The organism is Pleomorphovibrio marinus, assembly GCF_003347495.1.
Lineage (GTDB): Bacteria > Bacteroidota > Bacteroidia > Cytophagales > Cyclobacteriaceae > Pleomorphovibrio > Pleomorphovibrio marinus.
Window position 1 is genome coordinate 57672 of record NZ_QCXY01000011.1, and the last position, 57671, is coordinate 115342.

General features: G+C 42.0%; 46 protein-coding genes (2 of these 46 cut by a window edge). 20 read left to right on the forward strand and 26 right to left on the reverse strand.

Annotated features, from left to right (window positions below):
- The 3 genes in view from DB520_RS21675 to DB520_RS21685 are tightly spaced (at most 57 nt apart) and all read left to right on the forward strand, a layout consistent with a single transcriptional unit that may run on beyond the window.
- Positions 1-998: the 3' portion of a SusC/RagA family TonB-linked outer membrane protein gene (locus tag DB520_RS21675; RefSeq protein ID WP_114752052.1), read on the forward strand. It extends 2521 nt beyond the left edge of the window; the window shows 998 of its 3519 coding nt (coding positions 2522-3519); the start codon falls outside the window, past its left edge; it ends in the stop codon at positions 996-998.
- A gap of 17 nt (positions 999-1015) precedes the next feature.
- Positions 1016-2563 carry a RagB/SusD family nutrient uptake outer membrane protein gene (locus DB520_RS21680; protein WP_114751889.1) on the forward strand — a complete coding sequence of 516 codons (1548 nt, stop codon included), beginning with the start codon at positions 1016-1018 and terminating at the stop codon, positions 2561-2563.
- Positions 2564-2620: 57 nt separating this feature from the next.
- Entirely contained in the window at positions 2621-6169 is a 3549-nt protein-coding gene (locus DB520_RS21685) for a VCBS repeat-containing protein (RefSeq protein WP_114751890.1), read from the forward strand.
- Positions 6170-6183: 14 nt separating this feature from the next.
- Here the strand turns inward: DB520_RS21685 and DB520_RS21690 are convergent, their stop codons facing one another.
- A complete protein-coding gene (locus DB520_RS21690; protein WP_157972196.1) occupies positions 6184-7665 on the reverse strand; it encodes an FG-GAP repeat domain-containing protein in 1482 nt (493 codons plus the stop codon).
- Positions 7666-8068: 403 nt separating this feature from the next.
- On the opposite strand from DB520_RS21690, the gene DB520_RS21700 reads away from it, so the two are divergent.
- A complete protein-coding gene (locus tag DB520_RS21700; protein WP_114751893.1) occupies positions 8069-8686 on the forward strand; it encodes an NAD(P)-binding domain-containing protein in 618 nt (205 codons plus the stop codon).
- A 61-nt stretch (positions 8687-8747) separates the two neighbouring features.
- On the opposite strand, the gene DB520_RS21705 is transcribed toward DB520_RS21700, so the two are convergent.
- The 7 genes from DB520_RS21705 to DB520_RS21735 all read right to left on the reverse strand — a co-directional run bounded on the left by DB520_RS21705 (position 8748) and on the right by DB520_RS21735 (position 17917).
- Positions 8748-9716: a transketolase family protein gene (locus DB520_RS21705; RefSeq protein WP_114751894.1), complete on the reverse strand. Its 969-nt coding sequence runs from the start codon at positions 9714-9716 to the stop codon at positions 8748-8750.
- A 35-nt stretch (positions 9717-9751) separates the two neighbouring features.
- Positions 9752-10603: a transketolase gene (locus tag DB520_RS21710; protein WP_114751895.1), complete on the reverse strand. Its 852-nt coding sequence runs from the start codon at positions 10601-10603 to the stop codon at positions 9752-9754.
- A gap of 9 nt (positions 10604-10612) precedes the next feature.
- Entirely contained in the window at positions 10613-11062 is a 450-nt protein-coding gene (bcp, locus tag DB520_RS21715; protein WP_114751896.1) for a thioredoxin-dependent thiol peroxidase, read from the reverse strand.
- A gap of 55 nt (positions 11063-11117) precedes the next feature.
- Positions 11118-12992: a M23 family metallopeptidase gene (locus tag DB520_RS21720; protein WP_114751897.1), complete on the reverse strand. Its 1875-nt coding sequence runs from the start codon at positions 12990-12992 to the stop codon at positions 11118-11120.
- Positions 12976-13587 (reverse strand): fumarylacetoacetate hydrolase family protein, encoded by a 612-nt coding sequence (locus DB520_RS21725; RefSeq protein WP_114751898.1) that lies wholly within the window; start codon positions 13585-13587, stop codon positions 12976-12978. Before DB520_RS21725 ends, DB520_RS21720 begins: the two co-directional genes overlap by 17 nt.
- A gap of 52 nt (positions 13588-13639) precedes the next feature.
- Positions 13640-15343 (reverse strand): sodium:solute symporter, encoded by a 1704-nt coding sequence (locus DB520_RS21730; RefSeq protein ID WP_114751899.1) that lies wholly within the window; start codon positions 15341-15343, stop codon positions 13640-13642.
- A 93-nt stretch (positions 15344-15436) separates the two neighbouring features.
- Complete coding sequence (locus DB520_RS21735) at positions 15437-17917, reverse strand: PIG-L family deacetylase (protein WP_114751900.1); 2481 nt, start codon at positions 17915-17917, stop codon at positions 15437-15439.
- Positions 17918-18094: 177 nt separating this feature from the next.
- Between DB520_RS21735 and DB520_RS21740 the strand changes: the two genes are divergently transcribed.
- Positions 18095-19039, forward strand: a complete 945-nt coding sequence (locus DB520_RS21740) for a phytanoyl-CoA dioxygenase family protein (protein WP_114752053.1) — start codon at positions 18095-18097, stop codon at positions 19037-19039.
- A gap of 8 nt (positions 19040-19047) precedes the next feature.
- On the opposite strand, the gene DB520_RS21745 is transcribed toward DB520_RS21740, so the two are convergent.
- From DB520_RS21745 to DB520_RS21780, 8 genes are all read right to left on the reverse strand, one after another.
- Positions 19048-21222: a DUF5916 domain-containing protein gene (locus DB520_RS21745; protein WP_114751901.1), complete on the reverse strand. Its 2175-nt coding sequence runs from the start codon at positions 21220-21222 to the stop codon at positions 19048-19050.
- A 525-nt stretch (positions 21223-21747) separates the two neighbouring features.
- On the reverse strand, positions 21748-22959 hold the full coding sequence (locus DB520_RS21750; RefSeq protein ID WP_114751902.1) for a tetratricopeptide repeat protein: 1212 nt from the start codon (positions 22957-22959) through the stop codon (positions 21748-21750).
- A gap of 59 nt (positions 22960-23018) precedes the next feature.
- Positions 23019-25529, reverse strand: coding sequence for a DNA gyrase subunit A (gene gyrA, locus DB520_RS21755; RefSeq protein WP_114751903.1), 2511 nt, complete (start codon positions 25527-25529; stop codon positions 23019-23021).
- 140 nt (positions 25530-25669) lie between these two features.
- The gene (locus DB520_RS21760; protein WP_198675413.1) at positions 25670-26662 is read right to left on the reverse strand and encodes a hypothetical protein; all 993 of its coding nucleotides are present in this window, start codon (positions 26660-26662) and stop codon (positions 25670-25672) included.
- 120 nt (positions 26663-26782) lie between these two features.
- A complete protein-coding gene (locus tag DB520_RS21765; RefSeq protein WP_114751904.1) occupies positions 26783-27310 on the reverse strand; it encodes a hypothetical protein in 528 nt (175 codons plus the stop codon).
- A 120-nt stretch (positions 27311-27430) separates the two neighbouring features.
- Positions 27431-28084 (reverse strand): ribulose-phosphate 3-epimerase, encoded by a 654-nt coding sequence (rpe, locus tag DB520_RS21770; RefSeq protein ID WP_114751905.1) that lies wholly within the window; start codon positions 28082-28084, stop codon positions 27431-27433.
- Positions 28085-28263: 179 nt separating this feature from the next.
- Positions 28264-29901 (reverse strand): S8 family serine peptidase, encoded by a 1638-nt coding sequence (locus DB520_RS21775; protein ID WP_114751906.1) that lies wholly within the window; start codon positions 29899-29901, stop codon positions 28264-28266.
- Positions 29888-30571, reverse strand: coding sequence for a hypothetical protein (locus DB520_RS21780; RefSeq protein ID WP_114751907.1), 684 nt, complete (start codon positions 30569-30571; stop codon positions 29888-29890). The genes DB520_RS21775 and DB520_RS21780 overlap by 14 nt, the downstream gene beginning before the upstream one ends.
- A 162-nt stretch (positions 30572-30733) precedes the next feature.
- Here DB520_RS21780 and trpF point away from each other — a divergent pair, with 162 nt between their 5' ends.
- The 4 genes from trpF (at position 30734) to DB520_RS21800 (ending at position 33815) form a co-directional block, all read left to right on the forward strand.
- A complete protein-coding gene (trpF, locus tag DB520_RS21785; RefSeq protein ID WP_114751908.1) occupies positions 30734-31360 on the forward strand; it encodes a phosphoribosylanthranilate isomerase in 627 nt (208 codons plus the stop codon).
- A 41-nt stretch (positions 31361-31401) separates the two neighbouring features.
- Positions 31402-32688, forward strand: coding sequence for a tyrosine--tRNA ligase (tyrS, locus tag DB520_RS21790; RefSeq protein WP_114751909.1), 1287 nt, complete (start codon positions 31402-31404; stop codon positions 32686-32688).
- Between the two features lie 51 nt (positions 32689-32739).
- Positions 32740-33444: a TetR/AcrR family transcriptional regulator gene (locus tag DB520_RS21795; RefSeq protein ID WP_114751910.1), complete on the forward strand. Its 705-nt coding sequence runs from the start codon at positions 32740-32742 to the stop codon at positions 33442-33444.
- 128 nt (positions 33445-33572) lie between these two features.
- Positions 33573-33815, forward strand: coding sequence for a hypothetical protein (locus DB520_RS21800; protein WP_114751911.1), 243 nt, complete (start codon positions 33573-33575; stop codon positions 33813-33815).
- A gap of 142 nt (positions 33816-33957) precedes the next feature.
- Here DB520_RS21800 and DB520_RS21805 read toward each other — a convergent pair whose 3' ends face one another.
- The 5 genes from DB520_RS21805 to DB520_RS21825 all read right to left on the reverse strand — a co-directional run bounded on the left by DB520_RS21805 (position 33958) and on the right by DB520_RS21825 (position 38809).
- Complete coding sequence (locus DB520_RS21805) at positions 33958-34908, reverse strand: YihY/virulence factor BrkB family protein (protein ID WP_114751912.1); 951 nt, start codon at positions 34906-34908, stop codon at positions 33958-33960.
- Positions 34909-34929: 21 nt separating this feature from the next.
- Entirely contained in the window at positions 34930-35487 is a 558-nt protein-coding gene (locus DB520_RS21810) for a 1-acyl-sn-glycerol-3-phosphate acyltransferase (RefSeq protein WP_114751913.1), read from the reverse strand.
- Between the two features lie 169 nt (positions 35488-35656).
- On the reverse strand, positions 35657-36463 hold the full coding sequence (locus DB520_RS21815; protein WP_114752055.1) for a patatin-like phospholipase family protein: 807 nt from the start codon (positions 36461-36463) through the stop codon (positions 35657-35659).
- Positions 36464-36572: 109 nt separating this feature from the next.
- On the reverse strand, positions 36573-37523 hold the full coding sequence (locus DB520_RS21820; protein WP_114751914.1) for an acetyl-CoA carboxylase carboxyltransferase subunit alpha: 951 nt from the start codon (positions 37521-37523) through the stop codon (positions 36573-36575).
- Positions 37524-37615: 92 nt separating this feature from the next.
- Positions 37616-38809 (reverse strand): Gfo/Idh/MocA family protein, encoded by a 1194-nt coding sequence (locus DB520_RS21825; protein ID WP_114751915.1) that lies wholly within the window; start codon positions 38807-38809, stop codon positions 37616-37618.
- Between the two features lie 372 nt (positions 38810-39181).
- Between DB520_RS21825 and DB520_RS21830 the strand changes: the two genes are divergently transcribed.
- The gene (locus DB520_RS21830) at positions 39182-39883 is read left to right on the forward strand and encodes a hypothetical protein (RefSeq protein ID WP_114751916.1); all 702 of its coding nucleotides are present in this window, start codon (positions 39182-39184) and stop codon (positions 39881-39883) included.
- A 242-nt stretch (positions 39884-40125) separates the two neighbouring features.
- Entirely contained in the window at positions 40126-41325 is a 1200-nt protein-coding gene (gene lhgO, locus DB520_RS21835) for an L-2-hydroxyglutarate oxidase (protein ID WP_114751917.1), read from the forward strand.
- Between the two features lie 70 nt (positions 41326-41395).
- Here the strand turns inward: lhgO and DB520_RS21840 are convergent, their stop codons facing one another.
- The 3 genes from DB520_RS21840 to DB520_RS21850 all read right to left on the reverse strand — a co-directional run bounded on the left by DB520_RS21840 (position 41396) and on the right by DB520_RS21850 (position 47636).
- Complete coding sequence (locus DB520_RS21840) at positions 41396-45397, reverse strand: CheR family methyltransferase (RefSeq protein ID WP_114751918.1); 4002 nt, start codon at positions 45395-45397, stop codon at positions 41396-41398.
- Between the two features lie 674 nt (positions 45398-46071).
- Positions 46072-46413 carry a hypothetical protein gene (locus DB520_RS21845; protein ID WP_157972197.1) on the reverse strand — a complete coding sequence of 114 codons (342 nt, stop codon included), beginning with the start codon at positions 46411-46413 and terminating at the stop codon, positions 46072-46074.
- Positions 46414-46424: 11 nt separating this feature from the next.
- Positions 46425-47636, reverse strand: a complete 1212-nt coding sequence (locus tag DB520_RS21850) for a BaiN/RdsA family NAD(P)/FAD-dependent oxidoreductase (RefSeq protein WP_114751920.1) — start codon at positions 47634-47636, stop codon at positions 46425-46427.
- Between the two features lie 169 nt (positions 47637-47805).
- Between DB520_RS21850 and DB520_RS21855 the strand changes: the two genes are divergently transcribed.
- Positions 47806-48546 (forward strand): molecular chaperone DnaJ, encoded by a 741-nt coding sequence (locus tag DB520_RS21855; protein WP_114751921.1) that lies wholly within the window; start codon positions 47806-47808, stop codon positions 48544-48546.
- A 69-nt stretch (positions 48547-48615) separates the two neighbouring features.
- Here DB520_RS21855 and DB520_RS21860 read toward each other — a convergent pair whose 3' ends face one another.
- Entirely contained in the window at positions 48616-49218 is a 603-nt protein-coding gene (locus DB520_RS21860) for a tetratricopeptide repeat protein (protein ID WP_114751922.1), read from the reverse strand.
- Positions 49219-49232: 14 nt separating this feature from the next.
- A complete protein-coding gene (locus tag DB520_RS21865) occupies positions 49233-50048 on the reverse strand; it encodes a 2,3,4,5-tetrahydropyridine-2,6-dicarboxylate N-succinyltransferase (RefSeq protein ID WP_114751923.1) in 816 nt (271 codons plus the stop codon).
- Positions 50049-50206: 158 nt separating this feature from the next.
- On the opposite strand from DB520_RS21865, the gene DB520_RS21870 reads away from it, so the two are divergent.
- The 8 genes from DB520_RS21870 to DB520_RS21905 all read left to right on the forward strand — a co-directional run.
- The gene (locus tag DB520_RS21870) at positions 50207-51340 is read left to right on the forward strand and encodes a glycosyltransferase family protein (protein WP_114751924.1); all 1134 of its coding nucleotides are present in this window, start codon (positions 50207-50209) and stop codon (positions 51338-51340) included.
- A 249-nt stretch (positions 51341-51589) separates the two neighbouring features.
- Complete coding sequence (locus DB520_RS21875) at positions 51590-52261, forward strand: metal-dependent transcriptional regulator (RefSeq protein WP_114751925.1); 672 nt, start codon at positions 51590-51592, stop codon at positions 52259-52261.
- A 107-nt stretch (positions 52262-52368) separates the two neighbouring features.
- A complete protein-coding gene (locus DB520_RS21880; protein ID WP_114751926.1) occupies positions 52369-52815 on the forward strand; it encodes a thioredoxin family protein in 447 nt (148 codons plus the stop codon).
- Entirely contained in the window at positions 52816-54198 is a 1383-nt protein-coding gene (gene mnmE, locus DB520_RS21885) for a tRNA uridine-5-carboxymethylaminomethyl(34) synthesis GTPase MnmE (RefSeq protein WP_114751927.1), read from the forward strand.
- A gap of 160 nt (positions 54199-54358) precedes the next feature.
- Positions 54359-55489, forward strand: a complete 1131-nt coding sequence (locus DB520_RS21890) for a tyrosine-type recombinase/integrase (protein WP_114751928.1) — start codon at positions 54359-54361, stop codon at positions 55487-55489.
- A gap of 15 nt (positions 55490-55504) precedes the next feature.
- Positions 55505-56344, forward strand: a complete 840-nt coding sequence (locus tag DB520_RS21895) for a hypothetical protein (protein ID WP_114751929.1) — start codon at positions 55505-55507, stop codon at positions 56342-56344.
- Positions 56345-56439: 95 nt separating this feature from the next.
- Positions 56440-56721 carry a helix-turn-helix transcriptional regulator gene (locus DB520_RS21900; RefSeq protein WP_114751930.1) on the forward strand — a complete coding sequence of 94 codons (282 nt, stop codon included), beginning with the start codon at positions 56440-56442 and terminating at the stop codon, positions 56719-56721.
- Between the two features lie 113 nt (positions 56722-56834).
- Positions 56835-57671, forward strand: partial view of a VapE domain-containing protein gene (locus tag DB520_RS21905; RefSeq protein ID WP_198675414.1) — the 5' portion only. The gene runs 369 nt beyond the window's last position; only the first 837 of its 1206 coding nucleotides appear in the window; it begins with the start codon at positions 56835-56837; its stop codon lies off the right edge, out of view.

Below are 57671 nucleotides of genomic sequence, written 5' to 3' on the forward strand. Positions count from 1 at the left end.
AGCGGACCACAAAGGATTTTCTATTCTCACTTCCTTTACCTGGACTGACAGGTTTTGGGTCCACCCCTGTCAACTTGGGGACGGTAAGCAACAAGGGAATCGAACTTGAAATTGGCTATAATCACCAATTTGCAAATGGCCTTAATATGCAGCTCTCAGGTAACATTACCAGCGTGAGAAATAGGCTGGAAGAATTAGCCCCTGGTTTGGAGGAGTTTACTGCCTCTGATATCTATAGAACGGCTATTGGTCATCCGATTGGCTATTTCTTCGGCTACCAAACCGCCGGTATTTACCAATCCCAAGAGGAAATTGATGCCAGGTTCACTGGCGGATTTGAAGATGCTCTTTCCCCTCAAGGCCCCAGACCTGGAGATGTGATCTTTCAAGATGTAGATGGCCCGGGAGGGGAAGGCCAGCAATTTTCTGGTGAACCAGATGGAATGATTGATTTTAACGACCGCTCCTATTTGGGAAAAACCATTCCCTCTTTCTTCTACGGTTTCAGTGCAAACTTGTCCTACAGGAATTTTGACCTATCCATGCTTTGGCAAGGGGTAGGCGATATACAAATCTATAATGAAGTAAGAAGATCTGGTCTTAACCTAGGTGGTGCAGGAAGAAATATGTTGACGGAGACCCAAGAACGCTGGACTGGTCCTGGAACCAGTAACTCTGTTCCAAGAGCCATCTCAGGGGATCCGAATCAAAACAACCGATTTTCGGATCGATTTGTGGAAAATGCTGGTTTCCTGAGGTTGAGGAACCTGCAAATAGGTTATACCCTCCCCTCTACCCTATTGGACCGATGGGAAGGCTTCAGCAGAGGAAGGGTTTATGTAGGAGGCACCAACCTTCTTACCTTTACCAATTATACGGGAATGGACCCAGAGGTGATGACCTATGGGGCAAATGCCACTCAGACTGGTGCCGGTACGGACAGGGGAAATATGCCCCAACCCAGGATTTACCAAATGGGAGTTCAATTGACCTTTTAATTTAAGCAGCAAAAGTTATGAAGACGATAAAAATTTTGGGATTGTTTCTCAGCATAGTTTTGGTAACCATACTGTCTTGTGAGAATCAGTTGGATTTACCGCCATTGGGAGAGTTGAATTCGGAAACGTTCTATATCACCTATGATGATTTTGAGGCAGCCTCCTTGGCACCTTACAGCACCTTGTTGAACCTGTATTACGAACAGTCCGGTCTAGGCCATTACAGGGGTATAGTCTACCCCTCGGACAATGCGAGACACGGTGGGCAAGGTGTAAACAATAACGTGGATTTCGTTTGGCTCCCGGACAATGGGGACTTCAACCATATTTACACAGAGAGCTACAAAGGGATCATGCGTGCTAACACCATACTAAACCGAACCTCTGATTCAGAACTTACAACTGGAGAGATAGCAAGGTTTGAAGCGGAAGCCAAGTTTATACGAGCCTATTTCTATTTCATGCTCGCCAAGCATTGGGGCACACCACCATTGATCAGGGAGTTGATCACGACGGTTGAAACTTCCAGAGTAGGCAACTCCCAGCCAGGAGAGGTACTGGACTTTGTGGAAGAAGACTTGATAACTGCCAAAAATGACCTACCTGACCAATGGGACGCCTCCAATGTAGGAAGGGCCACCAGTGGCGCCGCCCAAGCACTTTTAGGAAAGGTATATCTGTACAGACAAAAATACACGGAAGCCATTACTGAATTGGAAAATGTGGCTTTTAACATGGGATATAGTTTGGTAGATGATTTCGGACATAATTTTGACGAGGACTTCCAAAACAATTCGGAATCCATCTTTGAAATTCAGTTTTCCAGAGGGGAATTCAACCCCTGGCTGCCTGTGGATTTTGGCTTGGCCCAAAACCAAAATGTAGGCCATGCAGGTACGGGAAGAGCCATTAATTTCAGGGCTTCCTGTTTCTTGGGCAACTGTGCCCCGGGAGCCAATGGTCAGGGGTATGGAAATGTACATGCCACAGTGCCGCTGCAACAGGAATTTGAACCCGATGATCCTCGTATTACTAACACCTTTTACAGGGAGGGAGATGATTATTTTGGAACTCCCTATGACCCTGCTTGGTCGATTACAGGTGCTACTCCTTCCAAATACTTGCTTAACTACATCAGCTATCCTGAACCACCTGCGGGTTCAAATAATGAACGGGTAATTAGGTTGGCAGATGTTTATCTGATGCTGGCAGAAGCCGAATTACTTGGCAACAATAATGTAGCGAGAGCCGCAGAACTGATAAATTTGGTAAGACGTAGAGCTGACCCTACTGGAGATGCCCTACCGGATAGGCCTGGCACAACTAGCCAGGAGGAGATGATGGAGTTTCTTATGCATGAACGAAGGGTTGAACTGGCCTTTGAAGGGCACCGTTATGATGACCTTGTGAGGTGGCATAATGCTGGTCTGATTAACATCGCCACTGATGTTGACTTTGGCAGTTCATTGGCCAACCAAAACTGGACCGAGCGGCACCTTCTTAAACCTTTCCCTCAGCGGGAATTAGATTTGATTCAGGAGCTAAGGCAAAATCCTGGCTATTAAACCTATATATTTTCAAAGGCTGCTTGAAGAACTCAGGCAGCCTTTTTCCACTATGCTATGAAGTACCTGAAAAGTTGGAAAGATGCTTACATTTTAGCAAGCACAAAAGTATGGATAATCATTGTTCTCCTAATCATTTGCTCCTGCCATACAAAAGAACAACGTTTTGAATTATTGCCCTCCTCAAAAACTGGCATCACTTTTACCAATGCAATTGCTACCAATGACACCCTAAACGCATTAAATTTCGACTATATCTATAATGGAGGTGGTGTTGCCGTAGGGGATATCAACAATGACGGCCTGCCGGATTTATTTTTTTCAGGGAATATGGTGCCAAGCAAACTATACCTTAACAAAGGGAACCTGGAGTTTGAAGACATAAGTCACAAGTTGGGAATAGGTGAAAACCGATGGGCAACTGGTGCCTCTTTTGTGGATATCAATGGAAATGGACACGTAGACCTATATGTATGTGTAGCAAGTAAAGACCCAGATAAAAGTAAAAACATGCTTTTCATCAATGATGGAAGCATGAGTTTCTCCGAAGAGGCGGAATCATATGGCCTGGATGATAATGGTTATAGTACACATGCCGCATTTTTTGATTATGACGGAGATGGAGATCTGGATCTTTACCTGTTGACCAATGCCTATGAAACTTCCAACCGGAATTTCGTGAGAGAGAAAAAGGTAGAAGGGGAAAGCAAAAGTACCGATAGGCTATATAGGAACAACGGAGATGGGACTTTCAGCAATGTCTCCAAAGAGGCAGGTATATTGATTGAGGGCTATGGGCTCGGAGTCGCCATTGCCGATATCAACCGAGATGGGCTTCCGGATGTGTATGTGGCAAATGATTTTATTACCAATGACCTGCTTTGGATCAACCAGGGTGATGGTACCTTTAGTAATGAAATCAGCGATTACCTAAAACACCAAAGTTTCAACGGTATGGGTGTTGATATTGCGGACTTCAACAACGACGGATGGGTGGATATTGCTGTAATGGACATGCTCCCTCCTGATAATCTACGGCAAAAAACCATGTTCCCAGATATCAATTACAATCAATTTCAAATGATATTGTCCCTGGGCTACGAACCCCAGTACGTCAGGAATACCCTACAACTCAACAACGGCAACCATACTTTCAGTGAAATTGCTTATCTGGCGGGTGTCCACGAGACAGACTGGAGCTGGGCACCCCTTTTTGCGGATTTTGACAATAGCGGCCATAAAGACCTTTTTATCACAAACGGATATAGAAAGGATGTCACTAATTTGGATTTCATCGTCTATAACCGGGAAAGAGAGATGTTTGGTACCGAAAAGGCAAATAGAGAGGAGGCAATGAAACGGTTAGAGGAACTGGAAGGGGCCCATATTCACAATTACATGTTCAAAAACAAGGGTACATTGGTTTTTGAAGATGTTTCAGAGGAATGGGGATTTCAAATGCCCACCTATTCCAATGGTGCTGCCTTCGTGGATCTGGACAATGACGGAGATTTGGATCTTGTTATCAACAATATAGACTCAGAAACCTCTATCTACCAAAATCACTCAAGCTCGGCTGAAAATGCGAATTATTTGCAAATTAAGCTGGTAGGAAACACCCCCAATATTCAAGGAATTGGAGCCAAAATTACTATCTACACTACCGAGGGGATACAATATCAGGAAAATAGCCCTTACAGAGGGTACAAATCAACCGTCGACCCAGTCCTTCATTTTGGACTAGGATCTATTAAAGAGGTGGAAAAATTGGAAGTGGTATGGCCGGATGGAAAAAGCCAGAAGCTGGAAAACATAACATCCAACCAGCGCCTTGAATTATACCAGAACCAGGCAAAGGAAAGTGCCGGGGAGCCTCCCCTTCCGCTTAGCCAATCCACAGTATTTACTCAAAACACGGAACATCTGGGCATTGAGCACAGTCACTTTCAAACGGATTATGTGGATTTTAAAGATCAGTTTTTATTGCCCCACAAGCTATCCCAAAGTGGACCAGGAATAGCAGTGGGCGATATCGATGGAGATGGCAAGGAGGATTTCTTTGTAGGGGGAGGTGCTGGGTATCCAGGAGCACTGTTTTTGCAAAAGGAAGAAGGATTTGAAAAAAGGGATTTCCTTTTTCATCAAGAGGCCAACGATATGGGAGCGCTGTTTTTTGATGCCAATGGTAATGGACATCAAGACTTATACGTGGTAAGTGGTGGCAATGCAAATTCTTCCGGAAAAGGGATGTTTCAGGACAGGTTGTACCTTAATGATGGAAAGGGACAATTCACGCATGCAGAGAATGCTTTGCCCGAGCTTTTTGCAAGCGGATCTACCGTAATAGCCGCAGATTTTGATGCAGATGGAGATTTGGATCTTTTTATTGGGGGAAGAGTAACCCCGGGTTCCTATCCCTACCCTGCCCAAAGCTATTTATTAGAGAACAGGGATGGTGAATTTGTGGATGTATCTGCCGAATACCTACCCAATGAGGGTAAGATAGGGATGGTTTCTGACGCTGTTTGGTTGGACTTTGATGGGGACGGCATGTTGGATTTGGTGTTGGTGGGAGAATGGATGCCTATTACCTTATTAAAAGGGGAAGAGGGTGCCTTTATCGATAAAACAGCGGACTTTGGGCTTTCCTCTACCAAGGGTTGGTGGAATAGTATATCCGTTGCTGATCTTACCGGAAACGGTAGGATGGATTTTGTACTCGGAAATCAAGGATTAAATAGCCGCTTCAAGGCCTCCAAAAAAGAGCCTATCCGAATTTATGCAGATGATTTTGACCATAACCAAAGTGTTGATCCTATTATAACGCGTTATATTCAAGGGAAGGAGTATGCGGTGCACCCTAGGGATAACCTGATCAGCCAGATACCATCCATGAAAAGAAGGTTTCCACGCTACAAGCAATATGGGGAGGCTACCATTGATAAAGTACTAGGCAGAAACGAAAGGCAGGATGCCCTTAAGTTTTCCGCCAATTATCTGGAATCCGCCATTTTGTTAGATTTAGGAGAAGGTAATTTTGAGTTAAGACCACTTCCAATTGAAGCACAAATCTCCCCTACTTATGGAACTTTGATTGGGGATTTTAATGAAGACGGGAATTTGGATCTTTTATTGGTCGGAAACAACTATGCTACAGAGATCCATTCAGGATGGCATGACGCGGGTATAGGCCTCTATCTTACTGGTGATGGAAAAGGAAATTTCACACCCTTGAACCAGCACCATTCTGGCTTCTTCGTGGATACTGATGCCAAAGGAATGGCAAGTATTTGGGGTCCGGGCGATACCCTTATGGTCTTAGTGGCTTCAAATCAGGATAAACTCTATTCCTTTTCAAGTAGCATCCATGCCAAAGATCAGCTGCTAAAGCCAAAAAGGAATGCCTTTCAGGCTGTTTTATACGATCAAAATGGCCACTCCGAGACCATCCCCCTGCTCTATGGGAACACTTATCTTTCACAATCATCCTCTCTAATCAAATTAAAGGATTCCATAAAAAAAATCGAATGGCATTTTCCTGGAGGTAAGGTGGAAGAACAGCAGGTATCCATGCTAACCCCAAAGTTAAGTGCCACTCTTGAGTGAACAAACCATAACGTTTATGGGATTCTTTGGTTTTTCAACACCGCAAATGGCAACCATTGTTCTTCAAAATAGTGAGGGGACCCATCTCTAGGAGGCATTTGTTCTAACATAAAGGAACCCAAAATTATGTCCAGATCCCCATCCCCATCTATGTCTGACTTTTCCATTACCAGCCATTTTGCCTTTAAGGGCTTATCCAGCACAAAGGCATCAAACTGCAAACCACCGATGCCCTTTAAATATACAAAATCCTGTCTTGGCTCCTGATTCCAATCTGGAAAAAACGATATGGCAGCTATATCTATATTTCCATCTCCGTCAAAATCTTCTGCTAGGATGCTACTGGCTCCATACATGGGGTAAAACCATGATTCGTCAAAGGTTTCATTTCCTTGGTTTAAAAATATTCTAATTCCATGATAGGGTTTTAGGATTTTGGAAAGGTCTGCATTATCTCCGTTGGAGAGCAGGATATCCAATTTTCCGTTTCCGTTTATATCCAGAAGGTCAAAATAACTACTTCCGAATGCAGGATGAAAGGAAAGCAGTGTTTTTTCCTCAAATACTCCATTTCCCTGATTCATCATAGCCACTATTCCTTCTCTGGCTTGAGTCATCAAGACAATAATATCATTCAGCCCATTTCCATTAAGATCAGCTATGACACTTCTCCTTGCCCCTGGTCTGTCAATGAGTATTTTCCTTTTCCATTGCTTGTGTTCTTGGAAAAACAAGGATACATCCCCTGTATGGTTACCAAAATTCGAAATAACCACTTCTGGACTTTCATTTCCCAACAGGTGGCCAAAGGCAAAATGAACAGGCCTATTCAACCCATCTGCAATGACTTTTTCCCCTTGACCGATAAGCTTTGTCCATGAGCCAAGATTATGGTCTGCCGGATCCATATAACCCATTTTTAACACATGAATTTGTTCCAAATCGTCAATAGATACCTCTGAAACCATTTTGGTGTCCGGAAAACTGTCTTGTAGTTGCAAATTTAATCCATCAAAGTAAAAAAGGCCATTTACACGGTCTCCTAAATAAAAACCTAGTCCTTCATCCCCTTTGAGGCTGGTAGTAAGGGCTGGTTGAACCATGTCTAGGTTGGGGGTATGAAGGTGGAATCCAGGAATTCCCTGTTTCGGTGCTTTGGATTGTTTTGGGATTTCCAGTTCCTCAGGTGCCTCTCGCTCATAAAAATCCTTGATTCTTTCCCAATCTTTTTGGTCAATAAGCGGAACATTGTGGAAAACTTGCCCTTCTATCCCCTCATTCCTAATAGGAGTTTCCCCTTCCAATAGTAATCCCAACCTGCGTCTCATATTAGGAAGAACACTTTTCAACCAGGTTTCTTTGTCCAAAAGTGCAGGCGAAGGGTATTCGTGGCAGGTTCCGCAATATCCTTGAGCCAGTTGCTGGTCATTTAGCAAGCCCGAATTAGATTTTAAGGCTTGCAAAGCTTCTATTTCAGAAGGGTTTATTAGAGGCATGGAAGTGGTGTTGGGAGAATCACAAGCAAATTCCACTACTACTAAAAATAAAAGGCCGGAAAAAACAATTTTTGATTTCAACAGGTACAGAATTCTACAAGTTACATGGATTTATATGAAGATAAGCTTATTGATTCAGTTCCAAAAGAAAAAGTGGTAGAAACTCAGTCCTATTTACAAAGATTTTTTTTTGAATTACATGTACAGGTTATTGTAATGTATAATATAAAATCATTTTTTCTTATATTATATTTTGATTATTTTGAATTTAACCATAATATTAGAATAATATATACTTTTATCATGGGTGGGAGGTAGAAGAATCAAAAGTAGCATAGGAGAAAACTAGAAAAGAAATGAGGGGAATGCTGAAATTTTGTAGAATCCATTTAACCATAATATAATGAAAGTAGCCATATTAGGAGAAACCAAATTGGCCCTGAACTTGGGCAATAAGTTTATCAACCGATCAATAGATGTAGTTTATGGGGTAAGCGATAGCTTCGAATTGAACGATATCACATGGAGGTTGTCCAATTCCTCCTCTACGGAGAGATTTTTGACGTATAAGGAAGCCATAGACATTGCTGATATTTTGTTTTTATGTTGTGAAAATGACTGTTACAAGGATATTTGTATGCTGATCGGTACTAGCGATTCCAGTGCTAAATGCATAGTAGACTGCACCAACAGCAGCTATCCAAAAGGTTTTAACTATAATATGTCCTTGTTAAAAAAGCATGCCAAAAATACCAAGGTATTTAAAGGGTTCAACAACTTGGGCTTGAATTATCCCAGCAATGATCCCCTTGGCCTAATAAAGGAAACCTATTATTGTGGGGAGGATTGCGAGGAGAAATTAATAGTAAAGAAGTTAATCGCACAGGCAGGGTTCAACCCCATAGACGCCGGGGATTTTGATTCGGCGATGTTGCTAGAGGCTTTTTATCATTTGAAAATCAAGATATCCTCCTTACATACTGAAAAGGCTGGATTTGATTTTAAACTCATTTCACTTTAAAAAAAAAGAAAGTGCAATTAATAATCAATTGCACTTTCTCTTTTATTCGAAAATGTTTATCCTATTTCCTAGCCAACACCCTTTTCACGGCTTTGACGATATTGGCGGCATTAAGTCCGTATTTTTCAAGCAGGTCTTCCGGCTTTCCTGATTCCCCAAAAGAATCATTTACGCCCACCATTTCTAATGGGGCAGGGTGATTCCGCACCAGGGTTTGGGCTACACTGTCACCCATACCCCCATTAAGTTGGTGTTCCTCTGCGGTAACAGCACAACCTGTCTTGGCTACGGAGTCAAGAATAGCTTCTGTATCCAGGGGCTTTATGGTGTGCAGGTTGATTACCTCCGCCTGAATTCCTTCTTCCCGGAGTAGTGCTTCGGCTACCACTGCCTCCCAAACAAGGTGTCCAGTGGCAAAAATACTCACGTCTTTGCCATCAATCATTTTCCAGGCCTTCCCTATCTCGAATTTTTGGTTCGCTGGAGTGAAAATGGGCCACTTGGGCCTTCCAAACCTCAAGTAAACCGGACCTTCATAATCTGCGATAGCAATAGTAGCTGCCTTGGTCTGGTTATAATCACAAGGGTTGATTACAGTCATGTGTGGAAGCATCCGCATCATGCCTACATCTTCTAGGATTTGATGGGTGGCACCATCTTCGCCTAGGGTCAAACCCGCATGGGAAGCACATATTTTTACGTTTTTCCCAGAATATGCTATAGATTGACGGATTTGATCATATACCCTTCCAGTGGAAAAATTCGCAAAGGTTCCGGTGTATGGGATTTTTCCCCCAATGGTCAAGCCTGCGGCCACTCCCATCATATTGGCCTCTGCAATCCCAACCTGAAAGAATCGATCCGGAAACTCCTTCTGAAAGGCCCCCATTTTTAATGAACCAATTAAATCGGCACATAGGCCAACTACGTCGGGGTTTTTTCGGCCCACTTCCAAAAAGCCATCACCGAACCCGGATCGGGTATCCTTTTTCTCTGTATAGGTAAACTTTGTATCTAACGTTTTTTCCATTTCTTTTCTATTTTGGCAGTTAAAAGGCAATGCAATTAATAATCCCCTAATGTTTCCTCCAATTGACCTAAAGCTGAGGCCAATTGCTCATCATCGGGAGCGATGCCATGCCATTTATGCGTTCCTACCATAAAATCCACCCCATAGCCCATATCGGTTCTCAATAGGTTCAATACAGGTTTTCCATTTCCCAGCATTCCCTTGGCTTTTTCCAGTGAGAATATTACTTGTTCGATGTCATTGCCGTTTTCAGTTTCGATCACCTGCCAGCCAAAAGCTTCCCATTTTGCCTTTAGATCCAAGAGATTCATGATTTTGTCAGTAGGGCCGTCAATCTGTTGACCATTTACATCTATGCTTGCAATCAGATTATCCACTCCATGGTGAGGTGCACACATGGCTGCCTCCCAAATTTGCCCCTCTTGTTGCTCTCCATCCCCCATCAAGGCATAAACTGTACGGGTGTCGTTGTTGAGTTTTTTAGCTAATGCAGCCCCAATTGCCACAGAGAGTCCCTGGCCCAATGAGCCCGAAGCGATTCGGATTCCCGGTAGGCCTTCCTCGGTGGCAGGGTGTCCCTGAAGCCTACTGTCGATTTTCCTGAACGTGGCAAGCTCCTCAGCAGGAAAATACCCAGATCTTGCTAGCACGCTATACCAAACAGGGGAAATATGCCCATTGGAAAGAAAAAACAGATCCTCACCCAAACCTTTGGGGTCAAAATCCTTATTATGTTTCATTTGGTGAAAATAGAGGGCCACAAAAAACTCGGTACAGCCCAAGGATGCCCCAGGATGACCGGACTGCACACCATGCACCATTCGTACAATGTCCCTTCTTACTTGGGAGCAAATTTCTTTTAGTTGTTTAATTGATGGTTTTTCCATGAATAGGAATCATTTAATTATTTGATTGGTATGATCTTTTGTTTTTACTTTTTCGATGATCTCAGTAATCACACCTTCCTCATCAATAATAAAGGTCGTTCTGGCAGTGCCCATATAGGTCTTTCCGTACATTTGTTTTTCCACCCAGGTACCGTATTTTTCATGCACACTTTTATCCTCGTCCGCAATAAGGGTAAAGGGTAACTCTTGTTTTTCTACAAACTTCTTGTGTGACTTTACGGAATCCGAGCTAATACCCAAGACTTCATATCCCGCTGCCTTTAGGGCTTCATGGTTATCCCTGAGGTTACATGCCTGAGCAGTACAACCAGGGGTATTATCCTTTGGGTAAAAATACAAAACTACTTTCTTCCCTTTGAAATCGGATAGTTTAATAGGGTTGCCGTTTTGATCCTTCGATTCAAATTCTGGAGCCTTTTGGCCAACTTCTAGAGACATAGGAATATAATTTAATTTTAATTGTAAAGGTTAGGGGTGTAAATATCGCAATAAATTAAATCTTTCCCCTAAAAATCGATTCGTTATTTGCCATGTCCCTCACTTTTAAAAGTACTTCTCCTTCAAAGGGCTGGTTTTCCAGTTTTTCTGACCAAATCATTGCTTGCTTGTGTTCGTACCGCATGAGTACCCATTTTCCATCAACATAGGCTTCAAAATCCCTTATACCGGATAGATTATCCCTAATGGAAAAGCGAAGCTCGGAGCTATTAACTCTCATAGGTCTAATGGTAGGGCCAATACTATCCTGGGCCACTACAAAATCACCTAATTGGTTGGTTCTAAAGGTAATACAATCCCCATTCCAGCTTCCTCCCTTAAAGCGCTTAAAGCCATTCTCATACCGCAGGTACACGTGACTGTGCTCCTTTTGGGCTTCAATAACCTCTGGGCAGAAACTCACCTCGATATGGCCCCTCAGGTATTCAAAGGGTTCATTTATCCGGATACCCGGATCGCCTGCTATTCTTTTAGGCGATATCCTTAAATAGAAATCATCCAATAGGGATTGTGAGGCAAAGGCTACCTGTACCTCTCCATTGTCAAACACCACCTCATCTTGAAATAATACCCTTGTTTGCACATCTGGAATTATGGTACCGGAACACAAGCCTACCGAGTCTGGAATGCCCAACCTCATATCCCATAAATAGGTCCTTTTATTAGTGCCTTGATATTCGTAGGGAATTTCAAATTGATATCCGTGAACATAAAACATGGCCAGGTCTCCCAGTTGGTGGTTGTTTTCATTAATAATCATGATGTGATCCTCATAGCTGATCATATTGTTGAAGGAGGTGCTGTTATAGGTCCTTAACAGGTCATAGTTATCCTCTCCATTCAGCTTTAATTTTAGGCTTCTGGTATTTTGATAAGTATCTATCAGTTGCACTTCTACCTCCTTTTCCTCATTTGGAGCTAGGGATATAGCTCCGCTGAAGGTGGAGTCGGGCTGGTAAAAATCAAAGAGGTTGTTCGGTTTCTTATATAACCTGGTATACCGGTTCCTGTAAGTATGTGAAAGGATAAACCTTCCCAAGCTGAAGTCCAGTGGTTTGGCGGTACTTTCATAGAAATCCTTACCATCGTAAACGATCTTGTAGGTGGGAAACCCGTTTCTGTTATACATATCGTTAAGTTGATCGTAGGCTAGGACTTCTATCCCTACTTTCCCTGTGATTTTGATCTCTTGGTTCACCCTATAGGCATTGTCATAATACACTACCGGAAACTCTCTCCTTTGAAACATCCCATTTACCCTACTGTTGATGTCCAATGGTGTAATTGCAATCCGTTGTACATATGGAGGTATGGAGTCGATGATTTCTTGGAATTGAAAATCAAGGGGATCCAATGCCCTGTCAAGAGAATCCCTGATCTCAAAATGCAGATGAGGCCCCATAGAACTTCCTGTATTTCCTGAATAGGCAATGGTGTCACCCTTATTGACCGGAAGTTCACCGGGTTCAAGAAAATATTCCATTTCATTTATCCGGGCGTTATACATCTTTTCTCTCATGTACTGCCCAATGGAAGCATTCAGTTCACGTAAATGGGCATATACAGTATATTGCCCATTTGGGTGCTTTAGGTATAATACGTTACCATACCCCTGAGTGGAGATCTTGATACGGTGTACATGGCCATCCGCCGCTGCATGGATAGGGAGCCCTTCCCTACCCTCGGTTTTTATATCCACCCCAGAGTGAAAATGGTTGGGACGAATCTCAGCCATGGTACCGGCCAGGAAGTTCCTTTCCCCAGGTTTTATGGGAAAGAGATAGTACCCAGGATCTACTTGTCCAAAAGTACTGACAGAAAAAAACAAGAAACAAACCAGAACAAACCAACAATCACTTAATCTCAACATTCAATACTTTTTTTCCTTCCAAAAAACCTTCCAAGTGGTCACCGACGCTTACTTTTCCCACTCCGGCGGGTGTACCAGTAAAAATCAAATCCCCCTTTTTCAACATGAAAAATTTTGACACATAAGCTAAAATAGTAGTAAAATCAAACAACAAAAGGGAGGTATTGCCTTTTTGCCGCAATTTTCCGTTTACATTAAGGTGAAAATTGATATTCCCGAAATCGGGAAAATTGCTTACGGGTAAAAATTCCCCCACTGGAGCACTTCCATTAAATGCTTTGGCAATTTCCCAGGGAAGGCCTTTTTCCTTGCATTTTTTTTGAATATCCCTAGCGGTAAAATCTATCCCCAGCCCGATTTCATCAAAGTAGGTATGGGCAAATTCTCTCTGTATATATTTGCCTTCCTTATTTATTTTCAGCACCAATTCCACTTCATGGTGAATATCTTGGGAAAACTCCGGGTGGTAAAAAGGTTGCCCCTTTTTTATTAGGGCAGTTTCTGGCTTCATAAACACCACGGGTTCACTCGGCCTTTCATTGTTCAACTCTTCTATATGGGCCGCATAGTTTCGGCCTATGGCTATTATTTTCATTTACTATCAGCTTTGCTTTTTGCAATTTACGGCAAAGGAATAAAATTTCCCCTTATTTCCTAACTATAAGCTGGATTCCGGCAGCTAAACTCATTACCAATAAACAACCTATTGCGTTGTACCACAGAAAACCAATATCTATAGGAATCCCAAACAACTCACTTCCATTGAACCAATGAATGAGCAAAATAATACCTTCAGCTATAATGGCCGCTATAAAGGTGGCATGCCCCTTTACCCATTTCATTAAAAAGCCCACCAAAAATATTCCCAAAATGGCTCCATAGAAAAGAGATCCCAGGAGGTTCACCGCCTGAATTAGGTTTTCAAACAAAGTAGCATAGGCAGCGAATAAAATGGCAAACCCTCCCCAAATTGCTGTCAACCATTTGGAAGACAGCATATAATGATTAGAACTTCTCCCCTTGTTCAGGGATCTTTTATACACGTCCACAGTAGAGGTAGAGCCCAAAGCATTTAACTCAGAGGCAGTTGAAGACATCGCCGCACTGAAGATTACAGCGAAAAGCAAACCTACCACCCCCTTTGGCAGATAATCCATGACAAACCGCATGAAAACATAGTCCGTATCGTTGGTCTCTCCTGCCGGGTCATTTACCAATATCAGGTCTTTTACCTGCTGACGGATGGCCTCTTGGTCCTTTTCTTTAGCATTTATCGTTGCTTTAAGCTGTGCCACTCGTTCTGGTTCTTCCTCCTTTATGGCATCGAGCATTTCAAATAATTGCTGGTTTTTGGTTTCAAAACCTTCCTTATAGGCATCTTCCAAATCCGAATAGGATGAATTGTATTCGCTTTGGCGAAGCTTATCCACCTGCACTTGGTTAAAGAACAAAGGGGGTTGGTAAAATTGGTAAAACACAAATACCATCACACCGATAAACAGAATTACAAATTGCATTGGTACCTTCAAAAACCCATTCATCATTAAACCCATTCGGCTTTGCTTGAGGGAACTTCCTGAAAGATACCGCTGAACCTGGGACTGGTCCGTTCCAAAATAAGACATGAACAAGAATAAGGCTCCTGTCATTCCTGACCAGAAGTTGTACCTGTCGGAAAGATCAAATTCAAAATTGGTAATGTTCAAACGGTCCATCTTACCAGCTACATGAAGGGCCTCCGAAAACTTCACCGGTAACATCTGTATGACCAAAATCCCGGCAAGTACCATTCCACCCATCATTACGGCCATTTGCTGCTTTTGGGTAATGGAAACTGCCTTGGTACCTCCGGAAACAGTGTATACTATCACCATCAAGCCAATAAAAACGATGGTGAAATTTAGGTTCCAATTCAAAAGCGTGGACAAAATGATAGAAGGTGCATAGATCGTGATTCCAGCAGCCAGCCCTCTTTGAATCAGAAATAAAGATGCAGCTAAAGTCCTGGTTTTAAGGTCAAACCTAGACTCTAAAAATTCGTAGGCGGTATAAACTTTTAATTTATAGTAAATGGGAAGAAAAAATACGGAAAGGATAATCATAGCCACTGGTAGGCCAAAATAAAACTGAATAAACCGCATACCATCAGAGTAGGCCTGTCCGGGGGTGCTGAGGAAGGTGATCGCAGATGCCTGAGTGGCCATAATGGAAAGACCAATGGTCCACCAGTTCATATCATTACCCCCCTTAAGGTACTTTTCCATGTCCTTGGGGCCATAGGTCTTATAGACACCATAACCCACAATCAGAATCAAGGTCCCAAAAAGAATAATCCAATCCAAGCTACTCATGTGTAGGCGTTGGTTAAAAGGTAAAATAAAACCACCAATATCCCCAACACCAACACTTGGAGGAAATACAGTCTTTTCCAGTTAGGTTCCTTGTTAGTTTCCATTTCCTGCCTGTTCAATAAGATTGACGAATATTTTAATGGCACCCGGCACGCCTGCTGGAAGCTGCCTGAACCAGGATATCCCTGAGTAGGCAAATGTCCCTTTTCCGTAGTCTGCCAAAAGTAGGGCGCCTCTTTTGGTGGATTCCCCGGGGTCACTCATGGCCAGTGGTGCAGTATATTGATCGTCCCATTTATCAGGAAAATAAAGTCCCCTCTCTTGTACCCAACCCTCAAAATCCCTTTCTAAAATCTCGTTCGGAGAATGCATTGCCTCGTGAGCATCAAAATCTGCTTTTACCGGCACTTCTTCCACAGAAACCCTATCCCTGGAGATTTGGAAAGGATAGGGTCCCAGCCTTCTGGTCAGCAGAGGTGAAGAGGTATTGTATTGAACTATTAAGTTTCCGCCTTCATGGACATATGCCATCAATTCGTTCACATTCTCGGCCAATGCCTGGTTGACATTAAATGCCCTTATTCCCACTATGACCGTATCATAGGTTTTTAGTTTTCCCAGCTCATAATTGCCATTTTCCAGTACTTCTACGCTATATCCAAGACTGGAAAGTATGCCCGGCATATCATCTCCCGCACCGGGAATATAGGCGATACTCTGGGGGCTAATGCTCAAATCCAACCGTACCAGATTAAAGGTAGAAGGGGGAAAATAAGTTAAATTTGGAATATGATCATAAATTATCCGCTTTGTATTTTGGGCAAAGGACTTACCGTTCGGCAAAATGTACTTGGCGGTAACTTGACTTTTTTCTTCTCCTTCCGGACTGTCCACTTTGAGGATGTAAGTGACGCGTCTTTTATCTTCTTCCACTATCCTTTCAAAGACCATATATTCCGAATCTGCCAAACCTTCCAAAACCAGTTGTCCCTTTTCAATTTTGTCTTCAAAAGAGACTACTACTTTGAGCTCTCCCTCTTCCTTGTTTATGAGAAACAAATTGTCCTTGCTCAAAGAAAGCGAAACCTCAGGCACAACAGTAAATGGTTGTTGAATTTCTCCATCTACTTGATCGTTGTATTTGAATTTTAGCGGAAGCTTTAAATGGAATTCTTGGCCTTTAATCCTGACCTTCAAATTGCCCTCTATGTTGGGTCGGTTAAAGGGGGGGCCGATTTTCGTCTGCTCCTCAATTTTAAACAAAGTTCCATCCGGCCAATCCTCTAACCAATAGGGTTGGGAAATGGGGTATTCTGAAGGAATTTCAAGACCGAATTCCTTGGTAAATGCCTGGTTATCTGAAATTAGCTGATTTATGGTTTCATTTTGATCGAGGGTATGGAAGGTGTCCACCTGAACAGCTGTGGAAGTGGGATTATTTACCACTAATTTCACCTTTACCTGATCTCCAGGAAAAGATAATTCCTTATTAACTGTGAATTCGGCCTTGACCCCTATTGTCATTAGGATTATCTCTTCCAGTAACTGGATTTTCTCTTTTAACCATTCAGCCTCCATATCCAGCTCCTCCAAACTGGCTTTAAGGCCAAGAAGTTCGGGCAAGCTGTTCAATGGGTGAATAAAATCAAAATTTGCCAGGATATGGTCTATGCTGTTTTCAAGGTTCGCACCATTTTCCAAACTCTCCCATCTATTTGGGATGCCCTCAAAGGGATGATCCTGAAAACCCTCCCCCTTCACCAGTTCCATAAAATCGTTGCTTTCTCCAATCGGAGCGGTAGCTCCAAAACCCTGAGATTTATGCATCGTTCTGCTATCAGCGGCTATTTGGGTATAGGTGGTACCAATTAGGGGGTTGTACTCCCCCACATCAAACCCATGATGGGATTTTCCTTCTTCTGGATCGTATTGCCCTTGCCATGAGTAAGCATTCCAAAACACACGTCTGGGCTGCCAGGGTTCTACCCACTGTAGTTGATCGGGAAACTCATTTGGATCTGCCGCTTTTTCAAAGGCCTCCAGGGATAAAATAGCGGAGGCAGTATGGTGGCCATGGGTGGTTCCCGGTGTATCGTTGAACCTGTTGATCATGATATCGGGCTGAAATTTCCGGATGACCCACACTACATCAGACAATAACTTTTCCCTGTCCCAATTGTTAAATGTTTCCTCCGGATGTTTACTAAAACCGAAATCTATGGCTCTGGAAAAAAACTGCCTTCCTCCATCTGTTTCCCTGGCTTTAAGCAGCTCCTGGGTCCGGATCATTCCCAGCTCCAAGCCTAATTCCTTACCTATGAGATTTTGCCCCCCATCTCCCCTGGTAAGGGACAGATAGGCAACCTGCACATGCTCCCTATTGGCCAGATACGAGATTAACCTGGTATTCTCATCATCCGGATGCGCAGCCAAATATAAAACCCTTTTGGTTTCTTTTAATTTTAATAATTCGTGATAGACTTCCGAGGAGCTTTGAGAAAAAACTTTCCCCGTAAAACAATAAGTAACAAAAAATAAGTAAAGGCAATAAAGCAACTTTGTTTTCAAACGCATGGAGTTTTGAGGTTTTGAAGGAACAAGCTAAATTAAGTCTTTCTTAAGATAAACCGAATTTATACCAATGGAATTATTCCCATATAAACATCTATTGGTAAAGGTCACCCCTTTACGTTGGACTTTTTGCGGCTAAAATCTTATCTTCAAGGATACAAGGTATTAAACGTTGAATTTATGGCAAGAAATACATATCACAAAGACAAACCGGGAAATCCTTCCACTTCAACCACTAGTAAATTTCGGCTTAATGATAGGAACGACGGCAGACCCTTAAGAATACTCACTGAAGAAGACTGGGATTTTTGGATAAACAATGGATATGTAGTCCTTAAAAAAGCCGTGCCAAGGACATACACCGAAAGGTTGGCCAATCTCTTGTGGGAATTTGAAGAGAAAGACCCCAATGACCCTTCCACCTGGTACGCCCCTTCCAGGGCAGAGATGAAAATGGCTGAACTTAAAAATAGTGGAATGGTAGAAATTTATAATCACCAATATTTGTGGGATATTAGGCAATACCCAAAGGTGTATGAAACATTTACGGATATTTGGGGCATGGAGGAGCTTTGGGTAAGCATTGACAGGGCAAATTTAAACTTGCCATCTAAACCTGGTCATGAATTCAAAGGATTTATTCATTGGGATTACGATCCAGAGACCAAACCCCAAAATGTTCAGGGGCTAGTGGCCCTGAATGACCAAACTGATTTGAATGTCGGTGGTTTTCAGTGTGTACCTGAGCTCTACAGGACTTATGACACCTGGAAAAAAAACCAACCAGAAGACCGTGACCCTTTCAAGCCCGATATTAGTGGTTTTGAACTTACAAAAGTAAAATTGGAAGAAGGAGATCTATTGATATTCAACAGCATGCTCCCGCACGGTATTCGCCCAAACAACAGTACCGACAAAGTAAGGATGGCTCAATACATATCCATGATGCCTGCAGAAAATGAAAATGAGGAGATTAGAAAGTGGAGAGTGGAATCATGGGAAAAGCGAACGCCTCCGGAGGGTTTTGCCTTTCCCGGTGATCCCCGAAATTGGGAACAACTCAAGTACGGCAGAGCCGAGCTTTCCCCCCTGGGAGAAAAACTTTTGGGTTTATCCCCCTGGTGAATTCTGGCCTATAGGGTCCACCAATAGGTGAATTTTAAGGCCAAGGATCTGTTTTTCACATAAAATGGGGCAGGAAGGTAATTATCTGTGTAAACAAAAAACAGGTCGGAAGCCGGCTTAAACCTCCATTGAAGCCTGGTATTCAAATTGATGTTTTTAATTTGTTCGTTATACTGGGCAAATGCTGTCAGAAACAGGGTATTTGTAAATGTCAAGTCCAGCCTTGGTCCCACCAACCAAAACCTAGTCCTACCCCATGGTTCCGGAAGTAAGATTTCATTGTAATTGGCACTGAGGTTAATCCCTACATAAGGTTGAAACCTATAACCTACCTCCCCCATAGCGTTGAACCTGTTACCATCAGCATAATATCCACCATATTGGGTGGATAAGGAGTAGGTATATAAACTTTGTGGTTTGGACACATACTCTCCGCCTACGGTCATCCACCTATGGTCGGTAAACGCGGCTAACGTATCTCCACTAAAATTGGTGGGGTCAAAGGGATCCTGCAATACTATTTGATCATGCCCTACCCAAGCCGTTAAATCACTTTGACTCCGGAAGCGAACAGTATAGGCAAACATGCTGATATTATCCGTTTGTTCCAAATCCATATTATAGAACAGGGAAGTGGAAACCTGGGGGCCGTGCCGCAGAATCTTTTTACTTTTCGGGAAAAAAAGGTAGGCAAAACTCGGGTTTATCCTATAAAACCCCACCCTAGGTACAAACCCAACCTCAGCAGTATAGTCAGGAGAAACATATTCGTGTCTCCATTCCCAAGTAAGGGATCCACTGGAATACCTTAGGTTGGCTGCGTGCACCATCCCTGACCCATCCTCTGTGGGACTGAAGGACTTGAGGTATAGTGCCTTGCCTGTCCATAAGTTATTGGAAGAGGCCAGGTTATATTCAAACCCAAGGTTCCTGTTGAACTGCTGGTGTGGAACAATGCCAGGTTCCACGTTTGGGTCTATATCAAAGGCGGTTCTGTTGATAAAAATGGCACCTATATTGGACCGTTGCCCCACTCTTCTTTGGAGGGATACCACACTGTAGTTTTGAGCAGGTTGGCCCGTTTCATCCACTTTTGCGGTTTGCATGTTCATGGCCCCGATTCTCCAATCCCGGTTAATCTTTCCACTTAACCTGGCACCAAACTGGATTGGGGCATCCAAACCTATCCTTCTAGAAAAAAAGGGACGTATGGTTTCGTAACCGAAATTGGCAAACAAATCCCCATTTTCGAGAAAAAATTGGCGCCTTTCTGGGAAAAACAATTCGAACCTATCCAAATTGGTGAGCTGTCTGTCCACTTCCACCTGGGAAAAATCAGGGTTTACAGTCAGGTCTAAGTTTAGGGAAGAACTCAGGGCAATCTTGGCGTCCATCCCTACCCTATTCTGGTAAGAGGGCTCCACATTGTTTTCGAAATCATTTACGCTGCCTCCCATCACATAAGGAATTAAAGAAACATTAGCCCCTGCTCTAGGAGGCACATCATCCCACACCAACACGCCTGTATACGCGAGGGAGGCTGATGGAAATTGTCTTGGTACGGGTGCCCAACTGGATTTTTCCGTAGTTTTGAGGTCTAGCCTGCTGAAATTAATTCCCCATTCCTTGATGCCATTTTTATAACGGATACTTTTAAAGGGAATGGCGGCTTCAAAAACCCACTTATCGTCGTAGTTCTGTACTTTGGAAACCCACTTGTTGTCCCAGCTTAAATCCACCTTTCCTCCTTCAAACATAATTCCATCCCATTGAGCCCCTGCCGCATTAGCACCAAAAGAGAAACCGTTGGTTTGATCATCAAATGGATCCATGAAAAGAAGAAAGTTGTCATTTTTGCCGAATGCAAAATCCCTTCTTAGGGACTCCACATAATAGGGGCCAGGCACAGCATGATGATTAACCACAATAATATAGAGGTTTTCCTCATCATAGGTCATCCTTACCTCTGTTTCCACCTGTGAATAGGAGGTATCCATTGGCAATATCATGTAAAATTCTTTTGCCACATCTGCTTCCAGCCAGGCAGGTTCATCCAAAACGCCATCGATCTCAATGGGGGAAGTTGCTTTCTTAATCTCAAGCTGGTAAGAATAATTGATCTTCTGTGCAAAACACAGGGAGGTCAATAAAATAAAGACTAAAAAGGTTAATCCTATCCTCATTTGGGGCTACAACATTTCAAGCCCGCAATGTTATTAATTAATTCTCACATTGATGGTACCATTCATTTAAAATTAGGGGACAAAGAGCAAATTCTTCCTTCCTGTTTCCAATCCAAACTCTCCTAGGCTAGACTTTATACTACTCCGGCATCTACTCGGATTGGGTTCCATTGGTGGCTGAGAACCTTGGACTGCAAAGATAGGCCGTAATTGCTGCAACTACTTTTACTTCGATGAACCGCTGAATCAATAAGAGGGCTTAGCCTCCTTAAAAATCTCCTTCTCCACCACTTCTACCTTCTTTCCCTCTTCTTCAGCTATTTTTTCACAAATTCCTCAACTCCTTTACTTCTGTTGGGACCAGGAAGTACCGCATTGATGGTCACGTAAGTTGTAAATCCATGTATACGAATAGTTGGTTAGAAAAATCCTATAATCAACAATTGTCAGGCCGTGTTGATTTCTCCAGCAAAAAAAAATGCCGTCAATTGACGGCATTTAAATTTTTTACTGATTTAGCTTCTTTTATTGCTCCATCCAGTCATCGCCAAGTATCTCGGCTAGCTTTTGGTTGTACTCTTCCGCTTCGTCTTCATTATCCAATCTGGTATGGATTTGGAAAAGGATTTCCATGATGTCCGTATTGTCAGGTTGAAGGCTTGAAGCTTTGGTGAAGTAAGGTAGGGCATCAGCATATAAATCATCTGCTTCCTTAAGCATTTCGGGAGATTTTTCTTCCCACTCGTCATCAGGAAGGTTGTTCACTTCTGTGATGATATTCCTTGCTTTGTCCAAATACAATGCGCCAGTGTAATAATTTCCTTCAAAGAAGTCGGCATCCGAGTCAACGGTTTTCTTATATTCTTCCAAAGCACCATCGATATCACCAGATTTCTCCTTCAAGTACCCATACCTCAATCTGATAGCGGCATTGTCAGGATCATCTTGCAAGGCCTTTTCAATAGATGTCATAGCTTCATCCATTTTATCCAATTGAAGTAAAAGTTGAATCTCAAATTCAGCCAAACCCTTGTCTTCAGGATACTCTTCTCGAGCCGCAGATACTAATCTATAGGCTTCATCTGGGTCGTTGTCTTCTGCAGAGGCAATTTGTATCAAGAAATAATATGCATTGAGTTTATTGTATTCCTCTACTTCAAGAAGTTCAGTGAAGTATTTTTTAGCTTTTTCGCTTTCGCCTACCATATTGCCTGTATAGCCGGCATTGAACACAATAGAGGTGTCTTTAGGATCTAAATCGGCCGCTAAGGAGAAAAACTCAAAAGCAAGCTCCATATCATCTTCTTCATACCTTTCTATTGCTTTGTTGAAGGAGGCGTTTTTCAACCTGTATATGCCTTCGCCTTGAAAATTTTCCGGAAGCTCGGGATCTACGAGTTTAAACAAATCTTTACCTATCTTGGAAGTAGAATCCCTCTCTTCCATCTCAAAGGTTTTCATAAAGACCTCTTCAGCTTTCCTTCCGGTTTCTACCGTTTCCTGCGTATTAGAGGAGTCCGCTTCAAATTTTTGGGTATAAATTTTTCCCATGACAAAATATGTCTTGGGGTCATCCTTTGTTTTTTCATCTTCAGTGGCCGCCTGAATATCAGCTAAAGCTTCCTGAAATTCAGCTTTTCTCAAATTTCTTTCGGCTGATCTGACGGCTTTCTTCTGTGCGAATGCTAGCGTTGTGGCTATTCCAACCAAAGCTAATGATAAAATTAACTTTTTCATTTTTCTGGATTTAATCTAGTTGTTAAATGCTTTGTATAATTGTTAAACGTTTATTGATTCTATTCATTTTGTGGATCAGGACTTTCATCGTCATTTTCGGCCATGTTTCCAACCTCTTCTTCCTCAATGTTCCTGATCTTTTCTACAGATGAAATTTCGTCACTGTCATTAAGTCGAATGAGCCTCACCCCTTGTGTAGCCCTTCCCATAACCCTCACACCGGAAATGGGTGTCCTGATTGCAATACCAGATCTGTTGATAATCATCAAATCATCGGTATCCACGACTTCCTTAATAGCAACTAATCCCCCTGTTTTCTCCGTGATATTCATGGCTTTAACGCCCTTTCCACCACGTTTGGTTATTCGGTATTCGGTAAGGTAAGACCGCTTTCCATAACCTTTCTCGGAAACCACCATTAGGGTGGCATCTTCTCTAGTTACACAAACCATGCCAACCACATGATATTTATCACCATCCAAATTGATAGCTTTTACACCCGTTGCCGTTCTTCCCATCGGTCTGACATTGGACTCGTGGAAATGTACTGCCCTTCCCGAACTAGATGCAATTATAATATGGGAATCTCCATTAGTCATCTCCACATTAAGTAATTGATCGTCATCCCTTATATTTAAGGCAATGATGCCATTAGTCCTGGGCCTGGAGTACTGTTCTAGAGTGGTCTTTTTGATGATTCCCTTCTTGGTGACCATCACCAAAAAGTTGTTATTCACATAATCTGCATCGCCTAGGTCATTTACCTGGATAATGGACCTTATTTTGTCCCCACTTTCAATATTGATCAAATTTTGAATTGGCCTTCCTTTGGACGTTTTGCCCCCTTCTGGAATCGCATAGGTCTTTAACCAAAACAGTTTTCCCTTATCCGTAAAGATAAGGAGGTAATTGTGGGTACTGGCAGTAAAAATATATTCGGTGAAATCATCCTCCTTGGTGCTGACACCTCTCGAACCTACACCTCCCCTACTTTGCGTCCTATATTCAGTCAATACTGTTCTCTTAATATACCCCTGGTGGCTAAGAGTGATTACCACTTCCTCATTAGGGATCATATCTTCGTAGCTGAAATCTTCGGCATTGTGTTCTATGGAAGTCCTCCGCTCATCGTTATAGCGCTCCTTCATTTCTGCCAACTCTTCCTTGATCAACTCCATTCGTTTTTCTTCGCTGGCCAAGATTTCTCTGAGTTCTTCGATCAATTTGAGAAGTTCCTCATATTCCTTTTGAATCTTCTCCCTTTCCATCCCGGTAAGGCGCTGTAGCCTCATGTCCAGTATGGCCCTTGCCTGGATTTCAGAAAGCTCGAATTTTTCCATTAAGCCGTTTCGGGCCGTTTCAGGATCTCGCGAGTTTCTAATAAGGGAAATCACCTCATCCAGATGATCCAAAGCCACAAGATACCCTTCGAGTATATGGGCTCGTTTTTCTGCTTCCCTTAATTCATATTCGGTTCGCCTTATCACCACCTCATGTCGGTGATTCACATAGTGAACGATAAGGTCCTTTAGGTTCAAGGTATAGGGTCTCCCCTTTACCAGGGCTACGTTATTTACGCTAAAAGATGTCTGGAGTTGGGTATGTTTGTAGAGGTTGTTTAGGATTACATTAGCTACTGCATCCTTTTTCAATTCATAAACAATGCGCATCCCTTGCCGGTCGGACTCATCCCTTATAGCCGAAATGCCCTCAAGCTTTTTGTCATTAATGAGTTGGGCGGTTTTTTCTACCATCCCGGCTTTGTTGACCTGGTAGGGAATTTCTGTGATGACAATCATTTCCTTCCCATTGGCCTTGGTTTCCACCGTAGCTTTTCCTCTCAGAATAATCCTGCCCCTTCCAGTCTCAAAGGCAGATCTTACTCCACTATACCCATAGATAATGCCCCCAGTGGGAAAATCAGGAGCAGTGATATGCTCCATTAATCCATCTACGGTTATATCATTATCATCTATATAGGCGGTAATGCCGTCGATGACTTCTCCAAGGTGATGGGGTGCCATGTTGGTTGCCATACCTACTGCAATACCTGAAGCTCCATTGAGCAACAATGCCGGAATCTTGGCAGGAAGAACAATCGGCTCCTTCAGGGTATCATCAAAGTTAAGCTGAAAATCAACTGTTTCCTTGTTGATATCTATCAAAAGCTCCTCCGCAATTCTTCTCAGCCTAGCCTCTGTATACCTCATTGCCGCAGGGTTATCCCCATCCACGGAACCGAAATTTCCCTGAGGATCTACAAGCGGATATCGCAGAGACCAAACTTGCGCCATCCTCACCAAGGACTCATACACGGCAGAATCACCGTGAGGGTGATATTTACCCAATACCTCCCCTACTATTCTTGCTGATTTTTTGTAAGGCTTGTTATGTGTGACACCCAACTCCTGCATGCCGAAAAGAATCCTTCGGTGTACAGGTTTCAATCCATCTCTAACATCCGGAAGTGCGCGAGAAACAATTACCGACATCGAGTAGTCGATGTAGGCACCGCGCATTTCTTCTTCTATATTGATAGGTATTATTTTCTCGTTCTCTCCTTGAGCCATACTCTTTAAAATTCCTCAATTTTAAACGGCAAGGTACAAAAAAGTAAGGGTTAATTAAAAAGAAAATTTTACCTAATTCCCAAACTGTTGGTATTTAATTTATATTCATGGACTTAAAAAATCCAAATTTTTAGAATGGTTTAATACCATTGCCCTATTTTTCTGTTTTGCATTCTCCAAATTGAGCTTCCTCGGTATTCCACACCATTGTGAAGGTGTTTCATCACCACCCCGCACCCAGGCACCTTACATCTCTTGGTACCTGGCAACCGCAAAGTTGCCCCAAACTGAATCATAAAAAGCTGCTGGTTTATTCCCTGGGGTTCCATTAAATCTGGCAACTCATATTGGAAAGACCTCCTTCCCCAAGTAGGTCGTATGTAAACGCTTGTGAATTCCGAAAATTCCCTTTCTATCCTTAATCCTGCTCCTATGTAAGGTTCAGGTGCTTGCACATGTTCATCAAAACCACTACGGATAAACATTTGCCCATATTCCCCTTCCAAAATGAAACGCCAAGGGTAATCCTGCCTCATCCGAAGTTTACGTTCGGACTGGATAAGGTGGTTGCTGCCCGAGTATCTCCTATATTTCCAATTCAAAAATGCCCTTCTTTTGTTAGCGTCATATAATATTATACCCGCTGTGGCAAACAACCTGTCCATAACAAAGGACTCCTCCTGAAATTCAAACCTATAATCCCTTTCCCTAAGAGGGTTCATAGAACCCCATTCCCGGCCATATCCCGCACCGAGTACCAGTAAATCAAAAAGGTTTAGCCTCATAGCTGCATGCACCGGAACACTCATCTGACCCAAGGAAAAATTCACCGTGTCACTGGCACCAATATCCATTGGGTTATCTGGCAAAACCGACGAAATAGGGTATTGGCTGGGTGTGCTGCTGTGAAACTGCATTTGGTTGGCTTGGTAAATTGCTCCTGTTCCCAATTCAAAGGAAAAGTTACTCACCATATTCCTAAAGATATTACCTAACTCACCCTCGCTTTTTCTTCCCTTTATTTTTCTTTCAATCCCAAAAATATCCTCCTCCTGGGCATAACTGTCGTTTGTACTCCAAAAAGTCCCAACTGCCAAAAAAATTATGCCAAGAATCCTTAGTTTTTTTTGCATAACATCCTCACTCATTTTTTTAAAGAAGTAAACAGCTTCCTACCCATAAAATAGTAACGTCCAAAAATAAAAAAACCCTCTGTAAAAGAGGGCTATTTTTTTAACAATATTTAAGAATGGTTATTCACTTTCGTCAGGATCAACTTCATCCTCTGAAGACCTTTTTTCTTTTAACTCTGCTTGGAGGTTGTCTACTTTCTCTTTGAGTTCCGGGTTTTCCTTTATGGCCTTGTTAACCTTGTTATAGGTAGCCACCCCAAGAATTTCATCGTTCTTTATCAAATCAATTTTAAGGTCACGTACTTCATCGGCCAAAGAACCCATGAAATTCATGATTTCTTCGTAAGCTTCCTTTTCTTCTTCAGTTACTTCTATTTCTTCCAATTTCTCGTCATCTCCCCAGGCCGCTTTAATCTCATTATAACGGGCGGCTCCCTCAATGGTCTCGTTGTTTCTGATCATGTCAATCAATTCCTCGTTCTTTTGCTCATAAAAGGCAGCAACAGAATCTTCCATTACGGCAAATTTCATAAGCTCTTCATCGGAAATCTCTTCTGCATCTTCCGTCTCGGCTTCTTCTTGGGCTAAGACTTGATTGTAACCAACAAAAGCAAATAAAAGGAACGCAATCACAAGTAGGTTTTTCATACTGATTCTAATCTATTTAAGAAGTTTAATTAGCTACTAAATTACTCTAGAATTACTTTTATTACAAGAAAATATTCAAAAAGTAAGCCATAATTTATATATGGGGTAGAAATTTTGTATCTAAGAGATACTTTTTAACTTTTTTATGGTTGTCTTGGGATTTTTTGAAGAAAAGACAAAGTTCCCAGCTACCAAAATATCGGCACCAGCATCCAAAAGTCCCTTGGCATTTTCCAAACTCACCCCTCCATCTATTTCTATTTTAGCCATGGATCCCTGTGAAGCAATCAGGTTTTTCAATTTTTTCACTTTGTCATAGGTGCTTTTGATAAAGCTCTGGCCCCCAAAACCAGGGTTAACTGACATTAGGCAGACAATATCTAAGGCAGCAATGATTTCTTCCAATTGGCTGACAGGACTGTGAGGGTTCAGTGCCACACCCGCCTTACAACCTAGGGATTTAATAGCTTGTATGGTTCGGTCCAGGTGCTGGCAGGCCTCAAGGTGTACGGTAAGATGCGCGGCACCGGCGTTTTTGAAATTTTCCAGGTAACGGTCGGGTTCCACAATCATTAAATGCACATCCAAAGGTTTCTTAGCATGCCGGGCAATAGCTTCAACAACAGGTACACCCATAGAAATATTGGGAACAAATACCCCATCCATAATGTCCACATGGATATAATCCGCCTCTGAGTCGTTAATCATTTTGATTTCCTTTTCCAGGTTTGCAAAGTCGGCGGCTAAAATGGAAGGGGCTATATATATTTTCATATGTTTATAATTGTCTTTTCAGCGGTCAGATGGAATGCCCAGATTAATCATCCCCCCGTGTGTCGCTTGCGTCATGCCCTGACTGCCGTCAGGACAGGCTCGATTTCATCAATTGGGAAACAGATAGGCATTCATGCTGTAATGTTGGCACAAAAAAAGGGAATTATTAAAGGAAATCCTTATCTCTTGAGCAACTTTACCACTTCAGCATCTGAGTTAACCTGTAGCTCAACCACATACATTCCAGGAGAGAGCCCCGCTAGGTTTATTTCAAAAGGCTCCTTTTGGTCACTTCTGGCAAGTTGCCATTGGTGTAGCAATTTACCGCCTGGGCTAATAAGCCTCAGAGAGCAAGAAGGCCCCGTACCATATCGGATAAATAGCGTATTTCCGTCCATAGGGTTTGGGTAAATTAGGGCTTTTTCTTGTGCTACCTCCACCCCTTCTGATTGGATTATGCCGTGCTGGGCCCTTGAATAATTTGGAATACCAAATCCAAGATCCATGTTTGGTTCATCCGATATATGCCCGCTTTTCAGGAGAAAATCTTTGATTTCTGTACTTGTTAAGGTGGGATTAGCCTGCCAAAGCCCTGCTGCCAACGCTGCAATTTGCGGGGCAGAAAACGAGGTGCCACTGGAAGTGCTGGGGCCGTTTTCGGACCTCCATAAGGTAACCCCAGTGCCAAAAGCCACTAACTCGGGCTTAATCCTACCATCTGCTGTTGGCCCTACCGAACTGAAACCTGCCCTTTCTAAATTAATGGTCACAGCGCCTACAGCCAGCACGCCCTCCGCATCGGCCGGTGCAGTGATGGTTCTCCAGCTTAGATTTCCCTCATTTCCGTTGCTTGTAACTACCAATATACCCTTTTGGGCAGCCATACCGGCTCCAATAGAAATAACAGCAGTTTTTCCGTCCAAATCCTCTTTGGAATAATCCATGTCCACATCATCGAAGTCATAGTACCCCAATGAACTGTTGATGATATCTACTCCAAGACTGTCGGCAAATTCCGCAGCCTTTACCCAATTGTATTCTTCAATTCTGAATTCAGACCTTACATCCTCGGTAATACATAAAATATAATTTGCCTCATACGCCCCGGCTACCATCTGATTGGGTGCAAATGCCGCCAATAAAGACAGACTGCCCGTACCATGGGTATCGGTACGGAACACATCCTCCGAAAAAGGCATTACAAAATCCCTTGTGGCCAATATCCTGTTCTCATTAAAAAGGTGTTGCATCCCAGAAATCTTGTCCGCATGGAGGAAGCCAGCATCGAAAACAGCAATTTTCATATCCTTACCTGCAAAACCTTCCGCATGCATTTGGGGAATACCTAGGATGTCATTTTGAAATTCATAAGCCTGGGATTGTTTTTGCCGAGTTGCTGCATTTTTTTCTGCTCCTACTGACTTTTTCCCAGTCTCCATCTGGGGTATGCCTCCCCTAGCTACCAGTAATACGGTGTCGACAAACGGTAAACTGGAAATTTCATCTGCTACAGCTTGATCCATCATCACTATGGATGCATTTAGCCAATTGCTGTGATAGATAACTCTTTTTACCCTTTGTTCAATTTCTTCGGCATACTGATAGGAAACAGGCAAATCCGTGCTATCCACCAGAATTTTTTCTCTATCCCTTCGCAGGAGTGCATCCCCACTCAAGAAATTCTCCGGTTCTTCAAGGCTAAAAGCCTGGGTGGGCTTGTATTTATAATGAATGGCAAACCTGTCTTGACCATATACGGTACCAAAACAAGCGAAAACCAACAGTAAAAAAAGACGTCTAAATTTATTCTGCACCATGTGTTAATAGTTTCAAATGAATAAAACGTCCGTTTTGCACAATTTGTTCTCCTAAACAATCACTTCTTGAACAGTAGACTAAAACCTCATAATAGCTTTCGATTAAGCCTATATTGGCGGCGAAAACCTCGTAACGATTGTCCCTGAAGGTGACTTCATCGTCATCTTCGGATTGGGTCACCTTTACCGTATCCACAAAATTCCTATGTTCCAGTGCATAAGGTCCTGTGTGCGTAATGGTAAAAGCCTCTGAAGTAAGGCTGTTCATGCCATTTCCGTCCCAATGCACCTGGTATTCTGCAGGATGCACCAAGGGAATGGTAATCAGGTTTTCCACCTGTCGGATTAACCTACCCCTGCTGAAAGTATATGTATAGGCCATTTTAATTTGCCAATGGATACGGTCATCGGAGGTTTCCCTGTTCAAGACATAAACCTCTTCTCCCTCCTCATTAAGGTAGAGATCCACCATCCTATCCCGGATATAATAGGCCTTTTCTTCCACATCTCCCTCTCCAAAATACACCTTTTCAATAACCTGATATACCCAAAACAAACCTATTCTCAAAGGCTGGTAAGTGGAGTTTATCTGGTCTGGGGTTTCCCTCTCAATTTGACAATTTTGAAAAACAATTAGAAAAATAAAGACCCAGAATTTTTTTCTGCTCATCTCCGTCCCATTAATATAAATGGTAAAAATAAAAGGATTTAACGATAAACCTGCTAATTCAAAAAAGATTTATTTTATAGATTATCCACACAAAGAAATGGGCATGTCTTCACTAACTCCTATATTTGGCTTTTTATCCTTGAATTAAACAGTACTTGTTAAATGTCATTAAAAACCTTTGTCAAAATTAGTAACGTAAACAATTTAAGCGATGCCCGCTATTGTGCTGGGATGTATGTAGACCTATTGGGTTTTTCTCTGGAGCCTAACGATGAATATTATGTAGACCCTGTGAAGTTTAAGGAAATTACGGGTTGGGTTTCGGGTGTTGGGTTTGTAGGTGAATTTAAAACTACCCATCCCGATATTATCCTGGAGACAATAGCTCAATATGAAGGTATCGAATCCGTCCAAATTGAAGAGGAGGCACACCTACAAATGCTGATGAACGCTTCTTATCAGTTGATACTGAAAAAGGACGTGGCAGACAACAAAGATATGGAGCGACTTCTATCTTTAAGTGCCTCTTTGGGTGAAAACGGAATTTTATTGTTAGTAGAAGCAGAAAGCAACCCAGACCTGGTGCCAGATAAAGAATTGCTGAATAAGCTGGCCGAAAAATGTGAGGTAATCCTAGGGTTTGGCTTTGATTCTGAAAATGTAGAGGATACCTTGGATAATACTAAGATTAAAGGTATAGCCATGAAGGGCGGCCATGAGATTAAGCCAGGGATTAAGGATTTTGATGAGTTGGCTGATATCCTGGAAGTGCTGGAAGAAGCCGATTAAAACCCTATATTTGCGCCTTGAAAGAGAACTAACAAGACCGAATGAAAGATTTTATAGCCGAGCTGCGCTGGAGGGGAATGCTTCAAGATATGACTCCGGGAATGGAGAATCACCTTAAAGAAGGGATGAAGACCGCATATTTGGGAATCGACCCCACTGCGGATTCTTTGCATATTGGGCACCTTGTGGGAGTAATGACCCTGGTTCATTTTCAGCGTTCTGGACATAAGCCATTGGCATTAGTAGGTGGCGCAACTGGCATGATTGGGGATCCTTCCTTCAAATCTGCAGAGCGTAACCTGTTGGATAAGGAGACCTTGGACCACAACATAAAATGCATCAAAAACCAACTTTCAAAGTTTCTGGATTTTGAAGGCAGCCAAGCCAACAAGGCGGAATTGGTGAACAACTACGATTGGATGGCTCCATTTTCGTTTCTTGAGTTTATCAGGGATGTGGGAAAACACATCACCGTGAATTACATGATGGCCAAAGACAGTGTAAAGAGAAGGCTGGAAGATGGAAATGGCCTTTCTTTTACCGAGTTTTCTTATCAGCTTATACAGGGCTATGATTTCTACTATCTTTGGAAAAACAAGTCTTGTACTGTTCAGTTGGGAGGATCAGACCAATGGGGGAACATTGTAACGGGAACGGAACTTATCAGAAAAAAATCCGGAGGTGAGGCTTATGCATTGACAGTACCATTGATAACAAAGGCCGACGGGAGCAAGTTTGGAAAAACAGAAGGAGGAAACGTTTGGCTGGATGCCGAAAAGACCTCTCCTTATGCCTTTTATCAGTTTTGGCTCAATGTTTCAGATGAGGATGCAGGTAAATATATAAGGATCTTCTCCACTTTGGATAAAGAAACTATATACAACTTGGAAAAGGAACAGGCCGAGGCACCCCACCTTCGCGTGCTACAAAAGGAATTGGCAAAGCAGATCACTGTTTGGGTGCATGGTCAGAAGGAGTACGACTCTGCGTTAAAGGCATCCAATATTCTTTTTGGAAAGAGCTCGCTTGAAGACCTATCCCTCTTAGATGAAAGGACCTTCCTGCAAGTATTTGAAGGTGTTCCAATTGTAGAGTTGAGCAGTAGTCAATACAAGGAAATTGGCAACATTACCGACCTTTTGGGGTGGGAATCTTTGATTTTTACTTCCAAGGGAGAAGCTAGGAAAATGATAAAGGGAGGAGGCGTTAGCATAAATAAGACCAAAATTACCGATCCCAATGCCACTATAGACTTACCTTTGCTACAGGACAAGTACCTCCTGGTGCAAAAAGGGAAGAAAAACTATTACATCGTAAAAGTGAGTTGACCAGTTTTGGCCGGTTCTTAGGAGTTTGTGGATGCCATTTCGAATTTAAGTATGAGTGCATACAGTCGGCAGCAAAAGGAAAAAAAGATCATGGAGGCAGCTATCAAGCTGTTTGGGGAGAAAGGAATGCACCATACCACCATGGACGAGGTGGCAAAATTGGCAAGAATAAGTAAAGGCCTTACCTATTTCTATTTCAAAAGCAAAGAAGAATTATACCTTGCCATTACCAAAAAAGGGTTTGAAGAGCTTAAGGAGGTATTTCAACATACTTTTCAAAGTGGCAGGGAGGAAGTTGGGTTTGACAACATGAATGCTTTGGTCAAGAATTTCTTGGCCTTTGCGGAGGAAAAGAAGGTGTTGCATGAGGCCATGGTAGAATTTCTGGGTTTGGTAAGCAAGTACAATGACCCTGAAAAGCGTAAAAAAATTCCAGAACCACTGCTGAAAAGCAATTACTTTAAGAAACTCCTTAACCTCCAATATGACATCCCATCAATAGGTGTAAGCATCATTTCCAAAGGCATTAGGGATGGCAGTATTCGACCGGAACTTCAGCCTGAAACCACCTTCTACCTCATCTGGACGATGCTATTGGGCTATGAACGCCTAAAAGGAAGTATCGATTATGAACCAAAAGGGTTAAAGATCCATGAGGAAGTCTGGAACAACGCCTTTATGAAGTTTCTGTTTGAGCTGCTGAAAGGCACCCAAAATCTGCATAAATTCCAGCCTTTTCAGGGAAAATTGTTTTAAATTTATCAAAATTATGCACTGATTTTGGGGTAGAAAAAGATAAAGCCTTTAAATTGCAAAAAATAGGCACCTTTATTGCCACTCATCTAAATAGAAAATTTTATTCAAACCAATAATTTTAATATAACATGACCTTGTTAATAGGAGCACTGATAATCATTGGAATCGTTATTGCCTTGATCTTAATTTTTAGAAAGATCTTTAATAAAAACCCAAAAGAAACCACTGTGGCTCAAGAAATGTCCTCAAAGGAGGTCCTTAAAAAGGAGGTTTCTGAGTTTGACACAGACACAGGTGATAAGCAGGAGGAAGGAACCAAAAAGGAAGAAAACCCTGTGGAAAAAAGCGATGACAACAAGGAAATCAGATAATTTAATGTAGTTATCTGATTAAAAAGAAGTTAAGCCCTTCAAATTAAAGCTAATTATTGCTTTAAAGAAGGGTTTTTTACGTTTATGTTAAGGTAATTCAGATTCTTCAGTGAAACTACCAAAAAATACCTTTAAAGGAAGCTTAATCCGTCTGATCTCTGCTATTGTCACCATTAAGTTCCACAAGCTCCACCTTAACCGCCTGTTTTAAAGGGATCACATTTCCACCTACATTCACTGCGATATAATAGGTGATCTGTGCGCCAAACAGGAATATTACTGCGGAATAATAAACCCATATAAGTATGGCAACCAAGGAGCCGGCCCCACCATAATAGCTACCCACCTCGGCATTTCCCATGTAGAATCCAATAAGGAACTTGCCAATTCCAAATAATACCATAGTGACAAAAGCTCCCAACCAAACGTCTTTCCATCTTACCACCGCATCGGGAAGTATCTTATACATTAACCCAAAAGTCAATACCAAAAGACCATGAGTAAGAACGAAATTGGAAGCAGAGGCAATAAAAAGGAAACTTCCATCAAACAATTCGGAAAAGTGTTTGATAACGATTACGATGACAGCATCTGCAATTAAAGACACCAACAACAAAAAGCCTATAGAAGCTACCATTGAAAAACTCAGCAGCCGATTGATAACAAATTTTAGAAGGCCCTTGTTGGGTTTAGGTTTGATGTGCCAAATGTGGTTGATGCTGTTTTGAAGAGAAACAAAAACAGTGGTAGCGGAAAACAAAATCACGCCTATGGCAAGGGTTCTTGCCCAGAACGTTTGCTCCTCCAGAGTTACATTCGTCATTATTTGGTCAAGGGTCTCTGCCCCTTCCATTCCAATGAGTTCCTCTATCTGTGTGAGCAGTTCTTCCCTTACTTCCGTTTCACTGTAAAAGGTAGAGGCGATGTTTAACACAATTATTAACAGGGCAGGTAGACTAAAAATAGTGTAGAAAGCTGTACAGGCTGCGAAAGTAATAGAGTCGCTTCTCGAAAAGTCCTTTACGCTGTCCACGATAACCTCTATAAAGGTAAGTTTCTTGAATCGATTAAACCCTTTTTTAAGTTTTTTCATTTTTGCTTTTTTAATCAAGGACTATTTTATGCCCTTTTCGGGGTATTTCCCTGTAATACCTCTTCCAAAGGCCTTCATTTCCTCGATCTGCTCCTCCATCTTTCCATTGGGATAGATGATTGGGCCTATTCCTGCCCGCTTATTTTTATAATCCAGAAAACCTACCATAATAGGGACACCAGCCCCCATAGCAATGTGGTAAAAGCCTGTTTTCCATTTAGGGGCATAATTCCTGGTTCCTTCAGGAGTGACCATTATGACTAGTTGACGACTGGTCTTGAGCATCTGGGTCATGGCCTCGGTGTAGGTTTGCTTTCTTTTGCCTGAAACTCTTTTGCGGTCAATTGGGATTCCACCCAATACTTTGATCAACCAGCCTAAGGGCCCCACCATGATTTCTTTTTTTATAGTGAATTTCACAGGCACGTCCATTAGGTAAAAGGCCGCTCTAGCGTACAACAAATCCCAGTTACTGGTATGAGGTATTGCAATCAATACTGCCTTTTCGATTTCCTTCGGAAAAACACCACTGATTTTCCAGCCAGAAATCCAAAAAACCAACCTAGCTAAAAATTTCATATGATTATAATTAGTTTTTTAAAGGCCATATGGAATCTGTTTATAATTGATTTTTATTTGCCACAAAGCCTGCCCCGGACTCGTTTCGGGGGAATCTTGCAATCTTAATCATCCCTACGTGCGTCGCTTGCGTCATGCCCTGACTGCCGTCAGGACAGGCTCGATTTCATCATTTTATAGTGTCAAGTTTATTCTTCACCATGGATTCTATTTCCGGCAAATTATCCATAAATTCCAATGCAGACTCATATCCAATAGCAAATATTTCCTTGGTCTTTTTGATTTCCAATACTCCGAACTTAGCCAAACCCACAGGTTCCAAGAAATAATCACAAAGATTTTTCCTGCTGTAAACATTATAATTCATGGACATGATTACAGTTCTCTCTATTAGTTTCTTGATATTCGTTATGTGTTGTTCTTCAGGCAAATGGTTACAGTTTATCCCAATGATTTTTTGACATGTACCCAACAAAGGCTCAACTGGCATATTATTGAGCACACCTCCATCCACATAATAACTGCCATCAATTTCAATAGGGTCAAACATCCCCGGAATACAAGAGGATGCCATTAAGGGTTTTATCAACTCCCCTTTCTCAAAATAGGTAGTCTCACCCTTCTGCAGGTGAGTTGCTGCCACGGTAAGTGGTATAGTAAGGGAAGAAAAATCATCCACAGGAAGATATCTGGCATACAGCCCAGCCAATTGATCCAATTTCAAAAGTCCCTTCCAACTAATAGCCGGCCGGATAAAGCGGAAATACCTGGTCTGGATGATGATATCCAAAATCTCCAATGGGGAATATCCACCCGCATACATGGCACCTGCTATAGCTCCGGCACTGCTTCCGGATATTCGGTCGGGAAATATCCCTTTCTCGTTGAAGGCTTTAAGAATACCAAGATGAGCTACACCCCGTATACCCCCTCCCGATAAAGCTATCCCTATTGATGCTACATTTTGGTGTTTCATGGGAAGCATTCTTGTTTTAACAACCTATGCAACCGGAAAAAAAGAAAATGCGGATAAGTATAACCAGACAACCCTAAATCCCTTTTCCTTAGAGAACTATTTATTGGCATTAAGGTTCTGTAAATACGCCCATAGCGCAAAATTTCTCAATTCTCTTTTGTATTCTTTCTTGGGAGCTTAAGCCTTCTAATTCTTCCAGCGAAGATTTAATAGTGGATTTCACAAGGTTGGCCATGGTCTTCATATCCTTGTGGGCACCGCCTAGAGGTTCCTCAATAATGCCGTCGATCAGTTTATGGTTTAGCATGTCCGAGGCAGTCAATTTTAAAGCTTCAGCAGCTTGTTCTTTGTAATCCCAACTTCTCCATAATATAGATGAACATGATTCAGGGGAAATTACTGAATACCATGTGTTTTCCAACATAAATACTTTATCACCAATTGCGATGCCTAAAGCTCCCCCAGAGGCTCCCTCCCCAATAATGATGCAGATTACAGGGACTTTAAGTTTGAACATTTCCCTTAGATTAAGTGCTATGGCCTCTCCTTGGCCTCTTTCCTCAGCTTCAAGGCCTGGAAAAGCTCCGGGGGTGTCAATTAAGGTGATTATAGGTTTGTTGAATTTTTCGGCTATTTTCATGAGCCTAAGCGCCTTTCGGTACCCCTCGGGATTCGCCATTCCAAAATTCCTTTCCTGGCGCTGCTTTGTATTTCTGCCCTTTTGTTGACCAATGAACATCACTGTTTTGCCATCTATGTCCCCGAGCCCTCCTACCATAGCCTTGTCATCCTTGACATTCCTGTCTCCGTGCAACTCAATAAAATCCTTGGTGATTTCGTAAATATAATCCAAGGCATAGGGCCTGTCAGAATGCCTAGAAAGTTGCACCCTCTGCCATCGGGTAAGATTCTGAAAGGTTTCTTTTTTCAAAGTCTTAAGTTTATCTTCCAAGGACTCAATATCAGAGGAAAGGTCTATATTCTTACCCTTCGCCAGTTCTTTCATTTCCCGAAGTTTATGTTCTAAGTCTGCTATTGGCTTTTCAAATTCTAATACCATACAATAGGATTTTTTATATAGGCAAAGTTAAAACATTATTTTGATTTAAGGCATAGGTTGCCCATTCGAAGCCCTATCTGTAAGAAGGTTATTTAACCCCTTTCCACAATTTGGTTGACCTTACCGGTGGTTTTGTGTTTGAGGATCACCTTTTTGTCACCATTTGGTAGGGTTTCCTTTTTGATGAGCCAATGCTCATCGTCATAGGAGTGATGGCCGGATAATTTCTCGGAATTTGTATCCCCTCTCCAATCCTCCAATTCCACAACTTCCCACTGCCTGGATGACGCAGATTTAAAAGCAGCATCCAAAATGGCGTTTACCACGTAACCATCATAAAAGGTCTCCAGAGGCTCCCTCCCTTTTTCCATGGCCTCAAACATATCGGTAAACATGTGGGGGTACCCCAACTCATGGGCTTCATCCCCTACAGGAAACAGCCAGCCAGCGTCGGACTCGGCCTTTTCGGCCACATATCCCCCGCCCTTGCTAGTGGTAAACATTTCAAATCCGGTTCTCAGGAAGCTGTTGAGCCAAACTGTGCCCTCAGTGCCCATCACCTCATCCCTTAAATCCATCCCTCCCCGAAAAGTCCAGCTAACCTCAAATTGACCAATGGCTCCATTGGCATATTTCACCAGTCCAATGGCATGGTCCTCCGCATCTATAGGGTGAACCTGAGTGTCGGCCCAACACATCACTTCCACGGGCTTCACGTTTTTTCCTATAAAATTCCTGCCTATTTCCACGCAGTGACATCCAAGGTCAATGATGGCACCACCTCCTGAAAGGGACTTATCCCAAAACCAATCGCTATGAGGGCCAGGATGGGCTTCTCTGGACTTGGTCCAAAGGATCTTGCCTAAACCGCCATCTGCTACACTTTTTACTGTTTTTAAGAACTTAGGAGTATAGCACAAATCTTCCAGGTAACCGGCAAAAATTCCTGCCTTTTCCACTGCGTTCAGCATCACCTTAGCTTCTTTAGCGTTTCTTCCGAGGGGTTTGGTGCATAAGACCGGCTTTCCCGCTGCCGCACAGGCCAGCACAGCTTCTTCATGCTGGTGGTTGGGGAGGGCTATTACCACTACCTCGGTTTCAGGGTGGTTTATGGCCTCATGAAGGTTACTACTGTAATGAGAAAGCCCGTAATCCTTGGCAAATCGCTTTGCATTTTCTTCTGTTCGGGAATAGACCAGTTCAATTTGGTCCTTCCTCCTTTGGGCGTGCAGGGTATCCGCATAGAACCTAGCGATAAACCCTGAGCCTAGCATGGCTATTTTCATATGATTGTAATTTGTTTTTTAAAGGCCATATAGCCTGCCCCTGCCTGCCCCGAACTTGTTTCGGGGAACTTGTTTCGGGGGAATCTCGCAGTCTATAATCATCCCAGTGTGTGACGTGCTCGTCATGCCCTGACTGCCGTCAGGACAGGCTCGATTTCATCTGTTTATAATTGTTTCTTAGAAGTTTATTTCTACTTAAGCCGATGATTTGCTGTCAGTTTTTGAAAATATGGAATTCTTAACTTAAAATTAAGGAAAATACCCACACAAAAAAACAAAGTTAAAAACCCCACCCTACCTAAGTTCAGAAAAGCTTTTGTCTTTGAATTGCCTAGACAATGGGCTAATTTCAACATTTCATATCCTAGCAAAATGAACAGGCAATTTTATTCCCCTGAGGAAACCCCAAAATTCTTGCAAGAACTGAACAAAATTAGTACAGGATATGTACCTGAAGAAAAGAAGCACCAACTCGTTTTCGAATTGGGAGAGGAAAGTAAGATCTGGGTAAGGCTACCCCTACAGCTTGATTTCCTGACCTTGGATCCAATAGGTGGATTTCAATATGTGCTAGTACTAATAGAGTCAGGAATAGCGGTCGTGGGTTTTTTTGAGGAGGAAAACCTGATGGAGCACAAGGTGTTCCGGGGTTACTTGGTAAGAAAAAAGCAGGGAAAAAGCCAAATAAGGCATTTGAATGAAAAAGGCAAGTCCAGAGCCGGTTCTAGAATCAGACTGGCTTCAACCTTAGAATTTTTTGAAAACATCAATTTGAGGTTAATAGATATTTTTGAAAGAAATAGAATTGACAAAATCTGTCTATCCTGTTCCAAAACCCTCTGGCCTTATTTCTTTCAAGCAAAAGTTCCCACGCCCTTTGAAAAAGAAGATCCAAGGCTATATAAAATTCCTTTCCATGTTCCCTCCTCAAACTTTGACCAACTTAAGCGGATTCACAAACTTCTCTTTATGGGAGATATGAGATATATTACTGATATAGAAGGTAATATAGTTAATGACATAAAGCAAAGAATAAATCTTGATAATCCTGATCAGGAAATGGATGACTGGTAATTAAATTATGCAAGGATTACGTGTTTTCTATCCTTTCATCCATGTGTCTATTTTTTTGTTTACCTCCCCTGACTGCCGTCAGAGAGGTAGCTTGCCCCGGACTCGTTTCGGGGAATTTATTTCGGGAGAATCTCGCAACTCCCCGTAGCCCCGTAGCTATCGGGGGGGCATCCCAATGTGTGAGGTTCTCCTCCTGCTAGATTTCGTTTTACTAAAGTATAATTTGTTTTAAATTTGGCAGTATGAAGTACGACATAATCATCATAGGAGGAGGTATCGTGGGCTTAGCTTCAGGTATGAAGTTATTGGAAAAAAATCCAAACCTTAAGATTGCCCTTCTCGAAAAGGAAAAGGAGATAGCAATGCATCAAACCGGGCATAACAGTGGGGTGATCCATTCCGGTCTATACTATAAACCTGGGAGCCTGAAAGCAGTCAACTGTGTGCAAGGGTACAAACAATTACTTGAATTCTGCTCCTCGGAAGGTGTGCCATATGAAATTACGGGCAAAGTGGTAGTGGCCACTTCCAGGGAACAAATCCCCCTTCTCAACAAATTGTTGGAGAGAGGCTTGGCAAATGGCTTGAAAGGAAGCAGGGCCATTACCTTAGATGAGCTAAAAGAATATGAACCCTATTGTGCTGGAGTGGCTGCTTTGCATATCCCTCAAACCGGGATAGTGGATTATGGAAAAGTGGCAATGGCATTTAAGAGGAAATTCATGGAGGCAGGAGGTGAAATTTATTTGGAACACAAGGTAACTGAGATACTTCCACAGCCTGTAGGGCTTACGGTAGTGACCAGTAAAGGCACCTTGGAAGCCAAGTTTATGGTGAACTGTGCAGGGCTATATGCAGATAAGATTGCAGAAATGGAATCTACTTCACCCCCAACCATTCGTATCATTCCTTTCAGAGGAGAATATTATAAGCTCAAAAAAGAAAGGGAATATCTGGTAAAAAACCTGATTTATCCAGTTCCAGACCCGAATTTCCCATTTCTTGGAGTCCATTTTACAAGAATGATGAAAGGGGGTGTAGAAGCAGGACCCAATGCAGTGCTAGCCTTTAAAAAGGAAGGTTACAAGCGATCAGATTTTGATATGAAGGAATTTATTTCTTCCGTTACCTGGCCAGGATTACAAAAAGTAGCCTCAAAATACTGGAAAACAGGTTTAGGGGAATACAAACGTTCATTTTCCAAAAAAGCCTTTACCATCGCCCTGCAAGAGTTAATTCCGGATGTCCAGGAATCCGATTTGGAAGAAGGTGGTGCGGGCGTAAGGGCACAAGCCTGCGATAAGCATGGTGGACTTTTGGACGATTTTGCGATCCAAGAGTCGGCTCACGCCATTCATGTGCTTAATGCCCCTTCTCCGGCAGCCACCAGTGCTTTATCCATTGGAGAGACGATTGCCGAGCTGGGAATGAAAAGGCTCTAACACTATCCTGGTGCATTTGTATCCTGGAGTATATTCACTCCTCATCCTCTATTGATATTAGCTATTTCGCTTATTTAGTCTTTGGAAATCTCAAAATAAAAATAGTATGGCTTCCATATGTGGAGGAGGCTGAAATGGTGCCTCCATGCTGCTCCATAATCTGCTTGCAGATATATAGTCCCAACCCCGATCCTTCTACCTTTGATTTTATTTTGAGTCTAGAAAACACCTTGAAAAGCTTGGGTATGTCCTGTTCCCTTATCCCACTGCCGTTGTCCTTGACAAAAATCTTATGATAGTTATCCTCCTTTTCGTAGGATATGGTTATGATTGGTGATTCACTACCCTTATATTTCACTGCGTTGGAAATCAGGTTCTGAAATAAACGCACCAATAATTGTTCGAACCCTTTGATTTTTGGCAAATGACCAACTTCCACTGTGGCCTCGTTTTTTTCCATTAACATCGCCAGATTTTCGGAAGCCATACCAATCACCTTTTTGAGGTCTACCCATTCCTCCTTTTCACTAAGCTTTCCAGTTTGGGAAAATTCCAGCAAACCATTGATCAGTTCGATCATTCTACTTCCCGAATTGATCCCCATATCCAAAACTTCCATACCCTCCTCCCCTAGTTTGACTCCATAATCTTCCTTTATGATGTCTAATATTCCGGTGATTCCTCTTACTGGTTCTTTGAGGTCATGAGAAGCCATATGTGCAAATTGCCTGAGTTCATTATTTATCAATTCAAGTTGAAAATTCTTTTTTTCCAGCTCCTTATTGAACCTGCGAAACTTTTCATCCACGCTTTTCTGAAGGCTGATATCACTTTGTATTGCAAAAAAGCCCTTGAGGTTGTTATCACTGTCATATACGGGTTGGCATTGGATCCTTACCCAAAACTTGTCCTTTGATTTGGTATAGTTAATGACTTCTACGTCGAACCCTTTTTCTGAAAGTACGCCTTCCTTCATTCGATGGATTATCTTGGGGTCTGTTTCTTCTCCCTGAAGCAATTCCCCAGGGGATTTACCCTTACATTCTTCCCATGCATACCCGGTTCTTTCCACGAATGCTTCATTCACCCAGAGAATTTTTTCGTGGCTGTCGGTAACCAATACGGCATTGTTGGTTTCTTTAACAATATTCGACAAGAGACTCAGCTCATCCTGATACTTGACCTTTTCTGTAATGTCACGTGTGGTAAGAAGAATCTTAGAGGGTTCACCGCTGTTGTCAGTAATGCATTTTACGTGTGATTCGAGCCACTTTAATTCCCCATTACTATTTTTGTACCTAAAGGTAACGGGTCCCGCATTTTTCCCTTGCTGAGAGGTTTTTAACCCTTTTAGCAGTGTCCCCCTGTCTCTTTCATCCACAAGGTCTATTAATTCGCTATCTTTAAGTTCCTGTTCAATTTTTCCCGTGAGCTCCTTACAGCTTGGAGAGGCATATTGAAATTTATAGTCCAGTCCATGAATGGAAATCATATCACTAGAATGCAGGGCAATTAACCTAAATATATCCTCCTGTTCACTGATCTTGTTTTTGGCTTCTATCAGGGAGTTTTGTAATTCACTCAGCTCCTTCTCATTGGATTCCAATTGTGTAATATCCAAAAAACTTAGTACAACCCCCTTAATTTCGTTTTTGAAGGTTCTGAAAGGTGAAATTTTCAACACGTATACATTTCCATCCGCATCATTGACCGCAAGCTCCTTGCTGTTCAGGCTCTCGTGGACTTTTTTAATTTCATTGATGATCTTTTCGAAATCAATTTTTGACGTGAAATCCGTGATGGATCTACCCAAATCCCGCTCATCAATATTGAGCAGTCGCTTTATGGATTTAGTGATTCTCCTGATATAGAGGTTCTCATCTAAAAAGAGAATGGATATGTCCGAACTGTTTAATAGATTGTTGAGGTCGTCGTTCAAAACAGACAGCTCCTCTACCTTTTCCTGGTATTCTGCATTCACCGTGTAAAGCTCCTCGTTTACGGATTCCAATTCCTCATTGGAGCTTTGAAGTTCCTCATTTGTGGATTGGAGCTCTTCATTACTGGTTTCTAGTTCTTCAATGGTGGTCTGTAAATTCTCCTTGGTGTATTTGATTTCGTCCTCAAGCTCCTTGATTTTTGCCTTGGAGTCTAGGTCCAAGTCAAACTTCTTAATGTGTAGCGTAGTCTGTTCGTCCTCTTGGTCTACACCCTCAGACACTTTTTCATGGATCTCCATCATTCTAAAGCCATCCCCCATATCCCTGTCTTTCAGGCTTTTGATAATCAGGTCAAATCTGCGGGATTTATCCGATTCAATCAGAGAAATATCCTTAAGTTGCATGGGGTTTTCCTCCCTTTCCACCTTTTTAAGCAAGATTTCTAGGGTGATCTTTAATTCTTCCGGGACCAGTTCAATAATATTATTGCTGAACTCACCCGGAGGAAAATGGAGGAACTCAAAGACGTTTCCAACAGTATGAACAATATTAAGTTCCCTGTCCACAATAATGGATTGGGGAACATATTTCTGAATTAATACTTTATTGAGCTTTTCCGGAGAGAATCTACTTTCGCTCCGGTTAATGATTTTTTTGTTCTCCATGGTATTCTTTGTGGCAAATGTGCGCGCACCTAGGTCATTTTTAAGTAAATCTACATCTGGAAGAGAAGCACTTTTTACATTTTTATATATTTTAAATTTTCTGTCTACTTCCTCAAAATACTCCTGCATATCCCCCAGACTTTCGCTGGAACCCAAAAAAAGATACCCCTCATCATGAAGGCTGTACCTGAAATAGGAATAGATTTTCTGCTGTACTTCTGGCTTTAAATAGATGAGAAAATTCCTGCAACTAATTAGGTCAATTTTGCTGAAAGGAGGGTCCCTCAATATATTGTGCACGGAAAACACGATCATATCCCGTATTTCTTTTTTGATCCTAAACTGACCCTGGGAAGAGGAAATAAAATACTTGTTTAGATTCTTATGGTCAATATTCTTTAGCAGACTGGCATTAAAAACACCAAGCCCAGCTCTTTTTATAGCTTCGCGGTTGATATCCGTGGCAAAAATGGTAACCGGGATATCCCTCTCCATGGCTTTCAGTTGTTCTTTGATCAATATTGCTACGGAATATGCTTCCTCCCCTGTAGAGCATGCAGGAATCCAAACTCTTATGCGTTCATTTGCACCCTCTTTATGACAGATTTTAGGAATGACATCCTCCTCTAATCGCCCAAAAGCACCGTCGTCCCTGAAAAAACTGGTTACTCCAATAAAGAGATCCTCGCAAAGTGCCCTAGCCTCCTCCTCTGAGGCTGTAATAGTCTTTAAATAAGCTTCATTTGATTTACATCCCAAAATTGCAATCCTTCGGTCAATCCTTCGGTGAATGGTGGATTCTTTGTAGGCCTTAAAATCCATTCCGGTGTGTTTTTTCACCAAAGTCACTATTTTATTCAGGAATTGGGTCTTTTGAAAGCGCCTACTTGTGCGGTTATGGACAAGGTCATCCACCAAATGTAGGGTCTTGACAGACAGCTCTTCCACTGGCAAAATAAAATCAACTGCCCCCGTATATATCGCGTTTTTCGGCATTCCGTCAAACTTGGCTTCACCGGGATCTTGCACTAGGGTAATCCCCCCATCTTCTTTGATTTTTTTTAGCCCTTCTGAACCGTCACTACCTGTTCCTGAAAAAATGATCCCTATGACATTTGTGGCATGCTCACTTGATAAAGATTGCAGAAAATTACTAATCGGAAAGCTCAAACCCTTTACATTCTTTGTTTCCAACGAAAATTTGAGTTTGTCTTCCTTTGAGATTTTTACGACTTTTTTTGGGGGATTTAGATATATTTTGCCTTCTTCAATCTGGGTGCCTTCCTCTATTATTTCTATAGGCAGGGAGGTGTGGCGGCTCAACAACTGATCCATAAGGCTTTTATAGTTGGGTGCCAAGTGCTGAACCACTACAAAAGCAGCCTTTGGGGTGGGCTTTAAATTCTGGAAGTAATTTTCCAAAGGTTCCAACCCTCCTGCCGATGCTCCTAATGCTACTATAACCATTTTTCTGTTTTTTTGGAAACATAGTGAAGAACTTCAACTTGTCTCCTTTCCATTTCTCTCACCCAGAAAATTTATTTCTGCCAAATAGGATTGAGCTATTCTGGAATTTATCTTGTTTTTCTATTGGTAAAAAATTCAATTTTTATGCCAATTCCATATATTCTAATGAGAAAGAATTAGTTTTTTTCCTGTAAAAATTAAATTATTCTGGGTTATATTCAACTTCAAAAAATTTTAGGGACAATATTATTGATTAGATTATTTCAGAAAGAGCTATCTCTTCGATCACTTTTGGCTCATAATCAAACTTTAACACCAACTTTTGGTGGATTATATAGTATGCTTTAATTAATTGACCACTAGTGGGTAAATGACAATTAGCTTATACTAAAAAAAAGGTGGCTTCTGCAATGTAAAAACACAAATTTAATTCCATATAAGAGAATCCAGCAACAAAAATGGCCGTGAGAAAAAATATTTCTATCTAAGAAAAGCCTACCAAAATTTTAAGCGGGAAATTTTTTTTTGGGTTTTAGGGTAATTATCTTGTTTTGTCTTCATAAAATAAAAATTCTCCACAAACTGTAAGGGGCAAATTGGGTATAGTGAGCACTATTGGGAATAATAGAATGTGGTCAAAAACTAAATAGAAAACTATATTTAAATTGAAGGGTCTAATGGAAAGTTTTCAAATCATTTAATAGTGCCTCTGCTGCATCCAATAATTCCTCTTTGTGCTTGTAGAGTGATGACTCCTGAAAACCTTCCTCCATTACTAATTTTTTTCCACCATAGAGGACTTTTGTCATCCTTTTCAGCCCAAATAACGAAAGCGTGGGTTTGATTTTATGACGGGCCTGCCGTAGGGCTTCCAAATCTTCATTTTCCAAAGCCCCAAGGTATACGTCCTTTAATTCCTCTATTGCAAGGATGATGGCTTCCAAAAGTTGTTTTCTGAACTCTTCGTCGCCTTCTACCATTTCCTCGATTTTCTGGTAGTCAATGTTATCGTTCAAATGTTCCATATTTATTGTTGAGATGCAGAAGTACCTGCTAGATACCCAGTGCTCCATGCAGCCTGAAAGTTAAAACCACCAGTGATTCCGTCAAGATTCAAGACTTCTCCCGAAAAATAAAGCCCTGGAATTAACTTGCTTTCCATCGTAGTAGGATTTACTTCTTCCAATTTCACACCTCCGGCCGTCACAAACTCATCCTTAAAGGTAGTTTTTCCATGAATAAAAATCGAAAATCTAAATAAATTTTCCACTAATTTATTGATTTGTTTTTTAGAAAGCCCCATCCATATGGAATTTTCCTCAATTTCAGCACAATTCAACAAAAAAATCCAAAGTCTTGATGGAATAGAAAACATTGGATGACTACCTATCCTCCGCTTTGGGAAACGATCTTTATAAAGTAACAATTCACTTCGCAGTTTTTCTTCACCCATATCGCCATTCCATCTTATTTGAGCCTCGGTGTGATATTCGCATTCATGTAGCCAATGGGCTCCGAATGCAGATAACTTCAACACGGCAGGACCACTTACGCCCCAATGAGTGATCAAAATAGGCCCCTCATAACTGAGCTTCGTTCCTACCAAGCGTACTTGAGAGTGGGGCATGCTTATGCCACTAAGGTGGGTAAGGGATGATCCTGGAAGGTTAAAGGTAAACAGGGATGGAATGGGAGAAACAATGGTATGGCCCAACTCCCTGATCCACGCATACCCCCCGACTTTTGAGGACCCACCTGAACATACAATTACTTTAGTGTAATGGCAGGATTCTCCATTACATTGGACTTCAAAACCTTCTGCTAAGGGAAGTACTTTCTCTACTTTCGCGTGGGTCCTTATTCTTACCCCGAGCTCTGTTGCCACTTGCTGAAGGCAAGAAATGATGGTGCCTGAACTATCACTTTGTGGGAAGACCCTGTTATCCTCCTCCACTTTCAGGGAAACCCCATGAGTTTCAAACCAACTCATGGTTTCTTTTACGGCAAATTTTGAAAACACACCTTTCAAAAAGGCACTTCCTCTGGGATAAAAGGCAATTAGCTTTTTAGGGTTGAGGCAATTATGGGTTACATTACATCTGCCTCCCCCGGATACCTTCACCTTAGTCAGGGTTTTCCCTGTTTTTTCGAATATGTCTACCTGGTTTTCCCCTTTGGCTGCATGTATGGCTGCAAAGAATCCCGAAGCACCTCCACCGATCACGGCTATCTTTTCCATAAGCCAAATGTATAAAAACCTGAATTTTTGTTAGGAACTTTTTGTATAATCGCTAAAATCTTATGCAAATTTGTCGTTAATCCTTTTGACTACTAAAGAAAACAAGACAATGGATAAAAATTATTTTGTTTATCTTTATCCATTTAGGCTATAAACCAATAAAAAATAAATGTTAAGAATCCTTTCGCTTAAATTTATACTACTAATCTTCTTTATTGGGATTTCCACCTTTGGGTATGCACAAGTGAAACCAAATTTGGGAAATACCTCCCGGCTGCTAAGCCAAGCCATGGGTGCGATGGAAAGGGAAGAATTTAACAAAGCAAACGAATATTTCAGGCAAATCATTCAAAGTAACGCCCCTATACCTCCTGAAATGCCTTACCTTTTTGCAGAAACCCTATTTCACTTGGGCCAATTTGATAATAGCCTAAACTTTTTGAACAAATACCTTGACCTTAACGGATTTAAAGGGGAACACTATGAGCAGGCTAAGGAACTACAAGCTAAGCTAGCACCGAAAATAGAAGAAATAAAGGCTTGTCAACTGTGTGACAGGAAAGGGTATAGGCTAGTGGACTGCAGCACCTGTAATGGCACCACCCATTTAGAGCAAGACTGTAGAATATGCAGAGGTAACGGTATAGTGGGTTGTAGCAGGTGCGCCGGCAAGGGACTTGTCACGAAGAAAAACGTGTTCAATATTGTGGAGTACTACGATTGCGAGAGGTGCGACGGTAACGGAAGGCTTACTTGCCCCAAATGTGAAGGGGATAAAATAGAATATGGTGAATGCCGCACCTGTCAAGGTACAGGGCATATCCCTTCTGAAAAATTGTGTGACCATCAGGATCAAACTGATCTGAGTGATAAAAGAACCAGCTTCAGGATGCCATTTTCGCCGCATTAAAAAACCCGACCTTTTGATAGATCGGGTTTGCTTTTATTCCTATTTTTCTAAATCTTCATCTTATTTTCCTCAATTACAATAATTGCTCAAGGCCTCTTGTGCTTGCTCATAATTATTCTCCGCTGCCTTTCTGAAGTCGTCACATGCCTCTTTGTTTTTATCTGTGGCTTGGTTAAGCATCCCTCTGTAATAGTAGGCTTGGCCATAATTGGGGCTCATCTTTATGGCTGCATTGTACTCCCTTCTCGCTTCATCCACATTACCCAGTTGATGCATAGCCCTGGCTTTCATGAAATAGGCCATAGGCGGAGCCCCGGAAATTTCTACGGCATTGTCCGCATACATGAGTGATAACTCGTAATTCTTTTGCTTATGGTATAAGTTGGAAAGACTCAACAGGATTTGACTGTTTTTAGGATCTACCTCAATGGCCTTTTTCAAGCTTTCCTCGGCTTTCTTAAACTCCCCAATCTCCTCATAAGCTCTTCCTCTGTTGTACAAGGCCCTTACGTTTTTAGGCCTGTTTTTTAGTTTTTTGTCGTAAGCCTCAATGGCTTCCTCATACTGTTCATTCTTAAAAAGCGCGTCTCCGTCTGTTGTTCCACTTTCTCCACAAGAAAAAAGCCACAAGGACAGCAAGAACATCCCGCTTATCTTTTTACATAAATACATATCTACCTTTACGATTAAACTGCAACATTATTTTCCCTCAATGCATCATTTAAGGAAGTTTTAAGGTCGGTGGATGCCTTTCTTTTTCCAATTATCAATGCGCAGGGCACCTGATATTCTCCTGCTGCAAACTTTTTGGTAATTGAACCGGGAATAACCACTGATCTCTCCGGTACATAGCCTTTATACTCTTTTGCCTCCTCTGTGGTTACATCTATTATTTTTGAACTTGCCGTAAGAGTAACCCCAGCTCCTATAACGGCTTCCTTGCAAATCCGCACACCTTCCACGATGATTGCCCGGGACCCAACAAAGGCTCCGTCTTCCACAATCACAGGTGCAGCCTGTATGGGTTCTAATACACCACCTATACCAACTCCTCCACTGAGATGAACATTTTTTCCGATTTGGGCACAGGACCCAACAGTGGCCCAGGTATCTACCATGGTACCACTGTCCACATAAGCACCGATATTCACATAACTTGGCATCATTACTACTCCCTTGGCCAAATAGGCTCCGTATCGCGCAACAGCATGGGGTACCACGCGAACACCCTGTTTAGCATAGTTGGTCTTCAATGCCATTTTATCGTGAAACTCAAAGGGCCCCACTTCAATGGTTCTCATCTTTTGAATGGGGAAATACAGAATTACCGCCTTTTTTATCCAGTCGTTTACTGTCCAATTACCCTCCCCGTCTGGAGAAGCTACCCGGATACTACCATTGTCCAAATCAGCAATGACGGTTTTGATGGCGATTTGAACGTCTTTTTCATTCAGCAAATCCCTGTTTTCCCAGGCTTTCTCTATGATATTCTGTAATTCCATAAATTGTTAAATGATAATCCCTATATATTTTGTTAAATGCTTTCAAAGCAAATCATTTCCTTTTGCCTTTAAGCAGGTAAAAGTAGATATAAATTCCAAATCTACTCCATGGCAAAGTAATTTTTTAACTTTATGCGAATATTTAACCCCAATTGATAATGCAATCTACTACCCACGTACTTTTCGCATCAGTTCTCAAACCTGTGGACGATGTGCGTACTTATCACAAATTGGGGAAATCCTTAATTCGTGAAGGGGAATTCCGCATTACTATCGCTGGATACGCTTCAAAAAAAACACCAAAAAACCAATCTGCCGAATTAATCAACCTATTTTCAGGCAAAAGAGGTCATTTAGGTCGTATTTTAACTTATTTTAAGCTTTTCCGACTAATCAGGTCCCTTAAACCGGACATTGTGGTCACCTCTACCTATGAGTTAATTCCTGCCACCTTGGCTGCAAAAGGGTTACAGAAATTTATTTGGTTTTATGATGTCCAGGAAAATTACAGAAGTAACCTAAGGCATAACCTCACGTCCCCTCCTTTTCTCAGAGGATTTGCAATAGCTTGGGTTCGGCTGCTGGAAAAGATAGCCAGACCATTTATTAAGCATTACCTGCTGGCGGAAAAATGTTACCTCAAGGAACTGCCGGGTTTTCGCCCTGCCACTGTGGTAGAAAATAAGGCATTGGAAGAATTTTCATGTACCGGTCAAAAAGGCAAACCCTTATCTTCCCCACTTGCATTCGTCTTGGCAGGTACTGCTGCTAAAGCATATGGAACAGACCTTGGGCTAAGCTGGTTTGAAAGTTATTTGCAAACAGACCAAGAATGCTCCTTATCTCTGGTAGGCCACTGCCCCTCCTTCTCTTTTCTAAAGGAATTGAAAGATAGATTCGGTCATCTGCCCCAGGTGAATTGGAACCTACACCTTTCCCCTCTGCCGCATGCAGAAGTAATGGAAACGGTAAAGCAGGCAGATATTTGGCTTATGCCTTATCAGCCCCTTCCCAGTATTGTTCACAAAATCCCCTCCAAGATGTACGAGGCCCTGGCACTCCAAAAACCCCTGCTGATCACCCATAACCCTAAGTGGTCTCAAATGATAAAACCCTACCCCGCAGGTATCGGAATTGACTTTATCAAAACCGAGGAAGCCCCAAGCCATGTACGACAATTACTTGCTTTGGAACTCTACCGTAACCCTGTTCCAAACTGGGTCTTTTGGCGGGACATAGCACCTAAGGTAGTGTCCCTGTTTAAACAATCACTTGAAGGCAATAGGCCCTAAATTGGATTATTCCCATAGTACAAAACCACACTGTTTTCAACGGCTTTTAGGAACTGTAAAATTGTAAGGCATTGAATACTAGTTTTTTGTGTGTATTTTAGGCATGACTAAATTTATTTATAGGTTAGTCAAATTTTGAATTCACAGTTGAAATTGTGGTTATCCACAAAGGGTTTAGATATATTTGAAAAATATTTTTAGACAAGGCTAAATTCCTATATTTGCAATTCTATTATAATTTTCACCTCCATGCTAGCATTATCCACTGCAGAAGAAAACTACCTCAAATGCATTTATCACCTCACCCAAAAAGAAGAAGGAGTCATTAGCACTAACGAGATAGCGGCGGCCATCAAGACCAAACCCGCCTCCGTATCGGACATGTTGAAAAAATTGGCAGAGAAGGAAATCCTGATGTATACAAAATACCATGGTGCAGGCCTTACTCCTTTGGGAAAAAAGACGGCTTTACAGGTGATACGGAGAAACAGGTTATGGGAGGTTTTCCTGGTGGACAAGCTAAGGTTCCAGTGGGACCAGGTACATGAGGTGGCCGAACAACTGGAACATGTGCGCTCTCCCCTACTTATCCGGAGGTTGGATGAATACCTGGGCTTTCCCAAATTTGATCCCCATGGTGATCCTATTCCCGATGAATCCGGGGAGCTCCACTCCAGTCCCAGGACCATCCTGCAAGACATGAAGGAAGGGGCCAGAGGAAAAATTGTGGCTGTCAACGACAACAGTGCGGCATTCCTACGTTATTTGGATAAGGTGGGTGCCTATATCGGTGCCAAGGTGGAAATTTTGGACAAAGTGGAATTCGATGGATCCCTTGAAATTCGCTTGGATGAGGGCAAAAAAGTGTTTGTATCTAAGGAAGTAGCCGCCAACATCTATATTCAAGCTTTCGAAAATTGAACCGTAAAGCGGGGTTTTACGTTTCTCCACAAAAAGGAATTTGTTGTTTGCTTTTTCCTATTCTGTTTATCACCTAATTTTGAGTTATCGCTTTCTTTCAAATAATCATGAAAAATCTAGGACTTACCCTTCTGTTTTCTTTAATCCTTCACTTTACCTATGCCCAAAAGGAAATCACTTGGCACAGCTTTGAAGAGGTAGTGAAGCTGGTGGAAAAGGAACCAAGAATGGTTTTGGTGGACGTATATACGGACTGGTGCGGATGGTGCAAAAAAATGGACAAAGAGACGTTTACTGACGCTGAGGTGGTAGAGTATGTCAACAACAACTTTTACGCTGTTAAGCTTAATGCAGAAAACAAGAAAAAGAAATTTGAATTCAAGGGAAAGGAATACAGTGAAGAAACCATGGCCAGAGCCATGCAGGTTCGCTCCTATCCCAACTTTGTGATCATGGATGCTGCCATGGAAAACATCACACAGATGCCGGGATACAGAGAACCCAAACCCTTTTTGACCGCACTGGATGACTTGGTGGACAAATTCAAAAATTAAATGAGCTTCATCCTTCAGGACAAAGAAGATACCATTGTGGCCCTGGCTACCCCTCAAGGAGTCGGGGCCATTGCCGTTATAAGGCTCTCAGGACCCAAGGCCATTAGCATTGCGAATGAGGTGTTCAAGGGAAAAAATTTGGAATTGCAGCCTTCCCATACCGTTCACTTTGGAACGATAAAAGACGGGGACAGGATTATCGACGAGGTACTGGCTTCCCTTTTCAAAGCCCCCAAATCCTTTACGAAAGAAGACGTAGTGGAGATTTCCACCCATGGTTCCAGCTATATTGTAAACCAGGTAATCAAGTTGCTTATCAGGAAGGGAGCGCGCCCCGCCAAACCGGGAGAATTTACACAGCGGGCGTTTTTGAATGGGCAGTTTGACCTGGCCCAGGCCGAGGCAGTAGCGGATTTAATCAACGCCGATTCTGAAGCCTCCCACCAAGCCGCCCTCAACCAAATGAGAGGAGGCTTTAGTGGAGAGATTACATCGCTGAGGGAAAGACTTATACATTTCGCCTCCATGATTGAACTTGAACTGGACTTCACCGAAGAGGATGTGGAATTTGCCAGCCGGGAGGATTTAAGGGAGTTGGTGGAAAAACTGCTAAGGGTGGTGGAGCAATTGATCAGCAGCTTTGATCTGGGCAACGTCATCAAAAACGGGGTACCCACCGTAATTGCAGGTAAGCCGAATGCTGGTAAATCCACCTTGCTGAATGCCTTGCTCAATGAGGAAAAAGCAATCGTTTCTGAAATAGCAGGCACCACAAGGGACTTTATTGAAGATGAAATCAATATAGGTGGGATGATTTTCCGCTTTATTGATACGGCCGGACTTAGGGAAACCACTGACACCATTGAAGCCATGGGGGTAAGCCGCACCCAGGAAAAAATGAAAACCGCTTCTCTGATCCTTTATCTTTTTGATTTGGGGGATACGGACATGGTGGAGATCAGCCGTGACATCAATAAGCTGGAGAACCTGGGGGTACCTTTTCTTAAAGTAGCGAATAAAATGGATAAGTCTAATCATCTTTTAATCAATAGTTTAAAAGAAAAACATCCTGACACCATTTTTATCTCGGCCGGGCAAAAGAAAAACCTGGATCTGTTGAAGGACAAAATCCTGGAATTGGTCAACCTGGACAAATTCAAGACCGGCAATACGGTGGTAACTAATATCCGGCACTACGATGCCCTTACCCAGACCCGTGAATCCCTGTTGGATGTACTGAGGGGCATAGACGAAGAAATCACCAATGACTTCCTGGCCATGGATATACGCCGGGCCCTTCACTTTTTGGGGGAAATAACCGGAGAGATCACCACGGATGATTTGTTGGCGAACATTTTTTCGAAGTTTTGCATCGGGAAATAAATTTGCTTTTCCTTGTTTTTCTTTTTGTTCTTTTGCTTGACTATCAGTAATTTATCAGTTATGATTTTTGACTTTGTTTGCCTTTATTGCTATAATTGTACAACTATAGTACAACTAGCAGGCGAATAGTTGTACAAATGTACAACTATTAGAGGAAGTCATGAAGATCACACTAAAACAGAAAAAACAGCCAAGCGGGACAATAAGCCAATATATAGAATACTATAAAGGCTCAACGGTAAATGAAAAGGGAAAACGCGTACACCTCCGGGAGTTTGAGTTCCTAAAGTTACCTTTACATTCTAATCCCCAGACTGCTGTTGAAAGAAAACATAATAAAGAAAACCTCAGGCTAGCCGAGGATATTTTAGCTATACGGAAAAGCAATTACATACAGGGCAAATTTGAAATCAAGAACCTGAACAAAGCCAAACGTCCTTTCCTGGAATATTTTAGTGAGAAAATGGAAGAAAAATCAAATTCCGTAAAAAATTATGGGGTTTGGCAATCAACACTTGTCCACCTAAAGCGATGCATCAGTCCAAAATTACTTTTCGAAGAAATTGACGATGATTTTTTAAAAAAAACAAGGCAATACTTTGACCAAAAGGCCAGAACAAAAAGTAATCTGGCCCTGTCCCAGAATTCCAAATATTCCTACTTCAATAAGTTCAAGGCCTGTCTTAGAAGCGCCTTTGATGAGGGTTACCTAAGTATAAATTATGCTTCCAGAGTTAAGGCTTTTGAACAGGCTGAAAGTCAACGGGAATACCTGACAATTGATGAGCTGCAATCACTTTGTAAAACAGCTTGTAAATATGAGGTGCTTAAAAGGGCTTTTCTTTTTTCTTGTTTGACAGGACTAAGATGGTCTGATATCAATAACTTAGTCTGGTCGGAGGTTCGGGATGAAGGAGAAAATTTATTTAAGGTAAATTTCCGACAAGAAAAAACTGATGGTGTGGAATACCTCTATATCTCCAGGCAAGCCAGAGAGATGTTGGGAGAAAGAAGATCTCCCAAAGATCGAGTATTTGTAGGCCTAAAGTATAGTGCTGTCTATAACAATGAAATTGTACGGTGGTGCAATAGAGCTGGAGTATTTAAACACATTACATTTCATAGTGCCAGGCATACTAATGCCGTATTGCTGCTTGAAAATGGTGCAGATTTATTTACTGTCCAGAAACGTCTTGGCCATAGGGAAATAAAAACCACTGGGATTTATGCTAGGATTGTGGACAAAAAAATGAAAGAATCTGCGAACATTATACCTGAATTAAATATATAGTCTATACCTAAGGCTATGAAAAAGGCATCGTATCAAATAGGAAAATTTATTGCAGTATTCCTGGGTCTCCTGCTTTACACTTTCTTTTTTATACAACATGATTACCCCTTGTTTCGGTTAGTCACTGGCACTGCAATGATAATTCTGTCAAGTTACTTGATCATCAGGCTATTATATCATTATTTCATTTGGTATACGTCCTTCATGTTCAATGAGCGGGTTGTGGGTTTTGATAAAAAAGTGGAACGGCCCCGGATCTATTTATACTCGGTATTCTTTCCAGTAATGGTAGCAATGGTATTTGTATTTTTGGGACAGAATAATTTTGGTGAGGTTTTCAGCACTATGTTTTTTTCTACTCTGTGGATAGGACTTTTTTTCGTTTCATATTTAATTATCAACCTTGCCTGGGACGATTCATTTTCGGATAGGTTTATTCCAAATGTCACCAGGATGATTGCCAGCAGAAATACCGGATTTAAAACATCATTTACTCCAGAACAACTGGCCATAATATTTGACAATTTGGTTGAATATGAATTCTTGGAATTTATCGATGAAGATCTAAGGATGGAAAAACGGCAAAGATTTGTGGAGATTTTTAAGAGAGGCAGGCCTCCCCTAACCCCTGAGTTCAAATTGTTGATGAACAATCCCCAGACTCACTATCTCCACCAAAAGATTGAAAAACAATCAAAGGATTTTTCTCTGGAAAAATTTTTAAGGATTTTTTCTAACAACAACGAATCCGCCACCAGTAAATCGGTGCTATCTTCTGCATCCAAGGCAAAAAGAATTACCCAAGGACCGAAAAGACAAAAGGATATAGACGCCGTTTTTCATTTTAAAGGTTAAGGTTTAACCCTAAAAGGTTAAGGAATATTAACCCTCCCGGATTCTTCCTCCCCTAATCCTTTCCTTTGCTGTACTTAATCAAATAAACGATAGCAATGGAAAACAATTTAATTCTTCACAAACTAAACCGCATCGAAAGGTATATGTGCGGGCTTAAGGACATCCTAAATGTAGATGAACTATCAGAATACACTGGATTTAAAAAATCCTACATCTATAAATTGGTGCACCATTCAAAAATTCCCTTTTCCAAACCCAACGGAAAGACGCTGTTTTTTGAAAGAAGAAAAATAGATTCCTGGCTTCTTCAAAATAGCTATAAATCTGAATCTGACATAAAAAAGGAAGCCAATAATTATATAAACAAGAAAAAATAAAAGCGGATCATGCCCGATCCGCCTTCTATAATTTCATTAGGAAATGGTATCCCTCTTTGAATGAGACAAATATACCATTTCTGTATGGATTTACCAACCCAAACCTACAGAAAATGGACGAGGAAAACCCCATACGGAAGATCGATGAGAAATCTTCCAGCTCCACCATTAGGATGATCAGGTTCCTGATTTCCAAATATGATTTTAGGAACAACCTGGTACTCAATGAAGTCTTCGCCAGTGAAAAAGGAGAAGACAGGTACAGCCCTGTCAACCACAACACGCTTTACATCGAATGCCGACAGGCGGGGTACCAAACCTCCGTGGCAGAGATCAACACCTTTCTCTGTTCGGACTTCATCCCCAAGACCAACCCCTTTGTCGAGTATTTTAAACATGTGCAAGGCAAATGGAATGAGGCCACCCATGGCGATTATATCCAGAAGTTTACCACCTATATACAGGTCCAAGGACAGCTGCGCTTTGAGGTCCAGTTCAAGAAATGGCTGGTACGCTGTGTGGCCTGTTGCCTTAGGGACGACTTCTTCAACAAGCAGGCCTTGATCTTCGTGCAGGAACAACAGAACAGCGGCAAGACTACCCTTACACGGTTCCTTGTCCCGGAGCAACTTAAGGCTTACCATGCCGAAAACATCTCCGTAGACAAGGACAGCCTGATTGCCCTAAGCCAGAATTTCGGCGTCATCCAGGACGAGCTATCCACCCTCTCCAGGACGGAAATCAACGCCCAGAAAACCCTCATGAGCAAATCCCATGTGAAAGTCAGGCATCCCTATGACAAGAAGCCGAAAATGGAACCCCGCAGGGCCTCCATCTGGGGTTCCACCAACAAGGCAGAGTTCCTGACCGATGTGACCGGGAGTGTGCGCTGGCTCTGCTTTACGGTAAGGGAAATCAACTGGGACTATAAAAAGGACATCGATATCGAC

Bases quoted from the DNA above. Each gene is read 5' to 3' on its own strand.
- DB520_RS21680 (WP_114751889.1), top strand. From the start codon at position 1,016: ATGAAGACGATAAAAATTTTGGGATTGTTTCTCAGCATAGTTTTGGTA.
- DB520_RS21685 (WP_114751890.1), top strand. From the start codon at position 2,621: ATGAAGTACCTGAAAAGTTGGAAAGATGCTTACATTTTAGCAAGCACA.
- DB520_RS21690 (WP_157972196.1), bottom strand. From the start codon at position 7,665: ATGCCTCTAATAAACCCTTCTGAAATAGAAGCTTTGCAAGCCTTAAAA.
- DB520_RS21700 (WP_114751893.1), top strand. From the start codon at position 8,069: ATGAAAGTAGCCATATTAGGAGAAACCAAATTGGCCCTGAACTTGGGC.
- DB520_RS21705 (WP_114751894.1), bottom strand. From the start codon at position 9,716: ATGGAAAAAACGTTAGATACAAAGTTTACCTATACAGAGAAAAAGGAT.
- DB520_RS21710 (WP_114751895.1), bottom strand. From the start codon at position 10,603: ATGGAAAAACCATCAATTAAACAACTAAAAGAAATTTGCTCCCAAGTA.
- bcp (WP_114751896.1), bottom strand. From the start codon at position 11,062: ATGTCTCTAGAAGTTGGCCAAAAGGCTCCAGAATTTGAATCGAAGGAT.
- DB520_RS21720 (WP_114751897.1), bottom strand. From the start codon at position 12,992: ATGTTGAGATTAAGTGATTGTTGGTTTGTTCTGGTTTGTTTCTTGTTT.
- DB520_RS21725 (WP_114751898.1), bottom strand. From the start codon at position 13,587: ATGAAAATAATAGCCATAGGCCGAAACTATGCGGCCCATATAGAAGAG.
- DB520_RS21730 (WP_114751899.1), bottom strand. From the start codon at position 15,343: ATGAGTAGCTTGGATTGGATTATTCTTTTTGGGACCTTGATTCTGATT.
- DB520_RS21735 (WP_114751900.1), bottom strand. From the start codon at position 17,917: ATGCGTTTGAAAACAAAGTTGCTTTATTGCCTTTACTTATTTTTTGTT.
- DB520_RS21740 (WP_114752053.1), top strand. From the start codon at position 18,095: ATGGCAAGAAATACATATCACAAAGACAAACCGGGAAATCCTTCCACT.
- DB520_RS21745 (WP_114751901.1), bottom strand. From the start codon at position 21,222: ATGAGGATAGGATTAACCTTTTTAGTCTTTATTTTATTGACCTCCCTG.
- DB520_RS21750 (WP_114751902.1), bottom strand. From the start codon at position 22,959: ATGAAAAAGTTAATTTTATCATTAGCTTTGGTTGGAATAGCCACAACG.
- gyrA (WP_114751903.1), bottom strand. From the start codon at position 25,529: ATGGCTCAAGGAGAGAACGAGAAAATAATACCTATCAATATAGAAGAA.
- DB520_RS21760 (WP_198675413.1), bottom strand. From the start codon at position 26,662: ATGCAAAAAAAACTAAGGATTCTTGGCATAATTTTTTTGGCAGTTGGG.
- DB520_RS21765 (WP_114751904.1), bottom strand. From the start codon at position 27,310: ATGAAAAACCTACTTGTGATTGCGTTCCTTTTATTTGCTTTTGTTGGT.
- rpe (WP_114751905.1), bottom strand. From the start codon at position 28,084: ATGAAAATATATATAGCCCCTTCCATTTTAGCCGCCGACTTTGCAAAC.
- DB520_RS21775 (WP_114751906.1), bottom strand. From the start codon at position 29,901: ATGGTGCAGAATAAATTTAGACGTCTTTTTTTACTGTTGGTTTTCGCT.
- DB520_RS21780 (WP_114751907.1), bottom strand. From the start codon at position 30,571: ATGAGCAGAAAAAAATTCTGGGTCTTTATTTTTCTAATTGTTTTTCAA.
- trpF (WP_114751908.1), top strand. From the start codon at position 30,734: ATGTCATTAAAAACCTTTGTCAAAATTAGTAACGTAAACAATTTAAGC.
- tyrS (WP_114751909.1), top strand. From the start codon at position 31,402: ATGAAAGATTTTATAGCCGAGCTGCGCTGGAGGGGAATGCTTCAAGAT.
- DB520_RS21795 (WP_114751910.1), top strand. From the start codon at position 32,740: ATGAGTGCATACAGTCGGCAGCAAAAGGAAAAAAAGATCATGGAGGCA.
- DB520_RS21800 (WP_114751911.1), top strand. From the start codon at position 33,573: ATGACCTTGTTAATAGGAGCACTGATAATCATTGGAATCGTTATTGCC.
- DB520_RS21805 (WP_114751912.1), bottom strand. From the start codon at position 34,908: ATGAAAAAACTTAAAAAAGGGTTTAATCGATTCAAGAAACTTACCTTT.
- DB520_RS21810 (WP_114751913.1), bottom strand. From the start codon at position 35,487: ATGAAATTTTTAGCTAGGTTGGTTTTTTGGATTTCTGGCTGGAAAATC.
- DB520_RS21815 (WP_114752055.1), bottom strand. From the start codon at position 36,463: ATGAAACACCAAAATGTAGCATCAATAGGGATAGCTTTATCGGGAGGG.
- DB520_RS21820 (WP_114751914.1), bottom strand. From the start codon at position 37,523: ATGGTATTAGAATTTGAAAAGCCAATAGCAGACTTAGAACATAAACTT.
- DB520_RS21825 (WP_114751915.1), bottom strand. From the start codon at position 38,809: ATGAAAATAGCCATGCTAGGCTCAGGGTTTATCGCTAGGTTCTATGCG.
- DB520_RS21830 (WP_114751916.1), top strand. From the start codon at position 39,182: ATGAACAGGCAATTTTATTCCCCTGAGGAAACCCCAAAATTCTTGCAA.
- lhgO (WP_114751917.1), top strand. From the start codon at position 40,126: ATGAAGTACGACATAATCATCATAGGAGGAGGTATCGTGGGCTTAGCT.
- DB520_RS21840 (WP_114751918.1), bottom strand. From the start codon at position 45,397: ATGGTTATAGTAGCATTAGGAGCATCGGCAGGAGGGTTGGAACCTTTG.
- DB520_RS21850 (WP_114751920.1), bottom strand. From the start codon at position 47,636: ATGGAAAAGATAGCCGTGATCGGTGGAGGTGCTTCGGGATTCTTTGCA.
- DB520_RS21855 (WP_114751921.1), top strand. From the start codon at position 47,806: ATGTTAAGAATCCTTTCGCTTAAATTTATACTACTAATCTTCTTTATT.
- DB520_RS21860 (WP_114751922.1), bottom strand. From the start codon at position 49,218: ATGTATTTATGTAAAAAGATAAGCGGGATGTTCTTGCTGTCCTTGTGG.
- DB520_RS21865 (WP_114751923.1), bottom strand. From the start codon at position 50,048: ATGGAATTACAGAATATCATAGAGAAAGCCTGGGAAAACAGGGATTTG.
- DB520_RS21870 (WP_114751924.1), top strand. From the start codon at position 50,207: ATGCAATCTACTACCCACGTACTTTTCGCATCAGTTCTCAAACCTGTG.
- DB520_RS21875 (WP_114751925.1), top strand. From the start codon at position 51,590: ATGCTAGCATTATCCACTGCAGAAGAAAACTACCTCAAATGCATTTAT.
- DB520_RS21880 (WP_114751926.1), top strand. From the start codon at position 52,369: ATGAAAAATCTAGGACTTACCCTTCTGTTTTCTTTAATCCTTCACTTT.
- mnmE (WP_114751927.1), top strand. From the start codon at position 52,816: ATGAGCTTCATCCTTCAGGACAAAGAAGATACCATTGTGGCCCTGGCT.
- DB520_RS21890 (WP_114751928.1), top strand. From the start codon at position 54,359: ATGAAGATCACACTAAAACAGAAAAAACAGCCAAGCGGGACAATAAGC.
- DB520_RS21895 (WP_114751929.1), top strand. From the start codon at position 55,505: ATGAAAAAGGCATCGTATCAAATAGGAAAATTTATTGCAGTATTCCTG.
- DB520_RS21900 (WP_114751930.1), top strand. From the start codon at position 56,440: ATGGAAAACAATTTAATTCTTCACAAACTAAACCGCATCGAAAGGTAT.